Raw genomic sequence first — 42,006 nt, 5'->3', positions numbered from 1 at the left:
GCCGCCAAGGCCACTGCCGCCGCTAAACCTGCGGCCAAGCCAGCCGCCAAGGCCACTGCCGCCGCAAAACCTGCGCCCAAGCCGGCCGCCAAGGCCACTGCCGCCGCAAAACCTGCGTCCAAGCCAGCCGCCAAGGCCACTGCCGCCGCAAAACCCGCAGCCAAGCCAGCCGCCAAAGCAACAGCCGCCGCTAAACCTGCGGCCAAGCCAGCTGCAGCCAAGGCGCCAGCACGTACCGCGGCGAAACCGGCTGCCAAGCCTGCCGCCAGCAAGCCAGCCGCTGCCAAACCGGCTACACCTGCCCCCAGCACTCCGGCCGCTGATGCCAACTCGGCCACTTCGGTAGCGCCATCGGCGCCGGCCAGCACGCCTGCTCAGGCACCGTCTTCGGCGTCCTGAAGCGCTGCAGCCGCGGCGCGTAGCTGCAGCAACGCGTCATGTTGTCGGCCCTGGTCCGGCACCAGCCGGGCCAGCCAGTCGCCCGTGGGCTCAGCAGAGTCCGCGGGCCACTGCTGGGCACGTTCTTGCAAGCGTTCCAGCAACGCTCTTTCTGCCTGTAATTCCAACCCTTTCACTTGCTCGCGCACAAGTGCCAGCCGGCTATCCAGCTGTGCTGCCGCGCGCCATTGCTGGCGCAGGTCGCGTAGCGGGGTGACCACTGTCCGTTGCCAGGGGTCGGCAATGCCGTGCAATGCCTGCGCGCGCTGGTCCGTCACGGCAACCCCACGCGCCTGCAACCACGTGGCGCACAGCAGCAGGCAGACATCGCCACCCAGTGTTTGCAGTTCAAGGCAGGCGGCTTCTACGCCAGGCCTGGCGTACAAGGCCAGGGCGTGATTCCACAGGTCGGTGTGCATGGTTCCACTCGCGCTATGGGCCGAGGAAGCTGGTAGACTCCGCGACCATCATGATCAGACTATCCAACCTCACTTTACAGCGTGGTCCGCAGCGCTTGCTAGAAGGCGCCGAGATGACCCTGCACGCCGGTCACAAGGCCGGTCTTATTGGCGCCAACGGTGCCGGCAAATCCAGCCTGTTCGCCTTGCTGCGCGGTGAGCTGTCGCCCGATGCCGGCGACTGCCAGCTGCCCGGCGACTGGCGCATCGCCCACATGCGCCAGGAGGTTGATACCCTCGATCGCCTGGCCGTGGACTATGTGCTCGACGGTGACGTGCGCCTGCGCAAGGTCCAGGCCGAATTGGCGGCTGCCGAGCAAGCGCACGACGGCACCGCCCTGGCGCGCCTGCACAGTGAGCTGGAAAGCGCTGACGGCTACACCGCCGACGCTCGCGCCCGCAAGCTGCTGGCCGGCCTGGGCTTTACCAACGAGCAGATGGACCGCCGAGTCGGTGACTTCTCTGGCGGCTGGCGTATGCGCCTCAACCTGGCCCAGGCGCTGATGTGCCCGTCCGACCTGCTGCTGCTCGACGAGCCCACCAACCACCTGGACCTCGACGCCATTCTGTGGCTGGAAGACTGGCTCAAGGGCTACCCTGGCACGCTGCTGCTGATTTCCCACGATCGTGACTTCCTCGATGCGGTGGTCGACCATGTGCTGCATGTAGAGCAGCGCAAGCTGAACCTCTACAAGGGCGGCTATACCGCCTTCGAGCGCACCCGTGCCGAACGCCTGGCGCAACAGCAACAGGCCTACGAGAAGCAGCAGGCGCAGCGCGCGCACATGGAAAAGTACATCGCCCGCTTCAAGGCCCAGGCCACCAAGGCGCGCCAGGCGCAGAGCCGGATCAAGGCCCTGGAGCGCATGGAGGAGCTGTCGGCGGCGCACGTCGATTCGCCATTTGACTTCGTCTTCCGCGAGTCGCAGAAAATCTCCAGCCCGCTGTTGAGCATGTCCGAAGGCCGCCTGGGGTATGGCGACAAAGCCATCCTCGACAAGGTCAAGCTGCAACTCACCCCGGGCGCGCGTATTGGCCTGCTCGGCCCGAATGGCGCAGGCAAGTCGACGCTGATCAAGAACCTTGCCGGTGAGCTGGCGCCGTTGTCCGGCCGGCTGGTCCGCGGCGAGAACCTGGCCGTGGGTTATTTTGCCCAGCACCAGCTGGACTCGCTGGACGACAAGGCCAGCCCGCTGCTGCACTTGCAGCGCATTGCCCCCGCCGAGCGCGAGCAGACCCTGCGCGACTTCCTGGGAGGCTTCGATTTCCATGGCGCCCGTTGCGACGAGCCGGTGGTGAACTTCTCCGGTGGCGAGAAGGCACGGCTGGCGCTGGCGCTGATCGCCTGGGAACGGCCGAACCTGCTGCTGCTCGACGAACCCACCAACCACCTCGACCTGGAAATGCGCCTGGCGCTGACCATGGCCTTGCAGGAGTTCGCCGGCGCCGTGGTAGTGGTATCCCACGACCGTCACCTGCTCAAGAGCACCACCGACGACTTCCTGCTGGTCGCTGACGGCAAGGTCGACACCTTCGACGGTGACCTGGACGACTACAGCCGTTGGCTGGTCGAGTATCGCCAGCGCAGCGCGCCGGCCAGTACTGCACCGGTCAACCCGGACAAGACCGACAAGAAAGCCCAGCGCCAGGCCGCCGCGGCCTTGCGCCAGCAATTGGCCCCGCACAAGAAGGCCGCTGACAAGTTGGAAGCCGAGCTCAATCAGGTGCACGCGCAGTTGGCCGAAATCGAGACGGCGCTGGGCGACGCTGGGCTTTACGACGCGGCGCGCAAGGACCAATTGCGTGACCTGCTGGCGCGCCAGACCAAGCTCAAGCAACGTGAAGGGGAGCTGGAAGAGGGCTGGATGGAAGCACTGGAAACCCTCGAAAGCATGCAAGCCGAGCTTGAGGCGCTGTCCTGATGGAGGAGCTGCGTGGGTTGCTGCCTGGGCAGTGGATGGACACCTTATGGCTGGGCTTGCAGATCCTCCTTATCCTGGCGGTGGCTTTTGTCCTGCAGCGCATCGTGGCCCGTGGCCTCAGCCGCCTGGGCCAGCGCTACCCCTTGCCACCGGAGTTGCTGGTGCCCGTGCGCGGTGGCCTGCGCTGGTTGATCATGGGCAGCGCGCTGCTGTTCGTGCTGGAGCGCCTGGGGGTTTCGGCAACGGTGCTGTGGACGGCCCTGTCCGGTTTCGTGGCGGTGGCGGCGGTGGCGTTCTTCGCCATGTGGAGCGTACTGTCCAACCTGCTGTGCGCGGTGCTGATCTTCACGGTCGGGCCGTTTCGTATTGGTGATGTGGTCGAGCTGGTCGACACCCTCGACAAGCCGGCCGTAAAGGGCCGGGTAATCGCCATCAACCTGCTGTTCACTACCCTCCTGGAAGTGCCCGAGGCGGGCGGGGCATTGGTGCAGGTGCCGAACAGCCAGTTCTTCCAGAAGTCGGTGCGGCGCTGGCGCGGGGCCGAAGTGCAGGCCATGCACAAGGACGTGTTGCTCGAGGCGGACTGACATGGCCCGCATAAGCACGCTGAATTCTGCAAAATTTGCTGGTCATATTTTCACCAACACCTTAGCTTAATCTTTTGCAACATTAGTGCGAGCGAGGTGTGTGATGTCGATGGAAGTATGGTTGGGCTTTTTTGCCGCCTGCTGGGTGATCAGCCTTTCCCCTGGCGCCGGGGCGATTGCCTCGATGTCCAGTGGCCTGCAATACGGCTTCTGGCGCGGTTACTGGAATGCCCTGGGCCTGCAACTGGGCCTGATTTTGCAAATCGCCATCATCGCCGCCGGCGTGGGCGCCGTGTTGGCCGCCTCGGCCACGGCGTTCCAGTTCATCAAGTGGTTTGGCGTCGCTTACCTCGTTTACCTGGCGTACAAGCAATGGCGTGCGCTGCCAATGGACATGACCGATGAGTCGGGCGTGCGCCCCATCGGCAGGCCGTTGAGCCTGATGTTCCGCGGTTTCCTGGTCAACGTCAGCAACCCCAAGGCGCTGGTGTTCATGCTTGCGGTGCTGCCGCAGTTCATCAACCCGCATGCACCGCTGCTGCCGCAGTATGTGGCAATCACCCTGACCATGGTCAGTGTCGACCTGTTGGTAATGGCGGGCTACACCGGCTTGGCCGCACGGGTATTACGCCTGTTGCGTACTCCCAGGCAGCAGAAGCGCTTGAACCGCACGTTTGCCGGGTTGTTCATTGGTGCGGCGGCGTTCCTGGCGACCTTGCGCCGCGCACCCGTCTGACAGGCGCGCTGCGATAAATGCAGGTTCGATCGAGTCTTGTCCGTCGGGGTGCTGTCTATCAGGGGGCGGATGATCACGATCATCCGTTTCACATGAGCATGGAGCCGAACTTGCAACTGGTGCTCTCAACCCATGCCGGGCCGGCAGCTTCGATGCACGCCCCGGCACCGAGGAGGAAACATGGACAAGCCGATTCATCCTTTGTCGGAAATCTTCAAACAGTTGGGGCTGTCTGACGACCCGGTCGAAATCGACCGCTTTATCACGACACACTCACCGCTCGAGGACGATGTCAAACTGGTCGATGCGCCTTTCTGGAGCGATTCGCAGCGCGCGTTCCTGAAAGAAAAATACATCGCCGATGACGACTGGATCCCGATGATCGACCAACTCAACGAGGCGCTTCACCCCCAGAAAAAATAAAGCGCCGAGCGGCACCTGACGAGTGAATGGCCGTTGCTATGCTCAGGAAAACAATCGGGGATAGCGCGATGAAAGATCCCTACGTATCAGGTTTCTGGTGCTCCGTTTCCATCCTGGGCATTCTGACGGCCAGCTACTTCTACGGCATCAGGCAGGCGCATCAACTGAACCAGGCGGTGCAGTTCCTCTACGCCGCCGCCGCCGTCACCGTGGCTGTCGCCGTGGTGGCGCTGGCCTGGGTCGCCTGGCAGCAGTTGCACCTGAACAAGCGCGAAGTGATACAGGGGCGCACGTTGCTGACGATCTGGAACACCAAAGTTGCGCTACGCCGCGTCGAAACGGTCTTCGATCGTTATTTCTGGGGCAGCTACTGGCATTCGGGGCGCACTTTCGAAGAGGTCATGGGCGAACTCAAGGGCACCCCGCTGGAGCAAAGCCTTGATGCGCTGAAGCGCCAGTGCCGGGTGCTCGACCGCGAGATCCACGACCACCATCATCATTGGCTGGCCAACGCCCGCGACCTGTCCAGCGTGGCCCAGGCCATGGCCCGCGAGCGCTACCAGCTGGACCTGGGCGAACCCACGCAAAGCGGGCATGGCAATACCGCTGTGCTCAATCGCGACCTCGAAGTGCTGGTCTACACCTGGTCGGCGCGCCTGCGCAGTTTTGACCACCAACTGGACGAACTGGAGCGCGGCTATCACTGAAAGCGCTTATTCGCCGCGGATGTATTGCTCCAGCTGCTTGATCAGGCTGGCTTGCTCGGCAATGGTTTCCTTCACCAGGTCGCCGATCGACAACAGCCCTAGCAGCTCGCCATTGCTCACGACCGGCAAGTGGCGCAGGTGACGGTCGGTCATCAGGTTCATGCAGTACTCGAGGTTCTGCCTGGGCTCGACCGTGACCACTGGTGCACTCATGATTTCCCGTACCGGGGTGGCGGCAGAAGAGCGGCCCTTGAGCACCAGCTTGCGTGCATAGTCGCGCTCACTGACGATACCCACCACCTGCTTGCCCTCGACTACCGGCAGTGCACCGATGTTTTTCTCCGCCAGCATTTTCAGGGCGTCGAGCACCGAGTCATCCGGGCCGATGGTATACACGGTCTGGTGCTGGGACTTGGTCTTGAGGATTTGTTCGACGGTCTTCATACGGGCCTCTGCGGGTGGAAAAGCGCTGTCTCGGTGTAACTAAAGCATCCGGTACGGCGCTCTGCACGGCAATGCAGGAAACGGCATGGAGTCGATTGAAAAACGTCATCGGTGTTCGCCTATGCGGGCCTCTTCGCGGCTAAAGCCGCTCCCACAGGTGTGTCATTGGCCTCAGAGCCTGTGATGCACCCTATGGGAGCGGCTTTACCGGTGCAGCCGATCAGAGCTTCGGCATTTGCCCGATCCGCGCGACCATTTCGCTGACGACCTGCAGGTCCAGCATGAACTGCTCTACCGTCTTGAACTCGTTGTCGTTGTGCCCGGTGTACTTCACGTCTGGCATGGCCAGGCCGAACTGCACGCCGTTGGGCAGGTCGTGTACCGACGTGGCACCCGCCGAGGTGCCGAACTCATGCTTCATGCCCAGGTTCTCGCTGGCCACTGCCAGCAGAGCCTTCACCCACTCGCCCTCGGGGTTGCGATACATCGGTTCGTCCAGGCTGTAGTCGAAGGCTACCGAGGTGCGGCTCTGCCGGGTCCATTTGTCCAGTCTGGTGGCCAGTTCGTCCTTGATCGTGGCAAGCGGCTTGCCCTTGGGAATGCGCAGGTTCACCGCCAGTTTCAAGCCTTTTTCGTCCACCCCTACATAGGTCAACGACGCGGTCAGCGGGCCCATGAACGGGTCTTTGAAGGCCACGCCCAGCTTGTTGCCCAAGTAGTCCAGGCCCCAGTTGTCGGCAGCGTAGCGGGCGGCGTCGGTGAATTGGTTGTGCTTGAGCGGTACCTGCTGGCCCAGGCCAGCAAGGAAGTCGAGCATGCGCGCAACCGGGTTTACCCCGGACTCCGGCTCCGAGGAATGCGCGGAAACCCCGGTTACTGTCAGCACCACCTGCTTGCCGTCGGCCTTGGCGTCGATGCTGAAGTCACCACCGTGCTGCTTTACATACCCGGCGCCGGCTCGCTGCAGTTGGTTGGCGAGTGCTGCCGGGTTGTCGGTGGCCAGGGTTGCGACCGAGGTGGTGGGGATCTGGTTGGTGGCCAGCCCGCCTGTCAGGTTGATGATTTCAGCACCTTCACCCGTGGCCGGGCGTTTGCTGAAGCTGGCCATGATCGTACCGTAGCCCTTTTCGGCAATGACCACCGGGTAGCCGCCATCCAGCGCCAGGTTGTAATCAGGCGTAGGGTTGCGCTCGAAGTAATAGGGGATCGCATCCCCACTGGTTTCTTCCGTCGTGTCGATCAGCAGCTTGAATTGCCGGGCCAGTGGCAGGTTCTCGTCCTTGGCCACTTTCAACGCATACATCGCGACAACGATGCCGTTCTTGTCGTCTTCGGTGCCGCGGCCATACATGCGGTCGCCAACCAGGGTGACCTTGAACGGGTCCAGGCGGGTGCCGTCGTCCAGCTTCCAGTTGTCCGGATTGACCGGCACCACATCGGCGTGGGCATGGATGCCGATCACTTCCTTGCCGCTGCCGAGCGAAATTTCGTAAACCCGGTTATCGATGTTGCGGAACGCCAGGCCGAAACTGTCGGCCAGTGCTTTGATCTTGTCGGCGATTTTCAGGAACGCCGGGTTTTCGTACTGCGGCGTACCCTCGACGTTGTAGGTTGGAATAGCCACCAGTTCGCGCAGGGTTTCAGTGGCAGCCTTGCCGTACTTGATGCGGGTATACAGACCAAGCAGGCGGTTGATCTCGTCCTGTTGCCCGGCGGCCAGCGGTTTGCCGTTCAGGTAGGCCTGCAGTGTCGCCTCAAGGTTATCGGCCTTGGCCAGGTCACTGCCTTTGAGCTTGCCGAGGAACTGCTTGAAGTCACGCGGGTCGCTGCCGTCGAAGGTTTTGACGATTGCCGCGGCCTGTTGCTGAGTGAGGTTGGCCTGGGCCGGTTGGGTGAACAGGCCGATGCTGGCCAGCAACAGGGTGGTGGCGGTGAGTTTTTTCAGGTGCATGGTTGCGCGCATTCCTTCGCCATGGATTGTTATGGGGTACCCGTTGGAGCAACGGGAGGACGCCCACGCTAACATCAATGGCCAGTGGCACGGGAGTGCCAGAAACGCGACATGTCGCACAAATGAAAAAGCCCCGGGCACAGGCCCAGGGCTTTTTGATATGGCGCACTCGGCGGGATTCGAACCCACGACCCCTGCCTTCGGAGGGCAATGCGGTACAGGAATCTTGGTTGGTGGCAAGTCCTGTTAAGTGCCTCTAAGTGCCGTGTGGCAAGGCTTCCGACCTATAACCTAATCGACAGTCTATGACTCTTGGGAGCACTTAAGGGCTGTCACCTTGGGCACAAAAACGAAATTCTAAACTTCGATCTTTGACCACTAACCAGATCTATCGCATGGTCAGCCGTTCAGCTTGGAATACGATGGTTTGGAAATAAGATACGACCTCATGATCGCCCGGCTCAGGCTTCAAACCACGAGATCTTTCTCAAGCAGAGCGCGGCTCAGCTGAAATCTGATCATGCCAAATATTTCGGTCTCGCGTTCGAAGGCAAGCTCACAAGCGAGGAGCTTTTCCTCGCCTGATGACTCTGCCCTCGCATGGGCCAAGGCCGTGCAACATGTGCCGAGATTAGTACCGTAGCTAGCTCACTCGTCCTTGGCGTTTACATCGGCAGAGACTTTGCCAAACGACTCCCAATGGCCAACCAGCTCATCCACGCGATCAGGAATGCGCGGTGACTTACTGAGCACCAGACAGCGGGTTGTACCCACGTACTCCTCAAGGAGGTAGAGCGTGTCCCCAACGTCGACGCCCATCTCCTGCAGAACTTCGTCGGGTAGGCGAATAGCACCGTCGCCGTCCCAGTCCTCAATCACTACATGATTCCGCATCTCGACCTCAGGCAGCGGCTGAATGAAGTGTCCGCAGGGGGAGGCAACGGCGAGCCGATGCCAACGAAGTCCCGCGGCGCAGGTCGACAGAATAGCAAAAAGCTCTCGGGCTCAGAGCGTTGTAACGACGCCCCCCTCACCTCAGCCGCAGCTTCTGACATTTGAACTCGCTCCGGGCCTGCCAGGCACCATCGCCCTTAATGGGCAGAAAGTCCCGCAATACCACCGGAGAAATTCACTATCCCCATGCCGCACCCAGCTAATCCACCAGCAGCTCACTGATAGGTCATCGAGACTTCGCTCTATAGCCACCGTGGCTGCGCTGGCTTGCCGCAGGATGCCAGTGGCAGTCCCGCAAAAACCACTGAGCTGCCACATACTCTCACAGGGATCTCTTCGCCGAACTAGCCAAATACACCCTCGTGACGACAGATCCCTCCGCCAAATCGCCAATATCCAGCGTGCGCCCCCGGAATAAATCGTTAAACCTCGACTGGCCTGGCCTTTCACTCACTATTTCGTATGACGCAGCTCCTGCGAACCATTAAACGAAGCCCACCCGCCAGGACAAATACGTATCATGAGGCAGCGGGTTAGCTTGGTAAGCTCGCTCTCAGACAACCTTTGTCAATGTGGCCGTCATGGAAGAAAGCGCGCAACAGCGTTCAGAACGCTATGTATCCGCCCGCAGCCAGCACCCAGCATGGCTTTTGCTCGCCTCGCGGCGTGCTCCGCTCGTATTGGGCTGCCTGCGCACGCTATTCGAGCGGGCGCATGATGGGATCCCCATGGAGGATGCGCTGCAAGCGCTGTCCGAAATGCTGGCTGCTTATGCCAGCCAGGAGCTTTACGAAATCGACCCAGATGCAACGCATCTCCAAGCAGGTCGTGAACTTCGTGAATGGATCAAGCGGCGCCTCGTCGTAGAGCGAGAGGGCCGTATCTATGCAACCGACGCGCTGGAGTCAGCCATCCAGTTCGTAGATTCGCTGGATAGTCGGATCATGACTTCCACAGCATCTCGCCTTTCGGTGGTTCAGCGCGAGATCGAAAACCTGGAAACGGGTCTGAACCCCAGCCCAACTGGCCGTATTGCCAGCCTGCGCCGCCGAATCCAGGATTTGGAGCACGAGCTAGCGCAGGTAGAAGCTGGCAACGTCATCGTGCTTGATGAAGCGCAGGCGATAGAGGGCATACGCGAGGTATATAACCTGGCCACCAGCCTACGCGCGGACTTTCGACGAGTTGAAGACTCTTGGCGCGAGGCGGATCGCGCCCTTCGACACTCGATCATCAGCGAGCAGTCTCACCGTGGAGAAATCGTCGATCGGTTGTTGGACGGGCAAGATGCTCTACTCAACACCCCCGAGGGGCGTGTCTTCGAAAGCTTCCAGCAGCAACTGAGGCAGTCCGCTGAGCTGGAAACCATGCGTGAGCGTTTGCGCACCATCCTTCGTCATCCAGCGGTTCCAAAGGCACTGAATCGTCCCCAGCAACGTGAGCTACGTTGGCTGGCGTTACGCCTGGTTCGGGAGTCGCAGGCTGTGCTCCAAGCGCGCGCCCGAAGCGAGCGCGATGTTCGTGGCTTCATGAAGACGGGGCTGGCCGCCGAGCATCATCGCGTCGGACAGTTACTCAACGATCTCTTCAATCTAGCGCTCAGAGTCGACTGGCAACGCCAGTCAGAACGCCGTAAGCCTGCATGTTTACCACCAGTTGGCGTAGCCATTACCGGTATCCCGGCAATCGAGCGTCTCCGCTTCAAGACCCTGGATGACGATGATACGGGCGAGCTGGATCTGAGTTTGAAGCCTGCGGGGTTGGAGCAGATTGATGATGACTTCTGGGATGCCTTCGACGGGCTGGATCGTGAAGCGCTGATTCAGGACACCCTAGCTGTGCTGGCGGAGCAGGGGCGCCCTGTCAGTCTCGGGGAGCTTGCGTCTTTGCTTCCACCTGCTCACGACCTAGAAACCTTTGCGCTCTGGTTGGCGATGGCACGCGAGGCAGGTATTGAGGTGCTGAAAGAGGAGCGTCAGCTCGTGGAGCTAGTTGACGAGGATGAGCAACGCTGGCGCTTCAATCTGCCTTATGTCGGACTCGACCACGAGGCACTCAAGGACATCGATTGGGAGTTGTGAGCATGGCAGGGATTTTCGATCGAATAGCAGGCGCCTCTGGCACCGACGAAACGGAGCTGACGGTGGAGCCCATAACGTTGGATGACGGCATGGATGATGAACAGCCTCTTATGAGCGCCGCTGTTCAGGTCGATGAGCGCCGGACGCCGCAACGGGTACGTGAGGCCGTACAGGAAATGCTCAAGTACGGGCTGCTGGAAGAAAGTCACAAGCCCAATCTGTATCGCTCGGCGCTTGCCAATATCGAGGCGGTCGACACAATCCTGGAACCCCTCGACCTGGCCATGGGGGTCGACGAGGTTCGCGGGCTGGTGTTCGTCACCGTTCGTCAGGGCGAGGTGGCCGAGCAGGATGACTGGTCGCACCCCCTTGTGCGCAGGCAAAGGCTGAACCTGGAGCAGTCCCTGCTGATCGCCATTCTGCGCCAGCATTTCATCGCCTACGAACAGGAAAGCGGTACGGGCGCCACTCAGGCACTGGTAGCTGTTGATGAGCTGATTCCGCAATTGCAGGTTTACCTGGGCGAGCTGGGCAGTGAGGCGAAGGAGCGCAATCGCGTCATCACGCTGCTGGATCAGCTCAAGGGGCATGGTTTGGTGTCGGCTCTGGACGCCCATGACCGCGTCATCATCCGCCCCATCATTACCCACTTGGCCAACCCGGAGAACCTGCAGGCACTGGTGGTTTGGCTGCGCGAGCAGGTGGAGGGCGCGACTACCCCGGCTGCCGCTGCTGAGGAGGACGAGGCGTGAAGCAAGCACTGCTCTGGCGTGACAGCGAGACCCTCATTCTCAGCAGCATCGAACTCTATAACTGGGGCGGCTTTCAGGGATATCACCGTGCCGAGATCGATCCCTCAGGCACCGCCGTGATCGGCCCAACGGGTAGCGGTAAAACGACGCTGGTGGATGCTCTGATGACCTTGCTGTGCGCCAACCCGCGCTACAACCTGGCTTCCACAGGTGGGCATGAAAGCGACCGTGATCTGGTGTCCTATGTGCGCGGGGTTACCGGCCCTGGAGACGGAGGTGTAGAGCAATCTCATATCGCGCGCCAGGGTAAGACGGTCACCGCCATTGCCGCCACGCTCGAGCGTGACGGTGCGCAGGTGCGACTGGGCGCTGTACTCTGGTTCGAGGGCACCAGCTCCTCGGCGTCCGATCTGAAAAAACTGTGGCTGTTAAGCGAGTCCCCCGAGCAGACGCTGGAGCATTGGCTCAGCCAACATCACGCAGGCGGCATGCGGGCGCTGCGTCAGATGGAGAAGGATGGCACGGGTATCTGGCCGTATCCCAGTAAAAAAGCCTTCCTGGCCAGGCTCAGGGATTACTTCGAGGTGGGTGAAAACGCCTTCACCTTGCTCAACCGCGCTGCCGGCCTGAAGCAGCTCAACAGCATCGATGAGATCTTTCGCGAGTTGGTACTGGATGACCGCTCCGCCTTCGTGCGGGCTGCCGAAGTCGCCAGCAGCTTCGATGATCTGACCGATATTCACCGAGAACTGGAAACTGCTAGAAAACAGCAGCGCTCATTGCTGCCGGTCGCCGATGGCTGGGAGCGTTACCGAGTCTTGCAAGCCCAGTTGCAGGACAAACAGGCGCTCGAAGGCATTCTTCCGGTCTGGTTCGCCGAGCAGGGTTATCGCCTGTGGTTGGCCGAAACCAACAGGCTGGAGACGGCGTACAAACAGGCCGAACTGGATCAGGCGCAATGCAGGGGGCAGCTTGAAACCCAGAAGGGCGTGGTCGATCAACATCGTCAGCGCTACCTACGTGTAGGGGGCGCAGGGATAGATCAACTACGCGGGCGCATTGCGGATTGTGCCAGGGAGCGTGATAAGCGACGCCTGAAAGCCGAGCAGTACCAACGCTTGGTCAAGGGGCTTGGACTCGCGGATGAGTTATCGGCTGCTGCACTCGAGGAAAATCAGCAGCAGATCGCGGCACGCCTGGAAATACTGGGCGAGCATATTACCGAGGCACGGCAAAAGGCGTTCGATGCCGGCATCGTCCAGAAAGAACTCGATGGCCGCCTGCAGAGCTTGCAGCAGGAGCGTGCCGAGGTCGAACGACGGCCAGGCTCGAACCTGCCTGGGCATTTTCATGCTTTTCGAGGGGAGCTGGCGCAGACGCTTGGCGTCGATGAATCGGCCCTGCCTTTCGTTGCCGAGCTGGTGCAGGTCAAGCCCGAGGAGCTGGCCTGGAGGGGGGCCATCGAGCGGGCAATCGGCAGCCACCGCCTGCGTATCCTGGTGCCGCAGGGTGCGTCCGAGGCTGCACTGCGTTGGGTGAACCAACGACACAACCGCTTGCATGTGCGCTTGTTGGAGGTCAAGGAACCGTCGTCGCGCCCTGTGTTCTTCGACGATGGTTATACCCGCAAGCTGACCTTCAAGGAGCATCCGTACCGCGAAGCGATAAAGGCGCTACTGGCGGACAATGACCGACATTGCGTGGAGAGCACGGAGCAATTGCGTCATACCCCGCACGCCATGACGGCTCAGGGGCTGATGTCGGGTAAAGAACGCTTCTTCGACAAACAGGATCAGAAGCGCCTCGATGAGGACTGGCTGACCGGCTTCGATAACCGCGACCGTCTTGCCTTCCTGGCCGAGCAGATTGGCGAGGTCAATGAACTGCTCGCGCCTGCCAGGCTGGCCTTGGACGCTGCCCGGGGCGATGCCCGCAAGTTGGAGGATCAAGCTTCGCTGCTGCAGCGCGTCGAAGAACTGCAGTTCGAGGAGATTGATTTGCCGGGCGCCGAGCGTCAGCTTGCGTCGCTGCATGCTCAGCTCGAAACCCTGACGCGTCCCGACACCGACCTTGCCATGATCAAGGCTGAGTTGGATGAAGCTGAGGCGCTGTTCGACGCCCTGGATCGACAGAGGCAACAACTCATCGAGCAGTGCGGTCAGTTGAAACTTCAGTTCGAGCAGGCTGCATCCGCTACCCGTAAGGCCTATCGTGGTGCCGAAAAAGGGCTGAACGATACGCAGCGTGAACTAGCGCAAACGCATTTCCCGACCCTGACGGCAGATGACCTTGGCGATATTGTCGAGCTGGAGCGCCAGCATACGCGTGAGCTGCAAGGGCAGCTCAAAGCGCTCGGCGATAAACTCGGCGATCAGAAAACAGAGCTTGCCAAACGTATGTCTGACGCTCTGAAGGTGGACACCGGAGCGCTTGCGGAGGTCGGGCGAGAACTGGTGGACGTACCCAGGTATCTGGAGCGTCTTCGCGTGCTGACCGAGGAAGCCCTGCCCGAGAAACTCAAGCGCTTCCTGGAATACCTCAATCGTTCCTCGGATGACGGCGTCACCCAGTTGCTCAGCTATATCGACCATGAAGTCTCGGTGATCGAGGAGCGCCTGGATGACCTGAATAGCACGATGCAGCGTGTCGACTTTCAGCCCGGACGCTATCTGCGCCTGGTGGCGAAGAAGGTTATCCATGAAAGCCTGCGCACCTTGCAACAGGCTCAGCGCCAACTGAACTCGGCGCGCTTCATCGATGATGAAGGCGAGAGTCACTACAAGGCATTGCAGGCGCTCGTTGGGCTGCTCAAAGATGCCTGCGAGCACAGCAGGAATCAGGGCGCCAAAGCGCTTCTGGATCCGCGCTTCCGCCTGGAGTTCGCGGTCTCAGTGATCGATCGAGAAAGCAAGAGTGTCATCGAAACCCGAACAGGCTCTCAGGGCGGTAGTGGTGGTGAGAAGGAGATCATCGCCTCCTATGTGCTGACCGCATCACTCAGCTATGCGCTTTGTCCCGACGGCAGCAGCCGGCCGTTGTTCGGCACCATCGTTCTCGACGAGGCGTTCTCGCGCAGCTCCCATGCGGTTGCCGGTCGGATCATTGCAGCGTTGAGAGAGTTCGGCCTGCACGCTGTCTTCATCACGCCCAACAAGGAAATGCGCCTGCTGCGCCACCATACGCGTTCGGCAGTCGTCGTTCATCGGCGCGGCGTGGAATCCAGTCTGGTTTCCCTGAGCTGGGAAGCTTTGGATGAGCATCATCAACAGCGCATCAAGGCCATGCATGAAGTCGCCCACTGACATCAGTCGCAGCCTGGCCAGACAATGGCAGCGCTCCAGCGTACGCTTGGAACGCTTGCTCAATCCCGCTAGCTGGCCGCAAAGCCTCAACATCGGCAAGCCTTCGGCACGTCTATTCACTGACAACATCCAGGCGGTACTCCGGCATGTGGAGAACTGGCGGAGCGTGAACGTGGGTACAGTCGACTGGGAGCCCGTCAGCTACCGAGCAGGGCTGTCCCCCATTTCCTTACCGATGCGCTGGCACTTGCGTAGCCCTTCCGAATGGATTGCCGCGACCAATGATCCAGCGGTCAGCCAGGAATACGCTCAACTCGAGTATCTGGTTGAGCAGGTAGACAGTGCCTTTCATGCGCTGCTGGTAGCACAACGGAGCTTGTGGTTGACGAAGCCGTCCGAAGAAGTCGTCGCCACGGCGCGACTCGCCACCCGGTTGTCGCCAGGCTGTGCCCGAGGCCGTCCGCTGCGCCTGCTTGCCGAGCACGGCGTCGACACCAAGTTTTTCGAGCGCAACGCCAGTTTGCTGACCTGGCTCCTCGACGAGCGCTTCGGAGGCGCGGCATCCGAGCAAGGCCTGACGACTTTTCTGGATGCCTTTGAAGAAAGCAGCCACTGGGTTCTGGTCGTTCCCCTTCAGCCTGAACTGTTGCCCTTCAAGCGGCTCAGACTCACCACTGCGGAACTGGCCGAAACCCCACTTCCCGGTTCGCGATTGCTCGTGGTGGAAAATGAGCAATGCATTCACTTGCTGCCTGAGAACTTACCGGACACCCTGGCTGTGCTGGGCTCAGGACTCGATTTGCAGTGGCTAGCGTCCGCGCACCTGGCCGGTAAACATATCGCTTACTGGGGCGATATGGATACTTGGGGCTTGCTTATGTTGGCGCGAGCGAGACTTCATCAACCTACGGTCGAAGCACTATTGATGGAACGGGAGCTGTTCGAGCAACACTCACCGGTGAGCGCAGTCCTCGAGCCGACCAAAGCTCTGGATTCGGCCCCACCTGGTTTGCTGGCTGACGAAGCGGACTTCTATCGGTATCTGCTGGTGCAAGAACGAGGACGTCTTGAGCAGGAGTACCTGCCAAAGGAACAAGTTGAGCGCGCTATCGAGCAGTGGGCTCGAAAGATCCCTGTATAGAGCGGCTGGCGGTGGGCTCAATAGCCCTGTAATCCTTAGACCGCCTACCCTTAAACCACAATCTTCAGATATTCCTTCTCTGAAATTGCCAACGTTGATCGCTTTAGGCGGCCGGTTTTCAGCGTTGGTCTGCAGCGAGCCTTTCCACCTCCTCGACGAGACTAAGGGCGATTCACGATTCCGGTCGACTTAAAGCGCCGGAGGCCGGGATGCTCACGGATTTCCGGTCAGTTGAGTTGCACCATGGCCGAGCCGATCTCGCGCTCGCCAGATTCCGGTCTGATGACGCGACCAAGAGCGCTCGGCTGTTTCCGGTTGCGCTGGAGCGTATGGTCGGGGCTGGTTGACTGCCTGCGCACAGCATTCCGGTCAGACAGCGACACAGGGAAATTCACCACTTACTGCGCGGTTTACAGGGCGACGGGAGTCCAGCGCTCGCCCCAGTTTTGCATCCACCGGAATTTGCCGAGCGCCTTGGATCACAGGAACACCTTCGCCGAAATAGTCAAATGAACCCTCATTTCCTAATCTGGGAGCTGACGAAATTTGCGGCATCTACGTTAGCGCAGCGGACCATCGAGTTACCGTGTGTCTCGTAAGTAATCGGGAGCGCACGCTGATGAGATGGTTTTTCGTGGTGATGCTTTGCGGTGGGGCAGGTCTCTGGCTAAGCGCCCAATATCAAGTTCCTCAATGGTTGCTTTGGCTCCTGCTGGCGCTGGGAACCACGATGTGGGGCCTGGCCAAGTGGATGGAGCGGCAGGAGGCCAAGACGGAGTGCAGTCATGATTGAGCACACAGATCCGGGTTGGTCTGCATGCCCAATACTGCAGGCTTTGCAGCTTTCTGCACGGCAAACACTAGTTGGCATTGCACCTTATCTGGAGCGGTTTCACAGTGGGCGGGAAGGCCTGCAGGAATTCCAGGTTGATGGACTGCTGTTCTACCCTCTGGAGCTAATCAAGGGCGTGCTGGTACGTTCGCCTCAATGGCCGCGGCGCTTAACTGCGCGCTGGGTGGCGGGCGCTGGCGAGCCAGCTACCCGGGGCTTTGAGTTCATGACCAGGAGATAACGAGATTGACCCTCCCTTACGAAAGAACACGCGCCATCCTCAAAACAGAGGAGTTCCTGCGTGAACTCTCCCGTCATTCGGGGTTACCGCAGGATATCCGCAGCTATGCGAAAAGCCTGCTCAGGCACTATCCATCTGCCGATCAAATTTTCTCGCTGGGGCGCCTTGAGGAATGTCTGGTAAACGAAGCGCTTGAAGATGAATACCGACGGCGGGTAATCGCCTTCCACCAGCCGTTGCTCTGCTCGTCGCTGGAGTCGACACGATAGCAATGTCCTGCCCTCATTCTGAGCCGCCGGTGTCTCACCTCGTCAGGCAGCGGGTTAAGTTTCTGCGCAAGGGGAGGCCTTTCAGCATCAGGTGTCTTGCAGGGCTTGGTTCGAGCTCGGCCATCTCCAAGGCAGTCGCCCAGCTTGTTCGCCGTGGCGAGCTTGAGCGTGTGTATCGTGGCATCTACATGCGGCCGAAATACAGTCAGTACACTGGTCGGGTTCATCGTCCTGGGCCTTGGGACTTGGTGAATCTGATTGCCAGGCAGAACCGTTGGAAGCTGCAGATCCACGGCGCTGATGCCGTGAGACATTTCGGGCTGAGTACACAGATGCCGGTCATCCCGATCTATTACACGAGCGGCTCCAGTCGATCTCTATTCGTGGGGAAGGCCGAGATCAGGCTCGTGCATGCCGCTCCGATGGTGATGCAGTGCGCAGGAACCAAAGTGGGGATGACCATCAGCGCTCTGTTTTATCTCGGCAAAGGTGGTACTACGCCGGAGTGTGTTGCTGTAATGAAAAAAGCTCTCAGCCCTGAAGACCTGAGCAAAATAGTGGCCTGCAGAATGCCGAAATGGATGCGCGCAGCGCTGGAGACAACATGAGCCGGTAAGAAGCAGCCAGACACTCCGTTTGGCTGCCTATCCCTCTATCAGAGTCGGACCTGCATCTATTGCTGGCTGCCCTTCTGCATATTTATCCGCGCTCTGCGGATATAGCTCACCGACACGCTGAGCCGGCGGGCGATCTCGGCGTCGGAAAGGCCCCCGAACTCCGAGATAATTTCGGGTGTCATTTCGGGCAACGGTCGCTTGTACGCTTGTATTCCAAGCTCCCTACGCATTTTTTTGACCGGAAAATTACTGACGCCTAAACGGTCAGCGACTTCTGTATCCGGCATCATCCCCAGTAGAGCTATGGCTTCGCTGGTCCAAATGTCCTCCAGTGGTTTGAAACGCTCACGACTGATCTTTGACTCTGGGATCTTCAGCTCCGCTCTCGCACGCTTGATTCGGTTGATGGAAACACCGTACGGGCTTGCCAGCGCGTAATCAGGACGAACTGGAAGGGCGTGTTCGCTCGGTCATGAGACGATTGCAATTACACCCCCAAAGAATCCGTTCTTATTTCCGGCATCCACGTATCGCCTACGCGGCATGATTTGGTGTATTTGATTGCCGGGTTAATAGTGCGGGGTAGCCCACCGTGAGTCACTACTGCTAGTAGCCGATGGCAGAACCATCTTTACGCGGATCAGAACCGGCAGTCAGGGTGCCGGTTTGAGGATCGATGAGAATAATTTGACCGCCGCCCAGCGGCTTATAGCTGGGTGAATCGACCAGCTTATGCCCAAGCGCCTCAAGGCCCTGACGGGTATCAGCACTGACTCCCGCCTCCACCTGTACCACACCGTTCTCGAAGAACACTCGTGGCGCATCGATTGCCTCTTGCGCATCCATGCCGTAGTCGATGATGTTGGTCAGAACATGTACCTGCCCCACCGGCTGGTAGTCTCCACCCATCACGCCAAGTGGTGCAATCACCTGACCGTCCTTACAGAGCATACCCGGCATAATGGTATGCATGGGCCGTTTAGTCGGGGCGATAACGTTCGGATGTTCAGGACTCAGGCGAAAACTTTTGCCACGGTTTTGCAACAGCACACCGGATTTTGGAGCAACCACACCACTTCCAAACTCGTTGTAGATTGAATTGATAAAACTCACCACGTTGCGGTTTTCATCCACCACACACAGATACACCGTATCCGAGTGATCCAGCACCGAGTCAGGCAGCTCGCCTGTCGCTTTAAGGTTAATACCCCGGGCCATTTTTTCGCCCACTTCAGGCGCCAGCAGTTGCTCCACCGATGTGTTCATAGACGCCTGATCGGCAAGGCGCAGATCACGCTCACGGTAGGCCAGACGCGAGGCTTCAACTTCCAAATGAAGGCGTGCGGCACTCTCAGGATGCAACTCTTTCAAATCGAAGTGGCTCAGGGTATTCAGCATCAGTAGGGCTGTTAAGCCTTGGTTATTGGGTGGCACCTGATACAAATCAAAGCCACGGTAACTACCTTTAATAGGGTCGACATAATTGCCCCGGCACTCGGCAAAATCTGCCAGCGTGTGCAGCCCGCCACCAGCTTGCAGCGCCTCCACCATATCCTCGGCGATAGCGCCGGTGTAGAAGGCATCGCGACCAAATTTGGCAATCGCCTCCAAGGTATTGGCTAGTTCGGGCTGACGATGAATTTCGCCAGCCTTGGGGGCGCGGCCTTCAGGTAAAAACACCCGACGCGCATTGTCGATTTCTTTCAGCCACGGCTCGTTTTGCGCCCAGTCTCCCGCCACTCTGTCGGCCACCACATAACCTTCGCGGGCGAAGAAGATCGCGTCTTTAAGGACTTCTTCACGTGCCAGAACGCCGTGCTCATCCAAAAGCTGACACCAGGCATCAATCGCACCCGGCACCGTCACGCTATGCGCACCGCGACCGGGAATGGCATCAAGGCCCTGCTGCAGATACCAATCAAGGGTGGCGGCCTTTGGCGAGCGGCCCGAGCCGTTAAAGGCGCGCACCTTTTGATCTTTACCTGCCAACAGCACAAAGCAGTCACCGCCAATACCGGTGGCTTGCGGCTCAACCACCGCCAATACCGCAGCAGCGGCTACGGCAGCATCCATCGCACTGCCCCCACGGCGCAAAATATCCAGGCCGGCTTGGCTGGCCAGCGGGTGAGAAGTGGAAATCATGCCGCGCTGGGCACGTACCGGGGAACGGCCAGGTAGATGTAAGTTACGCATGGTGAAAACTCCGCAAACGGCTGGCATGTTCTGGATTTAAGGCCAAGGCAGGGACACGCCCGGCTAACAAGTCCTGGACTTGTGCCACACATTCCATGGCTTGGTAATCACTGGCCTCGGGTGTCAGCCCGGCAACATGAGGGGTAGCAATAACATTGGCGAGCACGGCAATTTTTGGATTCGGCTGCTCATCAAGGCCGCGCCCCACATCAAGGCCTGCGCCTTGAATCTGACCGCGGGTGAGTGCGTGATAAAGCGCTTCCTCATCAACCAGAATGCCTCGGGCGATATTGATAAAAAAGCTGTCTTTGCGCATTTGGCCAAACGCCCTAGCGTTAAACATCTCTATGGTTTCGGGCGTGGCGTAGGCTGCGGCAACCACATAATCAGAGGAGGCCAGCAGCTCCTCAAAACGCACCTTTTCAATGCCCTGTTCGGTGATCTCTGCGTAAGGGTCATAGACTGACACCTGCATGCCCGCACACAGACAAAGGGCCGCGATGCGCTTACCAATCGCGCCATAGCCGACAATGCCTACACTGGCTCCATAAAGCTGGCGACCAAAGACCATCGGCTGCTGATGCACGCCCTGATGATAAAGTGTGGCAGCCTGGGTAATACCGCGGCCCAGATCAATCATCAAACCCAAGGCCAGCTCACTACAGGCCTCGGCGTAACCTGCGCTGCAACGCACCGCCAAGATGCCTGCAGCACTGGCTGCTGACACATCGACATTGCGCGCATCCACCGCGCAGCGCAAAAAAGCCAGCAGGTTCGGCAGACCCGCAAACACCAAGGCCTCGCCCGGCGCCAGGCGATCAGAAATAATCACCTGACAATCTTTGGCTGCTGCTACTAGCGCATCGCCCCGCAAGGGCTCGTCACTATCGTTTAGCCGTACATTGCCAAGCCCCTGCAGGGTAGTTACCGCGCGGGCACTGAAGAAGTTTTTCAATAAGTCGCGGTTATGGGTAATCAGGATATTCATCTTTATCCCTTGGCAATTGGCAGATGACGCAACAGCCAGTTGTTCATGTCATGCACCACATCATCACGCCACGACAAGTGCCCCGGGGTATAACGAACCGAACTCAGGCCTTTTTGCTGTTTTTCCAGGATGCCAACATCTTCCAGAGCTACTGTGCCCCAGCGGTGGTAGTAAGGCTGAGCGCGCTCTTCAAAGTCGGGCAGCTCCAGCAAGTGTTTGGGGAAGCAGCCGCCCACCGACAAGTGCGTACGATCCACCGCAATCGGCCTTACTACCAGCCACCACATGCAATCTTGAGCGCAGCAGAATTGGGTAGTGGGCTCGACCAGAGTGAAGAAAGTGCCTTGTTTAGCCTGTTCGCTCAGGCCTTCAATTTGCGGAAAAGGCGCGTCCTGGGTTTTGTCGAGGACTGCGCTCGTCATCAACGACTGCACTTGAATGGCGTGCCATTCGCCTTTGGCTGCAAAGGTCAGGCTATTTTGCGCGCCTACGGTTTTGGCATGGACGATCCCGGTGTGATAGGTCTCCATTGCGTTTTCCAAAAGCAGCTTCCAGTTGCATTCGGCGATGATGTCTTTGCGCCAAACGCAGACCATATCCTCTAATTTGTTGGTCCCGACCAGCTCATCAAAGTCACCTAGATGGGTCATTAAATCCGGCGCGTTGTCGTCGAAATTTAAAAAGATATTGCCGCGCCACACGCTCATGCGAATCGGCACCAGCGCGTTATGTTCCGGATCAAAGCCCGGAACATCAGCCATCCCGGGCGCCCGCATCATGCTGCCATCCAACTTGTAGCTCCAGGCGTGATAGGGGCAGAGGATGTTGCGACGGTTACCGCAGCCTTCCAGCAGAATCGAGCCACGGTGACGGCAAAAGTTGGCAAAGGCGTGCAGCTCGCCTTGCTCATCACGGGTCAGCAGCACCGGCCCGCCCACGGTATCAATGGAGCGGTAGTCGCCCGAGCTGGCAAGCTCATCGGTACGCGCGGCAAAGAACCAGTTCTTTAAATGGATATGCTCCACTTCCTGTTTGAAGATTTCTTCACTGGTGTAGTAGTGCGGTGCAAGAGCACGGGCCTCGCCCAGTTCAGTGCCGCTCCAGAGGTACTTCGCAGAGTGGATCGTCATCATGCAACTCCAGTCACAGGTGTAGCGGCACCGCCGCCCAGATACAGTTGTTTTAAAAGGTCGGCATCCAGACTTGCACCGGAGCCTTGGTAGACAAGACGGCCCTGCCGCAGCACGTACGCGCTGTCAGCAATGGCAATTGCTTCAAGGGCGTTCTGCTCAACCATCAGCACCGTGATGCCCTTGTCGCGAATACTGGCTACCGCTTCCAGCACCCGGTCAATCATCTGCGGCGCCAGCCCCATGGTTGGCTCGTCCAGGATCAGGCATTGCGGGCGCGACATTAGCGCCCGGCCAATCGCAAGCATTTGCTGCTCTCCTCCGGAGAGGGTGCCGGCGAGTTGTTTGGCGCGGGTTTTCAGGATCGGAAACAGCTCGTGCAGCTCGTCGATATCACGGTCGATGGCGCGCTTGTCGCGCTGAATGTAGGCGCCCAGCAGTAAGTTCTCGGTGACCGTCATGCTGGCAAACACCAGCCGGCCTTCCGGTACATGGGCAATGCCCAGTTCGGAGCGGCTTTCAGCGCGTAACTTCAAAAGGTCGTGAGTGATATAGCGGATGCTGCCGCTGATCGGTTTCACCAGCCCTGAAATGGCTTTCAGAGTGGTGCTTTTACCTGCACCATTACTGCCGACCAGACTGGTGATCGTACCGGGCATCACCGCCAGACTGATATCGGTCAACGCTTCAACGGCGCCATAACGCACGCACAGGTTATCGACCTGAATTAATGGCGCAGTCATGCTTTGCCTCCTTTCACCTTTTGTTTGCCGAAGTAGGCGCTTTGCACGGCTTCATTGGCGAAGACTTCGGTCACGCTGCCTTCAGCCAGTTTTTGCCCGTGGTAGAGCACCGTGATCCGGTCGGCTAGACCATGGATGATGCTCATATCGTGTTCGACCAAAAGAACACTGGTGCCGTCGTCACGGATGCGTTTAATCAGGGCCGACAGCTCTTCCTTTTCGGCCAGGTTCATACCCGCCAAGGGCTCATCCAGCAGCAGAAGACGGGGGCGTGAGATCAGCGCGCGGGCAATCTCTACCCGGCGCTGATGGCCGTAGGCAAGGGTGGTGGGGGCACGCTCATCAAAGCTTTCATCCAGACCGACAAAGCGCAGAAGTGCTTTGGCTTGCTCAACCATCTGTGCCTCATGCACGCGCAGCGCCCGACGTAAAAACAGCAGGTGCCAGAGGTTTGCGTCAAAGTGCCGGTGGGCACCGACCAACACGGTTTCCAAGACACTCATCGCACCAAACAAACGGATGTTTTGAAAGGTGCGGGCCAGCCCTGCCTGGGCGATCACATGGGCTTCACGCCCACAGACTTCACTCCCGCTGATGGTCAATGACCCCGCTGTCGGTTTAACGAAACCAGACAGGGCATTGACCACAGTGCTTTTACCCGCACCATTGGGACCGATAAGCGCATGTATATGGCCCTCCCGGATACTGATATCCAGCCCGTCCACCGCCTTCAAGCCACCAAATGTCACGCTTAAACCTTGAGCATTTAGCAGGGCGTTCATTGCGCCACCAGCTTGACCCGCGCTTTGGCGGCAAGTCCTTGAGGTCGGTACAGCATCAAAAGGATCAACAACAGGCCCAGAAGGGCAAAACGCGCTTCAGGGAAGGCTTCAACAAAGGGCAAATCCAGCGCCAGCTGCAGGAACACCACCCAAATCAACGCGCCGATAAAGGGACCAATCAAAGTACCCAACCCGCCCAGAACAACCAGCATCAGCAGCAGAATGTTTTCAAACAGACTGAAGTTGAAAGGGCTGATGTACTGCTGGCTGTGGGCATAAAAGGTGCCAACCAGTCCACCAATAAAGCCACCGAAGGCGTAGGCATATAGCTTGTAGCGCGAGGTCGGGATGCCCATGGCTTCGGCAGCGTCTTCATCTTCACGTATGGCCACCCATGCCCGACCAACATGGGAGCGCACAATGCGAGCAATCACGAACACCACCAAGGCCGCCAGCGCCAACGCATAAAGGTATTGGGCCTGAGCGCTGGCCAACTCGTAACCAAACAGGTTTGGCAACGGGATATCGCGAATGCCCATCGGCCCCCGGGTCAGATCCACCCAGTTGATAGCCACGATGCGAATAATCTCGCCAAAGCCCAGGGTCATGATGGCCAGGTAATCGCCGCGCAGCTTTAGCGTCGGGTAGCCGATACACATTGCAGCCAGCGCTGCGAGTACACCGCCGACGATGAAGTTGGCGTACATCAGCCACCAAACCTCAGCAGATTCAATGCCGAAGCCCTGGCGCATCACCAGAATGAAGATGATTGAGGTGAAATAGGAGCCCACCGCCCAGAAGGCGACATAGCCCAGATCCAGCAAACCGGCAAAGCCCACCACCACGTTCAGACCGCTGGCGAGCATCCCGTAGATCAGCACGAAGATTAAAATCCGCAGCCAGTAGTCGCTGGTCACGACGAAGGCAAGACTAGCTGCAACAGCCACCAGAGCGATCATCAGCCAAGGACTTGGGCTGGCGAATTTACCTAGCAGGTGCTCAACGCGAGCCATCAACCAGCCGCTTTGCGGGCTGTTGCCCAACAAACTTCCACGCTCACCAGCAACGGTTTCCGGCCGGCCGAGCAGGCCTTGCGGGCGGAAGTACAGGAGCAAAATCAGCACACTGAAACTGATGGCGTCTTTCCAGGCGTTGCCGTTCGGCAAGTAACCACCACCCAAGGTTTCCATCATCCCCAGCAACAACCCGCCCAACGCAGCACCCGGAATGCTGCCAATGCCGCCCAAAACCGCTGCGGTCAGCGCTTTAAGCGCAGGTATAAAGCCCATAGTGGCGTGGGCAAAGCCGTAGGTTTGCGCGTAAAGAATCCCCGCCAGAGCGGCAAAACCTGAGCCAAGTAAAAAGGCGATGGCGATAATGCGGTTTACCGGGATGCCAATTAAGGTTGAAGCCGTGCTGTTGTCAGCCGTAGCCCGCATCGCCCGACCAAGGCGGCTGCGCGCCACGAACTGGTGCAACCCCAGCATCGCCACAACCGCCACGATAATGGTTAATGCTTCTGGCACAGTGAGATAGAGCGAGTTGAACAAGACGATCACTTCCATCTCTGAAAGCGGGTTTTCCGGGAAGCGCAGCTCTTCAGCACCCCAGATACTTTGCGCCCCGCTTTGCAGCAGCACAGAGATTGCGATAGAGGTAATTAAAGGCGCCAACCGCGGGGCGTTGCGCAGTGGCCGGTAGGCCAAACGATCCACCACAACGCCTAATATTCCAGCCAGAACAATTCCGAAAGCAGCTGCCAACGGTAGCGCGAAGTGCGGCATCGCCACCGAAACTCCAAACAGGCTGATCTGGTCGAGCATCAAGCTCACGGTAATAAAGGCGCCCAACATGAAGAACTCGCCAAAGGCGAAGTTCACCATGCGCACCACCCCGTAGACGAGACTGAAGGCTACGGCCGCCAGTGCGTATATCGCACCAATGGTCAGGCCGTTAAGCAAAAGCTGAGCAAAGTATTCCATGGCAAACCCATCTGTGTTGCACGAAAGCAGCGGCGCAGCCGCACGGCAAATGGGGCGGCTAGACCGCCCTGAGGTTTACTGGGTGTCGGCTAAGCGAAACGCGCCGTCTTTGACTTGCAAGAAGTACAAAGACCCCACGCGATCGCCGCTAGCCTCAAAGGTCGTTGGACCAGTAACGCCCGGAATATCTTTGATGGTGGAGAAGGCCTCATTAAGCGACTCACGGGTGAGTGCGCCCTGGCTCTTGGCTTGAGTCACCGCTGCGGCCAGAGTTTTACCGGCGTCATAGCCAAGGGCCGCCCAAGCATTGGGCTGCTCGCCATAGGCGCTTTGGTAGGCGTCGATAAAGGGGGCCGTGGTCTCGGTGGAAACCGACGGATCAAACATTCCGTAGGCGATCATGCCCTCCACCGCGCTGCGGCCCAGACTGATCAAATCAGGGTTGAGCGATCCGTCACTGCCTAGGAGCTGAACCTTGATTCCCAAGGCGCGTGCCTGTTCGGCAATTTTTGCTGCTTCAGAATAAAAACCACCGATAAAGATCGCGTCCGGCTTGGCAGCACGCGCCTTGATCAGCAGGGTTTTAAAGTCTTTGGTGCCCAGCAGGTAGCTTTCCTGACCAACAATCTCAGCGTTTTTCGCCGCAGCATCACTGAAGGCGCTTGATAGGCCGATACCATAGTCATCTTGCTGGTTGAGGATATAAACGCGCTTAAAGCCCAGCTTTTCCGTGGCGTAACGCCCCATGGTTTGCCCTTGGGTTGCATCGGTCATCACGTTGCGGCGGAAGTACGCACTGGCACCAGTTAAATCAGGACTGGTGACAGCAGAGGCCAGCACCGGCAATTTGCAGCGGTCAAACACCGGAACTGCAGCCAGTGCAATAGAGCTGAACGAGTAGCCCATCACTACATCAATGGACTCATCCGAGCAAAAGCGTTGTGCAATCAAAACACCTTCGCGAGCCTCACCACGGTCATCAGCCGAAGTCAGACTGAAGGTGGTGTCCGAAGTCTGATTGAGTTCAGTCAGGGCAATCTCTAGCCCCTTGCGGATGTTCAAACCAAATGCCGCAAAATCCCCTGACAGGGCTGCGGTAAAGCCAATTTTAACTTCCTCAGCAGCCACCTGCGTACTGATCAAGGGAAGAGCGGCCAAAGAACTCAGAGCCAGTCGTTTCAACATAAGCATTCTCCAAAGTCAGGATAAGCATGAAGACGATTGGGCAGCGTTAAGGCAATCAATTGGTCTTATTGGTTTGTTTTTTTATTCAGCATTTAGACCTGGATTTGATCTTGCCTTGCCTTGCTCTTGCTGGCAACCACTTATATGCTGGCTCCACTGAAAAAATTCACAAGAGCACATTGGTATGAATGGTTTGCCTGAAATCTTAATTGGTGCAAATGGTTCAGGTGGAAACAATGTCTTAGGCATCACCGCAGTCAACTCCAAAGAGCAGCTGCTGAGCCAGCTTTTGGGGGCGATGCGCACCGGCAGATTAAAAGTCGGAGACAGGCTTTTAAATGAGCGTGACCTGGCTGAATTTTCAACCCTTTCGCGGTCCACCGTGCGCGATGTCCTTAACACCCTTGAGAAGCAAGGGCTGCTAGAGCGGCGCGTCGGACGCGGTACTTTTCTGATCGCCCTTCCCGGGCATGAGCCGCTTGGAGAGCCGGGGAACGAATCCCTGGTTACGCCCGCTGAGCTGATTGAGTTTCGGCTGACAGTGGAACCGGCCCTGGCTGATTTGCTGGTGCTCAAATTGAGCGATGCTGAAATTGACAGGATTCGCGGTGAGCTGTTAGCAGGCCGACATGCCACCAGCTGGGATGAAGTGGAAAGGATCGACCGCGACTTCCACCTAATGCTCTACAGCGCCACACAAAACGCCATGTTCATCGAGTCCGGACGCAAGGTTGCGCGCATGCGCAACAACCCGGCCTGGCTGCGTCTTAAAGCTCATCGTTTTAACCGCGAGCGCTGGCTGGTGTTCCAGCGCGAACACGAAGCCATTCTGGATGCTCTCGCCATGCGCGATGCGCAAACCGTAGCCGACCTACTGCGCCACCATATCTCTGGGGTGCGTATGGATTACGCCCTGAACCGCTCTAACGCGATAAACGTACCCAAGGAGTAGCTGCTATGCCTGAGTCTTCGCACAAGCATCTTTTGTTTATTGACGGCCATTGGTGCTCAGGCCAAAAAGATGCATGGCTGGCAGTGGATAACCCCGCAACCAGCCAAACGGTAAATGAAGTGGCTGTTGCCGAAATCGAAGACTTGGATATAGCCCTAAACGCCTGCGCCAGGGGCTTTTCCGTTTGGCGCAAAACTCCCGCAATAAAGCGCGCGGATGTACTGCTTGAGGCGGCGCGACTGATCCGTGAGCGCCTTGAGTCGCTAGCGCAGACCTTAAGCCTTGAGCAAGGAAAACCCCTGCCTGAGGCACGCATGGAAATAAATTCCTGCGCCGAGCTTTTACAGTGGTACGCCGAAGAAGGGCGACGCGCTTGTGGTCGTCTGGTGCCGGCACGCGACAGCAAAGTGATCAACATGGTTCGGCGTGATCCGGTAGGGCCGGTGGCCGCATTTTCGCCGTGGAACTTTCCAGCCTCGCAAGCTGTACGCAAACTCGCGCCGGCCCTCGCGGCTGGCTGTTCGATTATCTTGAAAGGGCCAGAAGAAGCGCCGGGCGCGCTGATTGGGGTGGTGCAGGCACTGGTAGACGCCGGCCTGCCTGACGGAGTGCTGGCGTTGGTGTTTGGCCGGCCGGCTGAGATTTCTGCGCATTTGATTGCCTCACCGATTATTCGCAAAGTCTCGTTCACAGGCTCCGTGCCGGTTGGCAAGCTGATCGCCACCCAAGCGGCACAGAACGTCAAACCCTGCACTCTAGAACTCGGCGGACATGCTCCGGTTCTGGTATTCGAGGATGTGGATATCCTCGACTGCGCACAAAAGCTGGCACAGGCCAAGTTCCGTAACGCAGGGCAGGTATGCGTCTCGCCTACCCGCTTTTATATCCAGCAAAGTGTTTTTGCCGAATTCACCCAGGCATTTGTCGAGGCCGTACAACGTATAACCATTGGCGCAGCCCAAGAGCCAACCACACAAATGGGCCCACTAATCAACCAACGGCGCTGCGCGCAAATCGCCGACTTAGTCGCCGATGCCAAGGTCAAAGGCGCTACCGTCCTAACCGGTGGAGGGCCGCTAAGAGACTCCGGCTATTTTTTTGCGCCAACCGTGTTAACCAACGTTCCAGAAAACGCCCGCGCGTGGATGGAAGAACCTTTTGGTCCACTAGCGCTGCTGGCGCCGTTTAACTCGGTGGATGAGGCAATTGAGCTGGCCAACAACACAACCTTTGGTCTTGCTGCCTACGCCTTTAGCCACAACCTCGCAGTCTGTCATCGGCTAAGCGACGAGCTCATCACCGGCATGCTTGCCATTAATCACTTTGCGTTGGCCTTTGCTGAAACACCTTTTGGCGGTGTGGGTGAAAGCGGTTACGGGCGTGAAGGCGGCAGTGAAGGCTTGGATGTGTATTTGGTTAATCGCCTGATTACTCAGGCAGTGGCTTAGATTTCGGCTTTTGCGCTTTGTAAGCGAACGGGCATTACACCTTGCCGACGGATACCCAGTTGTGCGGCAGCAGCTCGGCCAGAGCGCTGGCCTTCTGTGTCGGCAGTCGCGTTAGCACATCCTTGAGATAGGCATACGGATCATGCCCATTCATCCGCGCCGACTGGATCAGGCTCATGATTGCCGCCGCCCGTTTGCCGCTGCGTAGCGACCCGGCAAACAGCCAATTGGAGCGACCTAGAGCCCACGGGCGGATCTGGTTCTCGACTTGGTTGTTGTCGATGGGCACGGCGCCGTCGTCCAGATAGCGCGTCAGCGCTACCCAGCGTTTGAGGCTGTAATCCAAAGCTTTCGCCGTGGCTGAGCCGTTGGGCACAAGATCACGCTGGGCCAGCATCCAGTCATGTAGTGCGTCGAGGAGCAGTGAAGCCTTTTCCTGCCGTATTCGCCAGCGTTCTTCATTGCTCATGTCGCGCACTTGGCGTTCGACTTCGTACAGCCCAGCGATAGAGTGCAGCGCCTGTTCGGCCAGTTGGCTTTTGTTCGCCGCGTGCAGATCGAAGAACTTGCGGCGGGCGTGAGCCATGCAGCCGATTTCGGTGATGCCTTGCTCGAAGCTGGCCTTGTAGCCAGCGAAGTCGTCGCAGACCAGCTTGCCATTCCACTGGCCAAGAAAATTGCGCGCATGCTCGCCGGCACGGCTGGGGCTGAAGTCGTAGACCACGGCCTTCAGATCGGCGAAGGGCGTGGTGCTGTAGGCCCAGACGTAGGCACGGTGGGTCTTCTTCTCGCCGGGCGCGAGCATCGAAACCGGGGTTTCGTCGGCATGGATCACGCGCTGGGCAAGCACCGCTTCGCGCAGCGCATTGAAATTCGCCTACGGTCTGTCTGACTTTGCCGTGTAAGGTTTACGATATCGGCTCCAATCTGCCGGGAGCCCCGATTTCCATGCGTGGCGCCGATATCACTCAGGAATCCTTGTTCACTGTCGCCAAGCTCGATGACTTCGTGCCAGCGACTCACCCCCTGCGCGCCATCCGCAAGCTGGCAGACACCGCTCTGCAGCGGATGAGCGCCCTGTTCGACACATTGTATGCCGACACCGGCCGCGCCTCGATCGCCCCCGAGAAGCTGATGCGGGCGCAGTTGCTGCAGTTGTTCTACTCGCTGCGCAGCGAGCGGATGCTGATGGAACAGCTGGGCTACAACCTGCGGTTCCGCTGGTTCGTCGGCCTGGCCATTGATGATCCGGTGTGGGATCACTCGGTCTTCTCGAAGAATCGTGACCGCCTCAATGCCCAGGCAGTGGCCGCCGAGTTTCTGAGCGAGGTGGTACGCCTGGCGGAGAAGCAGGGGCTGATCTCGGATGAGCACTTCTCGGTCGACGGCACATTGCTGCAAGCCTGGGCCTCTCAGAAGAGTTTCCGTCCCAAGGACGATACGCCAGACGACCCGGGCCCCGGCCCGCGCAATGCCCAGCCGGACTTCAAGGGGCACAAGCGCAGCAACGACACCCACGCCTCGACCAGCGATCCGGATGCCCGGCTGTACCGCAAGAGCCACAACACCGGCGCGCAGCTGAGTTACATGGGGCATGTGCTGATGGAACACCGCAGTGGCCTGGTGCGCAGTGCTCATGTGACTCTGGCCGGTGGTCGTGGCGAACGCGAAGCCGCGCTGGCGATGCTGAGCAAGCTGGGTGGTCGCCGTCGACGCACCTTGGCTGCGGACAAGGCTTACGACACGGCAGACTTCGTGGCCGCCTGTCGTGCCCTCGGCGTGACACCCCATGTTGCGCAGAACACCAATGGTCGTCGCAGCGCCATCGATGGCCGTACCACGCGCCACGCCGGCTATGGTCTGAGCCTGAAGATTCGCGCCTGGATCGAAACCCACTTCGGCTGGCTCAAGGCGGCGGCAGGCCTGCGCCAGGTGAAGCAACGCGGACTTGAGCGTGTCGACGCGCTGTTCCAGCTGGCCATGGCGGCAAGCAACCTGGTGCGTCTGCCGAAGTTGCTGGCTACAGGCTCAATGGCATGAGCGCGTTGACGGGGAAGGTGCGCCTGGAGCACACCAAATCGGGCTATTTCCATCGATTGGCGCCCTAAACGGGAAGTAAACGAGCGCGACCGCTGCTGCCAGAAGCAGTGGACGTAATCATCGCGGCGAATTTCAACAGGCTGCTAGGGTCTGTTGCCGTTTCGCGCCAACAAATGGTGGTTTCGTCGGGGATGCGCTCCAGGTTCAGCCCGGCAAACTGGCGCAGGATCGTGGTTTCGTACAGCGCTTCCTCCATCGCTGGATCGCTGTAGCCGAACCAGTTCTGCAGCAGATGCACACGCAGCATCGCCATCAACGGGTAGGCCGGACGGCCACCTTCACCCTTCGGATAATGTGGCTCGATCAAAGCAATCAAGCCCTTCCACGGCACCACCCGATCCATCTCGATCAGGAACAACTCCTTGCGGGTTTGCTTGCGCTTGCCAGCGTACTCGGCGTCGGCGAAGGTCATCTGCTTCATCGGGAAACTCGGTGGGTGGGGTCGCGGTATTTTGCCAAATCAGAAAGTCTTTTTCAGAGTTTCCCTAGGCTGACAAGCCAAGCGCTGGATCGCAACCATCCATCACCTTATCCAGCTAGATCTGCCTCCTCCAATAAGTGCCGCACAAATCCCGGCGGGTGCAGATTTCCGGGAGGTTTGCGCCAGATCAGTTGGAGACGCTTTTCAAGCCCCGGGATGGGAAGAGCTACCAGCGCGCCACTGCGAACTTCGTCTTGTACTGCGGAAGCCATCACCAACGACACGCCGAGTCCCGCCCTCACTGCTTGTTTGACTGCCTCGGTGCTGCCTAGCTGCATACCGCTGCGAGGCACGCCCAGTTCGCCAAAGTATTCGGTCAGAAGCCGTCCGGTACCGCTACCCGGTTCACCTCCCAGCATCGGCAGGTCCACCAGACGATCACGTTCTATGCACCCTGCTTCAGCCAGCGCATGGTCGGGGCTGACGATAAGCACCAGCGGCTCGACCCGCCAGAGGCGGTGTTCGAAGTCGGGGTGAGGTAGCCACCATTCCATGATCGCGGCGTCGAGCTGGCCCGCCAGTAGCTGGTCGGCCACATCCGGGTTGGCGGCGATGCGCAGATCCACCTCGCCCCTCTCATTTGCGGTCGTCAGATAGTTGCGCACGAATGGCTGGAGAAGGTAGGTGCCGATGTTGGAGCTGGCCCCGACGCGCTCACGATTGCCATGCAGGGCTTCTAGCGCCCGGGCGTGCATGTCGAGCAAGGCGGTCGCATGCGGCATGAAGGCCAGCGCCCGTGTGGTAGGCTGGCAGCCGCTACGACTGCGCTGCACCAGCGTTACGCCGACCTGCTCTTCAAGCTTCTGCAAGTGCTGCGACACCGTCGGCTGGGCCAGCCCCAACGCCCTCGCCGCGCTCTGAAAACTGCCTGTTTGAACGATCGCTACCAGGCTCTTCAGCCAGACCGGATTCAACATGCGGCAGGCTCGGCCTTGGGCAGACGGTTCGCAGCGTTGATTGGGCGCGCACCTGCCAATACCTGGATGATGTTCTGCGCTGCACAACGTTCAATCTCCAGGCGCACCGCGCGCACTGCCGACCCTATGTGCGGAGTGAACAGCGTATTCGGATGCGCGAGCAGCGCAGGATCGATCAGCCGCGGCCGGTCCGCGCGAGCCCAGTCTTCCATTTCGAATACATCCGCCGCATACCCTCCGAGCTGGCCTCGCTCAAGCGCCGCGAGCACGGCGGCTTCATCCACTACCGAACCACGACAGGGGTTTACAAGCAGAGCGCCCGGCCGTACGAGGGCAAGCAGCTCGGCGTTGACCAGATGCTGGGTATCGGCATTCAAGGGAAGCGCCAGCAGGATGAAGTCCGAGCTGGCGAAGAGTTCGCTGCACGCCACCTGGCGCAGGCCGAGCCGTTGCTCGGTTTGTGTATCCAGAGCCTTCGCCTCGTGGTACTGCAGGGTCGCGCCCCATCCCTGCAAGCGATCAGCCATGGCCAGTCCGATGGCGCCCATGCCAAGGATGCCGACCGTAGCGTTATCCAGCCCCGTGCCGTAGAACTGTGGTTGCCAGCCCTGGAACTCGCCAGAGCGGACGAACGCATCTGCTGCCCGCAGATGCCGCCCCAGCCCCACCGCCAGTCCGATCGCCAGCTCGGCAGTCGGGACCGTCAACAGATCAGGCACGAAGGTCAGCCAGACCCCGCGGGCAGTACAGGCGTCCACATCGAAATTGTCGAAGCCCTTGAGCGCGCAGCCGACTACACGCAGCTCAGGGCAGGCTTGAAGAAAGTCTGCATCGACCCGATCGGGCATGAACGCCATCATCGCCTGAGCATCGCGGCAGCGGCGCAGAATTTCCTCGCGCGTCAGCGTGCTGTCGGTCTGGTTGGTCATCAGCTCGCAATGTGGCGCCAGCAGTTGCAGGATCTCATCGTGTACTCGGTGAGTTATAACGAGTTTCGGCAGCATGGTTTGTCCTATTTGAAACGTTTGCGCAGCACGCCACTGAAGGCGTCTACTAGCGTGACCATGGCCAGGATGACCAGCAGGATTGCTGCAACCTCCTGGTACTGCATGATGCGCAGCGAGCCCATGAGTTCGAAGCCGATACCGCCAGCGCCAACCATGCCCATCACGGTGGAGGCGCGAAAGTTGTATTCCCAGCGGTAGATCGCCACGTCGGCGAACTGCGGCGTCACCTGTGGCAAAACCGCGTGCAGCAGCACTTGCATCGGCGTAGCCCCCGCCGCCCGAGCGGCTTCCACCGGCGCTTCGTCGACGTGCTCGATGGCCTCGGCGAAGAACTTGCCGACCATGCCGACCGAATGCAGACCCAGGGCAAGCACGCCCGGCAAGGCGCCGAACCCTACGGCTGCAACGAAGATGATGCCCATGATCAGCTCCGGCACCGACCGCAGGGCATTGAGCAGCACCCGGGCAACACCGAACACAAGGGGGTGCGGCGCCGTATTGCGCGCTGCAACGAAGGCCACCACCAGCGAGAACACCACTGCGATGGCCGTACCGGCGATGCTCATCGCCAAGGTGTCGATCAAGGGGCGAATCCAGCTTCGATAGCCCGAAAAGTCTGGCGGCATGGCCTCGCCTGCCAGGGTCGCGATGGAGGGCAGCCCGTTCAGCAGCGTGGTGGCATCGAGCAGCCCCACGTACCAGCAGGCCAACAGCACCACTCCGAATACAATCGCCACCTGCCCCAGCTGGCGCCACCAACCGAGGCCGAAGCCTCGAAGGATGTGCTCGCGTTGCTCTGCAGGCAGCGCCTGCACGTCGTAATGAGTAGACATATCGGTGCTCACATCGTGGCGAAGTCGAGGCCGAGCAGCGATCCCATGTTGCGGATCACATCGTAGTCGGCGTCGGTGATTGGCGCGAAGGCCTCGGCCTTGAAGTTGCGCAGCACTTCGGGATCGTCGATACCGACGAATACATCCCGCACCTTGGTTTTCAGCTCGGGGCTCAGGTTCGAGCGCATCGCCCAGGGGTACTGGGGGTATTCGCCGCTGTAACCAAGTACTTTCACCTTGCTCGGATCGATTAGGCCACTTTCGGCTACGTGATTGAAAATTACCTCCGACAGCCCACCCGCATCGGCGTTGCCGTTCGCCACGTTGACGGCAACGGCGTCATGCGTGCCCACAAAATGTTGTTCGTAGTCCTGCCCACCCGTCAAATCGGCCGTCTCAAGAAGCACGGTTTTGGGAATCAAATGGCTGGACGTCGATGCCCGGTCACCATAGGCCATCTTCTTGCCCTTAAGGTCGGCATACTCATTCACGCCTGACGCCACATTGGCGATAATCACCGAGCGATAGGTCGGCTTGCCGTCGATGACCATGGCAGCGAAGGGCTCGATGTCGCTTTTGCTTTTGGCCATGACGTAGGACAGCGGACCGAAATACGCCAGGTCGATACGGCCAAAGCGCATCGCCTCAATCATCGAGGAATAGTCGGTGGTTACGATCAGCTGCACCTTCTTGTCCAGATGCTCTTCCAGATAATCCTTCAGCGGCTGGTTACGCTTGATCAGCTCGGAGGCGTTTTCGTCCGGAAGCAGGGCAACCTTTAGCACATCCGGATCGGCATCGGCCGCTAGGGCGGACAAACTTGAAACAGCGGACAGCAAGCAAGTCAATAAGAGCGCGGATAAGCGTTTCATCGGGACATCTCCAGTGAAGATTCGAGCATGACAGGTGGTTCAGCCGGAGCATTCGCTGGCTGAGTCGTAGAGCGGCCTGCATAGATGCGCTCAAGCTGCGCATCGGTGAGTTCCGAGGGCGCGGCATCGAAAACGATCTGAGAATCGGCCAGCCCGACGACGCGATCGGCGAAGCGGCGGGCATATTCGAGTTGATGCAGCGAAACGATGGCGGTGATGCCGTCTTCCTTGCAGATGTCGCGCAGCAATCCGAGAACACGGACCGAAGTGGCCGGGTCGAGACTGGCTACCGGCTCATCGGCCAGAATGATCGCCGGCTGTTGCGCTAGCGCACGCGCGATGCCTACCCGCTGCTGCTGGCCACCGGACAGTTTGTCCACCCGGCTTAGCGCCTTGTCTGCCAGACCGACCCGAGCGAGGCAACTGAGCGCAATCTCCTGATCGGCACGCGGCAGAGGAAACAGCGAGCGGAGCGTGTTGTGAAAGGCCAGCCGACCGGTAAGCACATTAGCCAGTGCGCTTTGACGTTCGATTAGCTGGTGGTGCTGAAAGATCATGGCGGTACGCCGACGATGCTGACGCAAGGCCGAGCCGCTGCCGAGCTCACCGAGTTCGCTGGTGACACTGCCGCCAGTGGGCGTGACGAGTCGATTGAGACTACGGAGCAAGGTCGACTTGCCTGCGCCCGAGAGACCAAGCAGCACGGTGAACTCACCACGCCGAAATGCAATCGAGGTATCGCGTAGGGCTGTCACGCCGCCTGGATAGACGACGCTCAACCGGTCGACCCGCAGCACGGCGTCCTGTATCGGATGGGGCGTCATTTGATCACCTTTCGCAATATTGCTGGCCGCACAATTGCGGTTCGCGATGCAAAGGGTAGAAATTCCTTGTTAACGCACTGCTTCTAAAGGATGACATTTCGATGAATACTTCGAATCTGCCGTAGCGGGGCGGCAAGCGAAGCCGTGGAAGAACGGGCGCAACGTAGCGTCTTTCTTCACGCGGGATACAGGAGGCTTTGATTGATACTGCTGCGGATTCGCTACAGTAACGTTGGGCCAGAACGTAATGCCATCCAAGCAAGAGAGCGCACACTAGCGGACTATAGGAGACATTCTATTCTTGCCCGTCGATTGACCTAGGCCGTTATGTGGCTGGTCGAAACCTTCAGGTGCCGCCCAACTAGACGTCTGTTGTCGCGCCCAGCTTAATGCTAGGGAAACTCTGAAGAAGACTTCCAGATTTTGGCAAAAGACCCGGATTCCACCCGCTGAGTTTCCCCATGAAGCAGATGACCTTCGCTGACGCCGAGTACGCCGGTAAGCGCAAACAAACCCGCAAAGAGTTGTTCCTGATCGAGATGGATCGGGTGGTGCCGTGGAAGGGTTTGATTGCCTTGATCGAGCCGCATTATCCCAAGGGTGAAGGCGGTCGTCCGGCCTATCCGCTGATGGCGATGCTGCGCGTGCACCTGATGCAAAACTGGTTCGGTTACAGCGATCCAGCGATGGAAGAGGCGCTGTACGAGACCACCATCCTGCGCCAGTTCGCGGGGCTGAGCTTGGAGCGTATCCCCGATGAAACCACCATCCTCAACTTCCGTCGTTTGCTGGAGAAGCACGAACTAGCCGCCGGCATCTTGGCTGTCATCAATGGCTATCTGGGCGACCGAGGGCTGTCGCTGCGCCAAGGCACGATCGTCGATGCCACGCTGATCAATGCCCACGACGGATTGTTACGCTTGCGGCCACCGCGTGGATTGGTGGCACAGACCGAGCAGGGTGTCCTGGATCTATGGAAGCTTGCCCGTTTTCTTGGTGAAGCACCGATCCCGGAGCGGGCCTTCCTGGATGGCCTCACCTTGGAAGGTCCCTTGCGAGCGGTCTTGCTGGTGGAAAACTCTGGCGCTTGGCGTGACCTGCCGATGCTGGACGGATGGCTTTTGGCTCATGTCCCTGGCTGGGACAACGAGTTGTTCTACCTCGGCGACGATCTCTGCTGCGGTGCAGCCCAGGGGGTTAGCTAGCTTGATCAGGGTGGTGATCGTTGGCTGGTTGATGCCCCGTTCCATCAGGCTGACGTAGTTACGCTGCAATTCCGCCTCATGGGCCAATTGCTCCTGGGTTAATCCTGCTTCGACACGCCGTCTGCGCAGGACCTTTCCGAACGCCAATCCGACTTCCACAGATGACTCCCCAAAAGGGAGGACTATCTGGGCGGCGCCATCTCTGGTCTTCACAGTATATTGTGAATTTGGTAAAACGTGACCTCATGGCATGACGTCACCCCAGCGAACTGCAGGGCTGCCTTCCTACATGCCGTCTTCGTAATCGGCTGTAATTCAGTGCAAACAATTAATTTTCGATAAATAAGCAGTTAAATAGAAGGATGTTAAAAGTATATGAGGATTATTGGCATAGCTGCTTATGTGTCATTTGCATTTTTTTTGCAATCAGGAGCCTTCGCTGGCGAAACTGGGGTTCAGCAACTTGTTAAAAGATGCGAGGCTGCTTCCAAGGCTCGCGGGTCCTCACCTGCGCTCTGTTCGTGCACGTTGGAAAGAATGCAGGAGTATGGGTTCACTGATTCGGAGATTGTTAATTTTTCTCGACGAGACTTTAAGCCAAAGGATCTACATGAAACTGAACGCCATATGGACTACAGCATTAAGGTTCGATTAATAGCAGGGCAATGTGGCTGATTAGCTTTCCCACAGTCGTCAGTCTAGGCGTACGTAATTGATTATGTGATTTACCGTAAAGGATTTTATGCGGAACTTTCCTAGGTTTGTTTCATTAGCTCTTGCTGGCTCTATTCTTGCTGGTTGCGGCAGTGAGGATTTCACAGGTGCGTATCGTTATAAGATACCCGGTAGCGAGAGGGTAATGGTTCTCAACGTTCACGGTGATGAGGCCGAGATATTTGGAGAGGATGTGAACGACGGTCGCATCAAGCCGCTGGTTAAAATGAATATTTCAGTAAAAAATAAAAAGTTACTCCTTGATGATGTTAATAGTTCCGAGCGCTTGGCCCTCACGCGAAATGTAGATGAGCAGAGTGTCGATTGTCTCAACTGCAAGGTGCTTGGCATCAATGACGCATCGGTTTGGAAGTATGACCCTCAAGGGCCCTATGACGTAGAGCAGATGCTGAAAGACCAAGCACTCAAGGATGAAGAAGCATTAAATGCCGAACTGCTCAAGATGCAGGAGCAAATTTATGAGCAGGCCAAGCGAGACGAAGAAGCCGCCAAACTAGGTCCCTATGAAGGGGATTGGGTTTATCAGAGGACAACGAAACAAGACCCCTTGATCATCATGACTATCTGGCGCAAAAGTCAGATTAAACGCTGGTCGTTCCGATTTGAATCCATGGATCGCATAGGACAGGAAGTACCAGGGTTCGAGGTCTCAGATGTTGGATTGAAGGTCAAAGTTGGCTCTGAGAGCCGCCTATACAACCTCAGCCCTGATAAGCAGATATTGACCTGCGCTAACTGCAATAGGCCTGAGCGCTGGGTCAAGGCTGACCACAAGAAAGACCTAAGCGATCGCCATTACGCTCGACAGATGGCTGGTAATCCGTAAATCGTAAGAGACCCTGTCCAAATTTGCATTGAACAGGGGCTTATTTCGCTACTGTGCGTATCGGAGTTCTGAAATTTGGGCAATTGCCTCCGATACTTATACCAGTTGAGCCGCTTTCAAGAGGAAGAGAGGAATATCTGAGTGTTTTCCTCCCCAGCCGCCGAAACTTTACACCTGATGCGCTCCATGATTTCTTCTCCAAGCTCGCGTGATGTAAAGTCGAACCTGAGCTGGTAAGACTTTTCGCTGCGCTCGGCTTCCCAATACGAAAGCCCCTGATCAAACTGGATGGTCAGTTGATTACCGGAGCGCAGCTTAAGCTGTAGCCGGCGGTAGTGCGGCAAGGTAGGCAGGCTTAGCACCTCTCCCTCGCGGCCGCAGTACGCCAGAGCCTGGCGGAGGGCCTCATCGCGCTCGCGAGCTGAGTGCCAGTCATGCCGGCACTGCCAAGGCGAGCGATTGTCTTCCCGCTGATATTGTCGGCCTAGGATTCGGATAGAGAAATCTGCATCACTCAGCCGTCCGAGCTCGTGGATCACGCTGACCAGCAGATTCACAACTAGCGGGCTGCATACGTAACGGTCGCTGTAAACCAGTTCTGTAATTGGATCCTTGCCTGTGAGGGCATCATTAATCAGGCCATTGGCCTCAGTACCTAGGTGCTCCCAGAACCGACGAGCAAAGTTGTCGAGCGAGCCATCCAGCTGATTGCCGATCTCGATCTTGATCAAGCCAGGGGGTGGGGCCGGCATGAGATCGGCAGCATTCAAGATGCGCTCTGCCTTGAGGTCGGAGGGGGTGCCTCGGATGATCCGTGCACCGGCCTCCGCTAGATCCCATGTGTGGCCAGGTGCGGCCAGGTTCGTATTGTCGCTAGCCCAGGCAATGCAGCCTTGTGGGCCTTGCAGTGAGACATTGAGTGCCAGCGCCCCGAGATCCGGTATGGAATTGTGTAGGCATATCTGTACTCCGTTGAAGGCTAGCTTTGCCAACCATTCCTTTTGGTCTCTTGGCAGGCTGGAAACGGTACTTTCCAGTAAATGTAATTGCACTAGGTGTCCGACGCTTTCCCAACTATGCAGTTGATGCCTCAGGCGGCGTGCGACAGCAAGATCCCACTCTTCGGCGGGTGCAGTGAAGTAAATGGCTACGGTCTTCGCGTTGTCGTCCCTAGTAATCGCTCTTTCGACCGCTTCCTGTAGAGTGGCGATTTCTGCCTGGCTTTTCGGACCAAAGACAGCGAGCTCGGCGGGCAGCGCCAGGCCGGCAAGCCAAGTCTGATTGATCCACTCCAGCGCGACATGACGATTGAGGCGCTCGGCCTCGAAGCGGGTATCGAAGCTGAGCAGGCAGTTCTGGCAGGCATGCGAGCAGTTGCAGCTGTCCAGACGGGCGATGACCTTTCGCCACAGGCTGGCTTCATTCAGCCGCTCCGCGGCCTGGGTGGTGTAGCCACCGCTGCGCAGGTCGAACACCCGGATGGCGCGGGTTGGCTGGCCATCGACCTTGATCGGGTGGCTGTCGCAGCCCAGCTCCTCGCTCTGTATGCCCAGATCGGCGGCAATCGCTTCGCGCAGCGCCACGGCAATCGAATAGGCGGTGACGTCGTCGTTGAGCAGTTCGCCGCTGGAAGGGTTGCGCAGCACCAGTTCCAGCGCATCGGTCAGGCTGTCATGGCCCAAGTGGACGTTCTGCTTGATCTTCCAGCTGTTGTGGCTGCCGGGGCAGATGTTGTCCCTGTCGTCGCTCCTGCCGCCACGCAGGCGGCGGTGCTGCGCCTTCTGGCGGAAGGCAGCCGGCAGATATTGTTCATTCGCTGGCGCAGAGCCGTCAGGGTGGCTGAGCATCGGCTCGGCCTTGCCGCACTCCAGGCAGATGGCAAAGCCCTTCTGGTTGGCGCCCGATGTGTAGTTGAACAGCTGCGCCTGCTGGCTGGCGCGGAACTGGCCGAGTGCCGGGTTGGCCAGGCAGACCCAGCTGGCCGGTACGTTCAGCCAGGGCGCATTGACCGGCACATACTGCAGGCGGCTGATGTCGTTGTGCGGCTCGTCGAAGAAGTCCACGGCAAAGCCGGAGGGCACCAGATATTCGCGAATATTTTCATCTTTGATCGGCTCACCGCACGCCTGGCAGTTGATCTCCCGTCCGGGGTTGATGGCCGTGTTGCTGGCACCGCACTTATTGCAGTGCCAAGCTTTCTTGAACAGCTGCAGCTCCTTGACGTTTTCGGCAGAGGCGGGAGCGTGCCAGTTCAGGGTGATGCCGGAGGACTTGTAGACCAGCCCATCCATGACCAGTTCGGCGCCCGGCGCATATTCGCGCAGGCCGGTGATACGGTCGCGGGAAGCCAGCGAGCGGTAGCGTGCACGGTTGTCCTCGCGCTTGTCGCCTTCCTCCTGCTTCAGGGTCTGCATGCAGCGGTTGTCGAAGCTGACGATATCGGTCGGGAAGCCGTAGCCAGGCAGGAAGCGCCGGTCGGCCAGCTCGCTCAGCAGGTACTCCTTCTCGATGCGGCTGAGCTGTGCCTCCATGGCTCGGTAGGCAGCGGCCTTCTTGTCGGCAATCTGCTGCAGTTGGGCTTCGCTGGCCGAGTATTCCTGCTGCCATGCCTGCATGATCTCTTTCATGCGGCGGCTGGCGTGCTTGAACAGCTCGGGCTGCGGGGTGGTATCGAGGAAGCTGCGGCGGGTGATGTCCTTGAGGGCCTGTCCCACCAGCGTTTCGGTATCGACCGCCTGGTTGTCGCACCACAGGCAGAATCGCGCGGCCAGCGACATAGGCAGTTCGCCGTCGAGGAAGAAGGCACCGGCGGTCATCGACTTGATTTCCTGGGCGGCGACCACGTGCTTGAGCCAGTGCGACAGCAGCCAGGCATTGACGTGGCGCTGTACCAGATCGGGGCTCTGCAGGGACACCTTGGGCATGCGCATGGGCGTGTTGAACGGCCA

34 protein-coding genes and 5 pseudogenes (1 of these 39 cut by a window edge) are annotated in these 42,006 nt (G+C 58.8%); 19 read left to right on the top strand and 20 right to left on the bottom strand.

From position 1 onward, the window contains the following. A pseudogene (locus B3361_RS11080) lies at positions 1–399 on the top strand (transcriptional regulator); the annotation flags it as partial. Here B3361_RS11080 and B3361_RS11075 read toward each other — a convergent pair. Further along, positions 375–857, bottom strand: a complete 483-nt coding sequence (locus tag B3361_RS11075) for a TIGR02444 family protein (RefSeq protein WP_009682207.1) — start codon at positions 855–857, stop codon at positions 375–377. The pseudogene B3361_RS11080 and the gene B3361_RS11075 sit on opposite strands and share 25 nt — an antisense overlap. Before the next feature lie 50 nt (positions 858–907). Between B3361_RS11075 and B3361_RS11070 the strand changes: the two genes are divergently transcribed. From B3361_RS11070 to B3361_RS11050, 5 genes are all read left to right on the top strand, one after another. Further along, entirely contained in the window at positions 908–2,818 is a 1,911-nt protein-coding gene (locus B3361_RS11070; protein WP_009682208.1) for an ATP-binding cassette domain-containing protein, read from the top strand. Beyond that, positions 2,818–3,405: a mechanosensitive ion channel family protein gene (locus B3361_RS11065; RefSeq protein ID WP_286920213.1), complete on the top strand. Its 588-nt coding sequence runs from the start codon at positions 2,818–2,820 to the stop codon at positions 3,403–3,405. Before B3361_RS11070 ends, B3361_RS11065 begins: the two co-directional genes overlap by 1 nt. A gap of 103 nt (positions 3,406–3,508) precedes the next feature. Beyond that, positions 3,509–4,141, top strand: coding sequence for a LysE family transporter (locus tag B3361_RS11060; RefSeq protein ID WP_054905592.1), 633 nt, complete (start codon positions 3,509–3,511; stop codon positions 4,139–4,141). 180 nt (positions 4,142–4,321) lie between these two features. After that, positions 4,322–4,564, top strand: coding sequence for a DUF2789 domain-containing protein (locus B3361_RS11055; RefSeq protein WP_029884786.1), 243 nt, complete (start codon positions 4,322–4,324; stop codon positions 4,562–4,564). Between the two features lie 68 nt (positions 4,565–4,632). Further along, a complete protein-coding gene (locus B3361_RS11050; RefSeq protein ID WP_009682212.1) occupies positions 4,633–5,271 on the top strand; it encodes a hypothetical protein in 639 nt (212 codons plus the stop codon). 6 nt (positions 5,272–5,277) lie between these two features. Here B3361_RS11050 and B3361_RS11045 read toward each other — a convergent pair whose 3' ends face one another. The 3 genes from B3361_RS11045 to B3361_RS11035 form a co-directional block, all read right to left on the bottom strand. Continuing rightward, positions 5,278–5,715, bottom strand: a complete 438-nt coding sequence (locus B3361_RS11045; protein ID WP_009682213.1) for a CBS domain-containing protein — start codon at positions 5,713–5,715, stop codon at positions 5,278–5,280. A gap of 220 nt (positions 5,716–5,935) precedes the next feature. Beyond that, positions 5,936–7,666 carry a dipeptidase gene (locus B3361_RS11040; RefSeq protein WP_054905590.1) on the bottom strand — a complete coding sequence of 577 codons (1,731 nt, stop codon included), beginning with the start codon at positions 7,664–7,666 and terminating at the stop codon, positions 5,936–5,938. A gap of 648 nt (positions 7,667–8,314) precedes the next feature. Then, on the bottom strand, positions 8,315–8,560 hold the full coding sequence (locus B3361_RS11035; RefSeq protein ID WP_054881267.1) for an AbrB/MazE/SpoVT family DNA-binding domain-containing protein: 246 nt from the start codon (positions 8,558–8,560) through the stop codon (positions 8,315–8,317). 641 nt (positions 8,561–9,201) lie between these two features. Between B3361_RS11035 and B3361_RS11030 the strand changes: the two genes are divergently transcribed. From B3361_RS11030 to B3361_RS10995, 8 genes and pseudogenes are all read left to right on the top strand, one after another. Beyond that, positions 9,202–10,701 carry a DUF3375 domain-containing protein gene (locus B3361_RS11030; protein WP_082422837.1) on the top strand — a complete coding sequence of 500 codons (1,500 nt, stop codon included), beginning with the start codon at positions 9,202–9,204 and terminating at the stop codon, positions 10,699–10,701. A 2-nt stretch (positions 10,702–10,703) separates the two neighbouring features. Beyond that, positions 10,704–11,453: a DUF4194 domain-containing protein gene (locus B3361_RS11025; RefSeq protein WP_177333899.1), complete on the top strand. Its 750-nt coding sequence runs from the start codon at positions 10,704–10,706 to the stop codon at positions 11,451–11,453. Continuing rightward, complete coding sequence (locus tag B3361_RS11020; RefSeq protein WP_082422838.1) at positions 11,450–14,755, top strand: ATP-binding protein; 3,306 nt, start codon at positions 11,450–11,452, stop codon at positions 14,753–14,755. Before B3361_RS11025 ends, B3361_RS11020 begins: the two co-directional genes overlap by 4 nt. Beyond that, entirely contained in the window at positions 14,706–15,896 is a 1,191-nt protein-coding gene (locus B3361_RS11015) for a Wadjet anti-phage system protein JetD domain-containing protein (protein ID WP_223656450.1), read from the top strand. Before B3361_RS11020 ends, B3361_RS11015 begins: the two co-directional genes overlap by 50 nt. Before the next feature lie 785 nt (positions 15,897–16,681). Continuing rightward, positions 16,682–16,969, top strand: a complete 288-nt coding sequence (locus B3361_RS11010; RefSeq protein ID WP_054881264.1) for a hypothetical protein — start codon at positions 16,682–16,684, stop codon at positions 16,967–16,969. 5 nt (positions 16,970–16,974) lie between these two features. Next, complete coding sequence (locus B3361_RS11005; protein WP_060499449.1) at positions 16,975–17,238, top strand: BPSL0761 family protein; 264 nt, start codon at positions 16,975–16,977, stop codon at positions 17,236–17,238. A 29-nt stretch (positions 17,239–17,267) separates the two neighbouring features. Then, the gene (locus B3361_RS11000) at positions 17,268–17,846 is read left to right on the top strand and encodes a DUF6088 family protein (RefSeq protein WP_306303013.1); all 579 of its coding nucleotides are present in this window, start codon (positions 17,268–17,270) and stop codon (positions 17,844–17,846) included. 424 nt (positions 17,847–18,270) lie between these two features. Continuing rightward, a pseudogene (locus B3361_RS10995) lies at positions 18,271–18,402 on the top strand (IS630 family transposase); the annotation flags it as partial. 59 nt (positions 18,403–18,461) lie between these two features. Here the strand turns inward: B3361_RS10995 and ggt are convergent. The 7 genes from ggt to B3361_RS10960 all read right to left on the bottom strand — a co-directional run bounded on the left by ggt (position 18,462) and on the right by B3361_RS10960 (position 26,858). Next, positions 18,462–20,048: a gamma-glutamyltransferase gene (gene ggt / locus B3361_RS10990; RefSeq protein ID WP_054881260.1), complete on the bottom strand. Its 1,587-nt coding sequence runs from the start codon at positions 20,046–20,048 to the stop codon at positions 18,462–18,464. Next, complete coding sequence (locus tag B3361_RS10985) at positions 20,041–21,036, bottom strand: NAD(P)-dependent oxidoreductase (protein ID WP_023083522.1); 996 nt, start codon at positions 21,034–21,036, stop codon at positions 20,041–20,043. The genes ggt and B3361_RS10985 overlap by 8 nt, the downstream gene beginning before the upstream one ends. A gap of 2 nt (positions 21,037–21,038) precedes the next feature. Next, the gene (locus B3361_RS10980; protein ID WP_049878502.1) at positions 21,039–22,169 is read right to left on the bottom strand and encodes an aromatic ring-hydroxylating oxygenase subunit alpha; all 1,131 of its coding nucleotides are present in this window, start codon (positions 22,167–22,169) and stop codon (positions 21,039–21,041) included. Continuing rightward, on the bottom strand, positions 22,166–22,909 hold the full coding sequence (locus B3361_RS10975) for an ABC transporter ATP-binding protein (protein WP_054881259.1): 744 nt from the start codon (positions 22,907–22,909) through the stop codon (positions 22,166–22,168). Before B3361_RS10975 ends, B3361_RS10980 begins: the two co-directional genes overlap by 4 nt. Then, positions 22,906–23,691: an ABC transporter ATP-binding protein gene (locus B3361_RS10970; RefSeq protein WP_033982762.1), complete on the bottom strand. Its 786-nt coding sequence runs from the start codon at positions 23,689–23,691 to the stop codon at positions 22,906–22,908. The genes B3361_RS10975 and B3361_RS10970 overlap by 4 nt, the downstream gene beginning before the upstream one ends. Continuing rightward, positions 23,688–25,673, bottom strand: a complete 1,986-nt coding sequence (locus B3361_RS10965; RefSeq protein ID WP_033982764.1) for an ABC transporter permease — start codon at positions 25,671–25,673, stop codon at positions 23,688–23,690. The genes B3361_RS10970 and B3361_RS10965 overlap by 4 nt, the downstream gene beginning before the upstream one ends. A gap of 75 nt (positions 25,674–25,748) precedes the next feature. Continuing rightward, positions 25,749–26,858 (bottom strand): ABC transporter substrate-binding protein, encoded by a 1,110-nt coding sequence (locus B3361_RS10960; RefSeq protein WP_033982765.1) that lies wholly within the window; start codon positions 26,856–26,858, stop codon positions 25,749–25,751. A gap of 184 nt (positions 26,859–27,042) precedes the next feature. Here B3361_RS10960 and B3361_RS10955 point away from each other — a divergent pair, with 184 nt between their 5' ends. Together B3361_RS10955 and B3361_RS10950 are read left to right on the top strand one after the other, a co-directional pair. Next, the gene (locus tag B3361_RS10955) at positions 27,043–27,810 is read left to right on the top strand and encodes a FadR/GntR family transcriptional regulator (protein WP_033982767.1); all 768 of its coding nucleotides are present in this window, start codon (positions 27,043–27,045) and stop codon (positions 27,808–27,810) included. A 5-nt stretch (positions 27,811–27,815) separates the two neighbouring features. Continuing rightward, the gene (locus tag B3361_RS10950) at positions 27,816–29,258 is read left to right on the top strand and encodes an NAD-dependent succinate-semialdehyde dehydrogenase (RefSeq protein WP_033982769.1); all 1,443 of its coding nucleotides are present in this window, start codon (positions 27,816–27,818) and stop codon (positions 29,256–29,258) included. A 34-nt stretch (positions 29,259–29,292) separates the two neighbouring features. Here B3361_RS10950 and tnpC read toward each other — a convergent pair. Beyond that, a pseudogene (gene tnpC, locus B3361_RS10945) lies at positions 29,293–30,126 on the bottom strand (IS66 family transposase); the annotation flags it as partial. Positions 30,127–30,206: 80 nt separating this feature from the next. Here tnpC and B3361_RS10940 point away from each other — a divergent pair. Continuing rightward, positions 30,207–31,298 (top strand): IS5-like element ISPa8 family transposase, encoded by a 1,092-nt coding sequence (locus B3361_RS10940; RefSeq protein ID WP_054881258.1) that lies wholly within the window; start codon positions 30,207–30,209, stop codon positions 31,296–31,298. A gap of 172 nt (positions 31,299–31,470) precedes the next feature. On the opposite strand, the pseudogene B3361_RS10935 reads toward B3361_RS10940, so the two are convergent. The 6 genes and pseudogenes from B3361_RS10935 to phnC all read right to left on the bottom strand — a co-directional run. Beyond that, positions 31,471–31,779, bottom strand: a pseudogene (locus B3361_RS10935) (IS5/IS1182 family transposase); the annotation flags it as partial. 107 nt (positions 31,780–31,886) lie between these two features. Then, positions 31,887–32,756 (bottom strand): LysR family transcriptional regulator, encoded by an 870-nt coding sequence (locus B3361_RS10930; RefSeq protein WP_010466239.1) that lies wholly within the window; start codon positions 32,754–32,756, stop codon positions 31,887–31,889. Next, positions 32,750–33,760 carry a phosphonate dehydrogenase PtxD gene (ptxD, locus tag B3361_RS10925; protein ID WP_003118429.1) on the bottom strand — a complete coding sequence of 337 codons (1,011 nt, stop codon included), beginning with the start codon at positions 33,758–33,760 and terminating at the stop codon, positions 32,750–32,752. The genes B3361_RS10930 and ptxD overlap by 7 nt, the downstream gene beginning before the upstream one ends. A gap of 8 nt (positions 33,761–33,768) precedes the next feature. Next, a complete protein-coding gene (gene phnE, locus B3361_RS10920; RefSeq protein ID WP_010466252.1) occupies positions 33,769–34,596 on the bottom strand; it encodes a phosphonate ABC transporter, permease protein PhnE in 828 nt (275 codons plus the stop codon). Between the two features lie 8 nt (positions 34,597–34,604). Next, positions 34,605–35,468, bottom strand: a complete 864-nt coding sequence (gene phnD, locus B3361_RS10915) for a phosphate/phosphite/phosphonate ABC transporter substrate-binding protein (RefSeq protein WP_054881257.1) — start codon at positions 35,466–35,468, stop codon at positions 34,605–34,607. Next, entirely contained in the window at positions 35,465–36,292 is an 828-nt protein-coding gene (gene phnC / locus B3361_RS10910; RefSeq protein ID WP_054881256.1) for a phosphonate ABC transporter ATP-binding protein, read from the bottom strand. The genes phnD and phnC overlap by 4 nt, the downstream gene beginning before the upstream one ends. Positions 36,293–36,753: 461 nt before the next feature. Between phnC and B3361_RS10905 the strand changes: the two are divergent. Beyond that, positions 36,754–37,194, top strand: a pseudogene (locus B3361_RS10905) (IS5-like element ISPre1 family transposase); the annotation flags it as partial. A 69-nt stretch (positions 37,195–37,263) separates the two neighbouring features. Here the strand turns inward: B3361_RS10905 and B3361_RS10900 are convergent. Next, positions 37,264–37,656 (bottom strand): helix-turn-helix domain-containing protein, encoded by a 393-nt coding sequence (locus B3361_RS10900; protein ID WP_223656455.1) that lies wholly within the window; start codon positions 37,654–37,656, stop codon positions 37,264–37,266. A 700-nt stretch (positions 37,657–38,356) separates the two neighbouring features. Between B3361_RS10900 and B3361_RS10895 the strand changes: the two genes are divergently transcribed. Continuing rightward, on the top strand, positions 38,357–39,058 hold the full coding sequence (locus tag B3361_RS10895) for a hypothetical protein (RefSeq protein WP_082422839.1): 702 nt from the start codon (positions 38,357–38,359) through the stop codon (positions 39,056–39,058). Positions 39,059–39,174: 116 nt separating this feature from the next. On the opposite strand, the gene B3361_RS10890 is transcribed toward B3361_RS10895, so the two are convergent. Further along, positions 39,175–42,006, bottom strand: partial view of a DEAD/DEAH box helicase gene (locus B3361_RS10890; RefSeq protein ID WP_054881254.1) — the final stretch only. It continues 3,375 nt past the right edge of the window; 2,832 of the gene's 6,207 nt are visible here — the last part of the coding sequence; the start codon falls outside the window, past its right edge — the gene reads right to left on this strand; its stop codon occupies positions 39,175–39,177.

Source organism: Pseudomonas sp. UBA6699 (genome assembly GCF_002454615.1).
In the GTDB taxonomy this organism is placed as follows: Bacteria; Pseudomonadota; Gammaproteobacteria; order Pseudomonadales; family Pseudomonadaceae; genus Aquipseudomonas; species Aquipseudomonas juntendi.
Note: the sequence above shows the minus strand (reverse complement) of the source record. Positions and strands in the feature narration are given on the sequence as shown.

Coding starts and splice junctions, on each gene's coding strand:
- B3361_RS11075 (WP_009682207.1), bottom strand. CDS start 857: ATGCACACCGACCTGTGGAATCACGCCCTGGCCTTGTACGCCAGGCCT.
- B3361_RS11070 (WP_009682208.1), top strand. CDS start 908: ATGATCAGACTATCCAACCTCACTTTACAGCGTGGTCCGCAGCGCTTG.
- B3361_RS11065 (WP_286920213.1), top strand. CDS start 2,818: ATGGAGGAGCTGCGTGGGTTGCTGCCTGGGCAGTGGATGGACACCTTA.
- B3361_RS11060 (WP_054905592.1), top strand. CDS start 3,509: ATGTCGATGGAAGTATGGTTGGGCTTTTTTGCCGCCTGCTGGGTGATC.
- B3361_RS11055 (WP_029884786.1), top strand. CDS start 4,322: ATGGACAAGCCGATTCATCCTTTGTCGGAAATCTTCAAACAGTTGGGG.
- B3361_RS11050 (WP_009682212.1), top strand. CDS start 4,633: ATGAAAGATCCCTACGTATCAGGTTTCTGGTGCTCCGTTTCCATCCTG.
- B3361_RS11045 (WP_009682213.1), bottom strand. CDS start 5,715: ATGAAGACCGTCGAACAAATCCTCAAGACCAAGTCCCAGCACCAGACC.
- B3361_RS11040 (WP_054905590.1), bottom strand. CDS start 7,666: ATGCACCTGAAAAAACTCACCGCCACCACCCTGTTGCTGGCCAGCATC.
- B3361_RS11035 (WP_054881267.1), bottom strand. CDS start 8,560: ATGCGGAATCATGTAGTGATTGAGGACTGGGACGGCGACGGTGCTATT.
- B3361_RS11030 (WP_082422837.1), top strand. CDS start 9,202: ATGGAAGAAAGCGCGCAACAGCGTTCAGAACGCTATGTATCCGCCCGC.
- B3361_RS11025 (WP_177333899.1), top strand. CDS start 10,704: ATGGCAGGGATTTTCGATCGAATAGCAGGCGCCTCTGGCACCGACGAA.
- B3361_RS11015 (WP_223656450.1), top strand. CDS start 14,706: ATGAGCATCATCAACAGCGCATCAAGGCCATGCATGAAGTCGCCCACT.
- B3361_RS11010 (WP_054881264.1), top strand. CDS start 16,682: ATGATTGAGCACACAGATCCGGGTTGGTCTGCATGCCCAATACTGCAG.
- ggt (WP_054881260.1), bottom strand. CDS start 20,048: ATGCGTAACTTACATCTACCTGGCCGTTCCCCGGTACGTGCCCAGCGC.
- B3361_RS10985 (WP_023083522.1), bottom strand. CDS start 21,036: ATGAATATCCTGATTACCCATAACCGCGACTTATTGAAAAACTTCTTC.
- B3361_RS10980 (WP_049878502.1), bottom strand. CDS start 22,169: ATGATGACGATCCACTCTGCGAAGTACCTCTGGAGCGGCACTGAACTG.
- B3361_RS10975 (WP_054881259.1), bottom strand. CDS start 22,909: ATGACTGCGCCATTAATTCAGGTCGATAACCTGTGCGTGCGTTATGGC.
- B3361_RS10970 (WP_033982762.1), bottom strand. CDS start 23,691: ATGAACGCCCTGCTAAATGCTCAAGGTTTAAGCGTGACATTTGGTGGC.
- B3361_RS10965 (WP_033982764.1), bottom strand. CDS start 25,673: ATGGAATACTTTGCTCAGCTTTTGCTTAACGGCCTGACCATTGGTGCG.
- B3361_RS10960 (WP_033982765.1), bottom strand. CDS start 26,858: ATGTTGAAACGACTGGCTCTGAGTTCTTTGGCCGCTCTTCCCTTGATC.
- B3361_RS10955 (WP_033982767.1), top strand. CDS start 27,043: ATGAATGGTTTGCCTGAAATCTTAATTGGTGCAAATGGTTCAGGTGGA.
- B3361_RS10950 (WP_033982769.1), top strand. CDS start 27,816: ATGCCTGAGTCTTCGCACAAGCATCTTTTGTTTATTGACGGCCATTGG.
- B3361_RS10940 (WP_054881258.1), top strand. CDS start 30,207: ATGCGTGGCGCCGATATCACTCAGGAATCCTTGTTCACTGTCGCCAAG.
- B3361_RS10930 (WP_010466239.1), bottom strand. CDS start 32,756: ATGTTGAATCCGGTCTGGCTGAAGAGCCTGGTAGCGATCGTTCAAACA.
- ptxD (WP_003118429.1), bottom strand. CDS start 33,760: ATGCTGCCGAAACTCGTTATAACTCACCGAGTACACGATGAGATCCTG.
- phnE (WP_010466252.1), bottom strand. CDS start 34,596: ATGTCTACTCATTACGACGTGCAGGCGCTGCCTGCAGAGCAACGCGAG.
- phnD (WP_054881257.1), bottom strand. CDS start 35,468: ATGAAACGCTTATCCGCGCTCTTATTGACTTGCTTGCTGTCCGCTGTT.
- phnC (WP_054881256.1), bottom strand. CDS start 36,292: ATGACGCCCCATCCGATACAGGACGCCGTGCTGCGGGTCGACCGGTTG.
- B3361_RS10895 (WP_082422839.1), top strand. CDS start 38,357: ATGGTTCTCAACGTTCACGGTGATGAGGCCGAGATATTTGGAGAGGAT.